Origin of the sequence: Streptomyces roseoverticillatus (assembly GCF_000719265.1) — a bacterium.
In the GTDB taxonomy this organism is placed as follows: Bacteria; Actinomycetota; Actinomycetes; order Streptomycetales; family Streptomycetaceae; genus Streptomyces; species Streptomyces roseoverticillatus.
Window position 1 is genome coordinate 1 of sequence record NZ_JOFL01000009.1, and the last position, 54,805, is coordinate 54,805.

General features: G+C 71.7%; 60 protein-coding genes, 1 tRNA gene and 1 pseudogene (1 of these 62 cut by a window edge). 37 read left to right on the forward strand and 25 right to left on the reverse strand.

The annotated features are described in order from the left end of the window. The 3 genes from IF61_RS0112290 to IF61_RS0112300 all read left to right on the forward strand — a co-directional run. A partial coding sequence (locus tag IF61_RS0112290) for an acyl-CoA carboxylase subunit beta (RefSeq protein WP_030366364.1) occupies positions 1-997 on the forward strand: 997 nt, incomplete at its 5' end. A gap of 14 nt (positions 998-1,011) precedes the next feature. Beyond that, positions 1,012-1,230: an acyl-CoA carboxylase epsilon subunit gene (locus tag IF61_RS0112295; RefSeq protein WP_030366365.1), complete on the forward strand. Its 219-nt coding sequence runs from the start codon at positions 1,012-1,014 to the stop codon at positions 1,228-1,230. Positions 1,231-1,237: 7 nt separating this feature from the next. Beyond that, complete coding sequence (locus IF61_RS0112300; RefSeq protein WP_030366366.1) at positions 1,238-1,729, forward strand: nuclear transport factor 2 family protein; 492 nt, start codon at positions 1,238-1,240, stop codon at positions 1,727-1,729. Between the two features lie 55 nt (positions 1,730-1,784). Here IF61_RS0112300 and IF61_RS0112305 read toward each other — a convergent pair whose 3' ends face one another. Continuing rightward, a complete protein-coding gene (locus tag IF61_RS0112305) occupies positions 1,785-2,669 on the reverse strand; it encodes an SCO6745 family protein (RefSeq protein WP_030366367.1) in 885 nt (294 codons plus the stop codon). A gap of 199 nt (positions 2,670-2,868) precedes the next feature. Here IF61_RS0112305 and IF61_RS0112310 point away from each other — a divergent pair, with 199 nt between their 5' ends. The 10 genes from IF61_RS0112310 (at position 2,869) to IF61_RS0112360 (ending at position 14,143) form a co-directional block, all read left to right on the forward strand. Then, complete coding sequence (locus tag IF61_RS0112310; protein WP_211264876.1) at positions 2,869-4,131, forward strand: MFS transporter; 1,263 nt, start codon at positions 2,869-2,871, stop codon at positions 4,129-4,131. Between the two features lie 58 nt (positions 4,132-4,189). After that, complete coding sequence (locus tag IF61_RS0112315; protein ID WP_030366369.1) at positions 4,190-4,819, forward strand: DsbA family oxidoreductase; 630 nt, start codon at positions 4,190-4,192, stop codon at positions 4,817-4,819. Positions 4,820-4,869: 50 nt separating this feature from the next. Next, the gene (locus tag IF61_RS0112320; RefSeq protein ID WP_030366370.1) at positions 4,870-5,454 is read left to right on the forward strand and encodes an NADPH-dependent FMN reductase; all 585 of its coding nucleotides are present in this window, start codon (positions 4,870-4,872) and stop codon (positions 5,452-5,454) included. 172 nt (positions 5,455-5,626) lie between these two features. Next, positions 5,627-5,755 (forward strand): hypothetical protein, encoded by a 129-nt coding sequence (locus IF61_RS37450; protein ID WP_281178035.1) that lies wholly within the window; start codon positions 5,627-5,629, stop codon positions 5,753-5,755. A 118-nt stretch (positions 5,756-5,873) separates the two neighbouring features. Continuing rightward, on the forward strand, positions 5,874-6,821 hold the full coding sequence (locus IF61_RS0112335) for an alpha/beta hydrolase (RefSeq protein WP_030366371.1): 948 nt from the start codon (positions 5,874-5,876) through the stop codon (positions 6,819-6,821). Between the two features lie 13 nt (positions 6,822-6,834). Beyond that, complete coding sequence (locus tag IF61_RS0112340) at positions 6,835-7,458, forward strand: carbonic anhydrase (protein WP_030366372.1); 624 nt, start codon at positions 6,835-6,837, stop codon at positions 7,456-7,458. Between the two features lie 144 nt (positions 7,459-7,602). After that, positions 7,603-8,610 carry a 5-deoxy-glucuronate isomerase gene (gene iolB, locus IF61_RS0112345; protein WP_078660163.1) on the forward strand — a complete coding sequence of 336 codons (1,008 nt, stop codon included), beginning with the start codon at positions 7,603-7,605 and terminating at the stop codon, positions 8,608-8,610. Then, positions 8,607-10,484: a 3D-(3,5/4)-trihydroxycyclohexane-1,2-dione acylhydrolase (decyclizing) gene (gene iolD, locus IF61_RS0112350; RefSeq protein WP_030366374.1), complete on the forward strand. Its 1,878-nt coding sequence runs from the start codon at positions 8,607-8,609 to the stop codon at positions 10,482-10,484. Before iolB ends, iolD begins: the two co-directional genes overlap by 4 nt. Before the next feature lie 19 nt (positions 10,485-10,503). After that, positions 10,504-11,997 carry a CoA-acylating methylmalonate-semialdehyde dehydrogenase gene (locus IF61_RS0112355; protein ID WP_030366375.1) on the forward strand — a complete coding sequence of 498 codons (1,494 nt, stop codon included), beginning with the start codon at positions 10,504-10,506 and terminating at the stop codon, positions 11,995-11,997. Between the two features lie 49 nt (positions 11,998-12,046). Further along, positions 12,047-14,143: an FUSC family protein gene (locus tag IF61_RS0112360; RefSeq protein WP_030366376.1), complete on the forward strand. Its 2,097-nt coding sequence runs from the start codon at positions 12,047-12,049 to the stop codon at positions 14,141-14,143. Positions 14,144-14,325: 182 nt separating this feature from the next. Here IF61_RS0112360 and IF61_RS0112365 read toward each other — a convergent pair whose 3' ends face one another. Next, complete coding sequence (locus tag IF61_RS0112365; protein WP_030366377.1) at positions 14,326-14,925, reverse strand: TetR/AcrR family transcriptional regulator; 600 nt, start codon at positions 14,923-14,925, stop codon at positions 14,326-14,328. A 95-nt stretch (positions 14,926-15,020) separates the two neighbouring features. Here IF61_RS0112365 and IF61_RS0112370 point away from each other — a divergent pair, with 95 nt between their 5' ends. The 5 genes from IF61_RS0112370 (at position 15,021) to IF61_RS0112395 (ending at position 20,400) form a co-directional block, all read left to right on the forward strand. Next, complete coding sequence (locus IF61_RS0112370; protein WP_030366378.1) at positions 15,021-15,551, forward strand: PH domain-containing protein; 531 nt, start codon at positions 15,021-15,023, stop codon at positions 15,549-15,551. Then, the gene (locus tag IF61_RS0112375) at positions 15,548-17,089 is read left to right on the forward strand and encodes a PH domain-containing protein (protein ID WP_030366379.1); all 1,542 of its coding nucleotides are present in this window, start codon (positions 15,548-15,550) and stop codon (positions 17,087-17,089) included. Before IF61_RS0112370 ends, IF61_RS0112375 begins: the two co-directional genes overlap by 4 nt. 106 nt (positions 17,090-17,195) lie before the next feature. After that, positions 17,196-18,872 carry a sigma-70 family RNA polymerase sigma factor gene (locus IF61_RS0112380; protein ID WP_030366380.1) on the forward strand — a complete coding sequence of 559 codons (1,677 nt, stop codon included), beginning with the start codon at positions 17,196-17,198 and terminating at the stop codon, positions 18,870-18,872. Between the two features lie 78 nt (positions 18,873-18,950). Beyond that, a complete protein-coding gene (locus IF61_RS0112390; protein WP_245684489.1) occupies positions 18,951-19,595 on the forward strand; it encodes an ABC transporter ATP-binding protein in 645 nt (214 codons plus the stop codon). A 4-nt stretch (positions 19,596-19,599) separates the two neighbouring features. After that, positions 19,600-20,400 (forward strand): hypothetical protein, encoded by an 801-nt coding sequence (locus tag IF61_RS0112395; protein ID WP_030366382.1) that lies wholly within the window; start codon positions 19,600-19,602, stop codon positions 20,398-20,400. Here IF61_RS0112395 and IF61_RS0112400 read toward each other — a convergent pair. Genes IF61_RS0112400 through IF61_RS0112410 form a run of 3 tightly spaced genes read right to left on the reverse strand, consistent with a single transcriptional unit; the run spans position 20,378 to position 23,801 of the window. After that, entirely contained in the window at positions 20,378-21,130 is a 753-nt protein-coding gene (locus tag IF61_RS0112400; RefSeq protein WP_030366383.1) for a succinate dehydrogenase/fumarate reductase iron-sulfur subunit, read from the reverse strand. The genes IF61_RS0112395 and IF61_RS0112400 overlap by 23 nt on opposite strands. Continuing rightward, positions 21,130-23,094, reverse strand: a complete 1,965-nt coding sequence (locus IF61_RS0112405; protein ID WP_397945209.1) for a fumarate reductase/succinate dehydrogenase flavoprotein subunit — start codon at positions 23,092-23,094, stop codon at positions 21,130-21,132. Before IF61_RS0112405 ends, IF61_RS0112400 begins: the two co-directional genes overlap by 1 nt. Positions 23,095-23,096: 2 nt before the next feature. After that, positions 23,097-23,801: a succinate dehydrogenase cytochrome b subunit gene (locus IF61_RS0112410; RefSeq protein WP_030366385.1), complete on the reverse strand. Its 705-nt coding sequence runs from the start codon at positions 23,799-23,801 to the stop codon at positions 23,097-23,099. Between the two features lie 88 nt (positions 23,802-23,889). On the opposite strand from IF61_RS0112410, the gene IF61_RS0112415 reads away from it, so the two are divergent. After that, the gene (locus IF61_RS0112415) at positions 23,890-24,792 is read left to right on the forward strand and encodes a LysR substrate-binding domain-containing protein (RefSeq protein WP_030366386.1); all 903 of its coding nucleotides are present in this window, start codon (positions 23,890-23,892) and stop codon (positions 24,790-24,792) included. A gap of 7 nt (positions 24,793-24,799) precedes the next feature. On the opposite strand, the gene crcB (IF61_RS0112420) is transcribed toward IF61_RS0112415, so the two are convergent. From crcB (IF61_RS0112420) to crcB (IF61_RS0112430), 3 genes are read right to left on the reverse strand one after another with little or no spacing between them, the layout of a single operon-like run. Continuing rightward, positions 24,800-25,159, reverse strand: coding sequence for a fluoride efflux transporter CrcB (crcB, locus tag IF61_RS0112420; RefSeq protein ID WP_030366387.1), 360 nt, complete (start codon positions 25,157-25,159; stop codon positions 24,800-24,802). After that, the gene (locus IF61_RS0112425; protein WP_030366388.1) at positions 25,156-25,506 is read right to left on the reverse strand and encodes a DUF190 domain-containing protein; all 351 of its coding nucleotides are present in this window, start codon (positions 25,504-25,506) and stop codon (positions 25,156-25,158) included. The genes crcB (IF61_RS0112420) and IF61_RS0112425 overlap by 4 nt, the downstream gene beginning before the upstream one ends. Further along, positions 25,503-25,982, reverse strand: coding sequence for a fluoride efflux transporter CrcB (gene crcB / locus IF61_RS0112430; RefSeq protein WP_030366389.1), 480 nt, complete (start codon positions 25,980-25,982; stop codon positions 25,503-25,505). Before crcB (IF61_RS0112430) ends, IF61_RS0112425 begins: the two co-directional genes overlap by 4 nt. 662 nt (positions 25,983-26,644) lie before the next feature. Here crcB (IF61_RS0112430) and IF61_RS0112435 point away from each other — a divergent pair. The 3 genes from IF61_RS0112435 (at position 26,645) to IF61_RS0112445 (ending at position 30,994) form a co-directional block, all read left to right on the forward strand. Continuing rightward, the gene (locus IF61_RS0112435) at positions 26,645-27,613 is read left to right on the forward strand and encodes a polyprenyl synthetase family protein (protein WP_245684490.1); all 969 of its coding nucleotides are present in this window, start codon (positions 26,645-26,647) and stop codon (positions 27,611-27,613) included. 387 nt (positions 27,614-28,000) lie between these two features. After that, positions 28,001-28,240 carry a chaplin gene (locus IF61_RS0112440; RefSeq protein ID WP_030366391.1) on the forward strand — a complete coding sequence of 80 codons (240 nt, stop codon included), beginning with the start codon at positions 28,001-28,003 and terminating at the stop codon, positions 28,238-28,240. A gap of 288 nt (positions 28,241-28,528) precedes the next feature. Beyond that, on the forward strand, positions 28,529-30,994 hold the full coding sequence (locus tag IF61_RS0112445; protein ID WP_281178036.1) for a tetratricopeptide repeat protein: 2,466 nt from the start codon (positions 28,529-28,531) through the stop codon (positions 30,992-30,994). A 189-nt stretch (positions 30,995-31,183) separates the two neighbouring features. Here IF61_RS0112445 and IF61_RS0112450 read toward each other — a convergent pair whose 3' ends face one another. After that, on the reverse strand, positions 31,184-32,815 hold the full coding sequence (locus IF61_RS0112450; protein ID WP_342667986.1) for a hypothetical protein: 1,632 nt from the start codon (positions 32,813-32,815) through the stop codon (positions 31,184-31,186). Positions 32,816-33,193: 378 nt separating this feature from the next. Here IF61_RS0112450 and IF61_RS0112455 point away from each other — a divergent pair, with 378 nt between their 5' ends. From IF61_RS0112455 to IF61_RS0112465, 3 genes are read left to right on the forward strand one after another with little or no spacing between them, the layout of a single operon-like run. Further along, positions 33,194-34,699 (forward strand): DNA-3-methyladenine glycosylase 2, encoded by a 1,506-nt coding sequence (locus IF61_RS0112455; RefSeq protein WP_030366394.1) that lies wholly within the window; start codon positions 33,194-33,196, stop codon positions 34,697-34,699. Between the two features lie 26 nt (positions 34,700-34,725). Next, on the forward strand, positions 34,726-35,292 hold the full coding sequence (locus tag IF61_RS0112460) for a methylated-DNA--[protein]-cysteine S-methyltransferase (protein WP_052392656.1): 567 nt from the start codon (positions 34,726-34,728) through the stop codon (positions 35,290-35,292). Between the two features lie 10 nt (positions 35,293-35,302). Beyond that, the gene (locus IF61_RS0112465) at positions 35,303-36,415 is read left to right on the forward strand and encodes a DUF5937 family protein (RefSeq protein ID WP_030366396.1); all 1,113 of its coding nucleotides are present in this window, start codon (positions 35,303-35,305) and stop codon (positions 36,413-36,415) included. Positions 36,416-36,550: 135 nt separating this feature from the next. Here IF61_RS0112465 and IF61_RS0112470 read toward each other — a convergent pair whose 3' ends face one another. The 3 genes from IF61_RS0112470 to IF61_RS0112475 form a co-directional block, all read right to left on the reverse strand. Continuing rightward, positions 36,551-36,799, reverse strand: a complete 249-nt coding sequence (locus tag IF61_RS0112470) for a hypothetical protein (protein WP_030366397.1) — start codon at positions 36,797-36,799, stop codon at positions 36,551-36,553. 156 nt (positions 36,800-36,955) lie between these two features. After that, positions 36,956-37,246 (reverse strand): hypothetical protein, encoded by a 291-nt coding sequence (locus IF61_RS36985; RefSeq protein WP_078660164.1) that lies wholly within the window; start codon positions 37,244-37,246, stop codon positions 36,956-36,958. 2 nt (positions 37,247-37,248) lie between these two features. Further along, positions 37,249-37,746 (reverse strand): DUF5994 family protein, encoded by a 498-nt coding sequence (locus IF61_RS0112475; protein ID WP_052392657.1) that lies wholly within the window; start codon positions 37,744-37,746, stop codon positions 37,249-37,251. A gap of 304 nt (positions 37,747-38,050) precedes the next feature. On the opposite strand from IF61_RS0112475, the gene IF61_RS0112480 reads away from it, so the two are divergent. Next, a complete protein-coding gene (locus IF61_RS0112480; RefSeq protein ID WP_030366399.1) occupies positions 38,051-38,527 on the forward strand; it encodes a DUF5994 family protein in 477 nt (158 codons plus the stop codon). A 24-nt stretch (positions 38,528-38,551) separates the two neighbouring features. On the opposite strand, the gene IF61_RS0112485 is transcribed toward IF61_RS0112480, so the two are convergent. Continuing rightward, on the reverse strand, positions 38,552-38,974 hold the full coding sequence (locus IF61_RS0112485; RefSeq protein WP_030366400.1) for a YjbQ family protein: 423 nt from the start codon (positions 38,972-38,974) through the stop codon (positions 38,552-38,554). A 324-nt stretch (positions 38,975-39,298) separates the two neighbouring features. Here IF61_RS0112485 and IF61_RS0112490 point away from each other — a divergent pair, with 324 nt between their 5' ends. Then, positions 39,299-39,709, forward strand: a complete 411-nt coding sequence (locus tag IF61_RS0112490; RefSeq protein WP_052392658.1) for an STAS domain-containing protein — start codon at positions 39,299-39,301, stop codon at positions 39,707-39,709. Between the two features lie 395 nt (positions 39,710-40,104). Here the strand turns inward: IF61_RS0112490 and IF61_RS0112495 are convergent, their stop codons facing one another. The 4 genes from IF61_RS0112495 to IF61_RS0112505 all read right to left on the reverse strand — a co-directional run bounded on the left by IF61_RS0112495 (position 40,105) and on the right by IF61_RS0112505 (position 41,591). Continuing rightward, positions 40,105-40,428, reverse strand: a complete 324-nt coding sequence (locus tag IF61_RS0112495) for a hypothetical protein (protein ID WP_030366402.1) — start codon at positions 40,426-40,428, stop codon at positions 40,105-40,107. Beyond that, complete coding sequence (locus IF61_RS0112500) at positions 40,425-40,772, reverse strand: DUF6247 family protein (RefSeq protein WP_030366403.1); 348 nt, start codon at positions 40,770-40,772, stop codon at positions 40,425-40,427. The genes IF61_RS0112495 and IF61_RS0112500 overlap by 4 nt, the downstream gene beginning before the upstream one ends. 28 nt (positions 40,773-40,800) lie before the next feature. Further along, a complete protein-coding gene (locus IF61_RS35840) occupies positions 40,801-41,130 on the reverse strand; it encodes a hypothetical protein (protein WP_157848600.1) in 330 nt (109 codons plus the stop codon). Positions 41,131-41,526: 396 nt separating this feature from the next. Further along, a tRNA-Arg gene (locus tag IF61_RS0112505) sits at positions 41,527-41,591 on the reverse strand. Positions 41,592-41,733: 142 nt separating this feature from the next. Between IF61_RS0112505 and IF61_RS34095 the strand changes: the two are divergent. Next, positions 41,734-41,988: pseudogene (locus tag IF61_RS34095) on the forward strand (IS5/IS1182 family transposase); the annotation flags it as partial. 40 nt (positions 41,989-42,028) lie between these two features. On the opposite strand, the gene IF61_RS35845 reads toward IF61_RS34095, so the two are convergent. Then, a complete protein-coding gene (locus IF61_RS35845) occupies positions 42,029-44,263 on the reverse strand; it encodes a hypothetical protein (RefSeq protein WP_157848601.1) in 2,235 nt (744 codons plus the stop codon). Between the two features lie 677 nt (positions 44,264-44,940). On the opposite strand from IF61_RS35845, the gene IF61_RS0112515 reads away from it, so the two are divergent. Continuing rightward, on the forward strand, positions 44,941-45,864 hold the full coding sequence (locus IF61_RS0112515; RefSeq protein WP_030366404.1) for an FkbM family methyltransferase: 924 nt from the start codon (positions 44,941-44,943) through the stop codon (positions 45,862-45,864). 48 nt (positions 45,865-45,912) lie between these two features. Here the strand turns inward: IF61_RS0112515 and IF61_RS0112520 are convergent, their stop codons facing one another. Genes IF61_RS0112520 through IF61_RS0112540 form a run of 5 tightly spaced genes read right to left on the reverse strand, consistent with a single transcriptional unit; the run spans position 45,913 to position 47,839 of the window. Continuing rightward, positions 45,913-46,266, reverse strand: a complete 354-nt coding sequence (locus IF61_RS0112520; RefSeq protein ID WP_052392659.1) for a hypothetical protein — start codon at positions 46,264-46,266, stop codon at positions 45,913-45,915. Further along, on the reverse strand, positions 46,263-47,006 hold the full coding sequence (locus IF61_RS0112525) for a GntR family transcriptional regulator (RefSeq protein WP_052392660.1): 744 nt from the start codon (positions 47,004-47,006) through the stop codon (positions 46,263-46,265). The genes IF61_RS0112520 and IF61_RS0112525 overlap by 4 nt, the downstream gene beginning before the upstream one ends. Further along, on the reverse strand, positions 47,003-47,236 hold the full coding sequence (locus IF61_RS36275; protein ID WP_030366407.1) for a hypothetical protein: 234 nt from the start codon (positions 47,234-47,236) through the stop codon (positions 47,003-47,005). Before IF61_RS36275 ends, IF61_RS0112525 begins: the two co-directional genes overlap by 4 nt. Beyond that, on the reverse strand, positions 47,236-47,526 hold the full coding sequence (locus tag IF61_RS36280; protein WP_169748819.1) for a hypothetical protein: 291 nt from the start codon (positions 47,524-47,526) through the stop codon (positions 47,236-47,238). The genes IF61_RS36275 and IF61_RS36280 overlap by 1 nt, the downstream gene beginning before the upstream one ends. A gap of 13 nt (positions 47,527-47,539) precedes the next feature. Further along, positions 47,540-47,839, reverse strand: a complete 300-nt coding sequence (locus IF61_RS0112540) for a hypothetical protein (protein WP_245684491.1) — start codon at positions 47,837-47,839, stop codon at positions 47,540-47,542. A gap of 59 nt (positions 47,840-47,898) precedes the next feature. Between IF61_RS0112540 and IF61_RS0112545 the strand changes: the two genes are divergently transcribed. Further along, positions 47,899-48,654: a GntR family transcriptional regulator gene (locus tag IF61_RS0112545; protein ID WP_030366410.1), complete on the forward strand. Its 756-nt coding sequence runs from the start codon at positions 47,899-47,901 to the stop codon at positions 48,652-48,654. Here the strand turns inward: IF61_RS0112545 and IF61_RS0112550 are convergent. Beyond that, complete coding sequence (locus tag IF61_RS0112550) at positions 48,647-49,405, reverse strand: glycosyltransferase family 2 protein (protein WP_245684492.1); 759 nt, start codon at positions 49,403-49,405, stop codon at positions 48,647-48,649. The two genes, IF61_RS0112545 and IF61_RS0112550, sit on opposite strands and share 8 nt — an antisense overlap. Positions 49,406-49,410: 5 nt before the next feature. After that, on the reverse strand, positions 49,411-50,199 hold the full coding sequence (locus IF61_RS0112555; protein ID WP_030366412.1) for a GntR family transcriptional regulator: 789 nt from the start codon (positions 50,197-50,199) through the stop codon (positions 49,411-49,413). Between the two features lie 223 nt (positions 50,200-50,422). Between IF61_RS0112555 and IF61_RS0112560 the strand changes: the two genes are divergently transcribed. The 7 genes from IF61_RS0112560 to IF61_RS33355 all read left to right on the forward strand — a co-directional run. Continuing rightward, on the forward strand, positions 50,423-50,800 hold the full coding sequence (locus IF61_RS0112560) for a hypothetical protein (RefSeq protein ID WP_030366413.1): 378 nt from the start codon (positions 50,423-50,425) through the stop codon (positions 50,798-50,800). A gap of 48 nt (positions 50,801-50,848) precedes the next feature. Beyond that, on the forward strand, positions 50,849-52,930 hold the full coding sequence (locus IF61_RS0112565; RefSeq protein ID WP_245684493.1) for a cell division protein FtsK: 2,082 nt from the start codon (positions 50,849-50,851) through the stop codon (positions 52,928-52,930). Between the two features lie 141 nt (positions 52,931-53,071). After that, entirely contained in the window at positions 53,072-53,335 is a 264-nt protein-coding gene (locus IF61_RS0112570) for a hypothetical protein (RefSeq protein WP_030366415.1), read from the forward strand. A gap of 20 nt (positions 53,336-53,355) precedes the next feature. Continuing rightward, on the forward strand, positions 53,356-53,550 hold the full coding sequence (locus IF61_RS0112575; RefSeq protein ID WP_030366416.1) for a hypothetical protein: 195 nt from the start codon (positions 53,356-53,358) through the stop codon (positions 53,548-53,550). An 18-nt stretch (positions 53,551-53,568) separates the two neighbouring features. Further along, complete coding sequence (locus IF61_RS0112580) at positions 53,569-53,808, forward strand: hypothetical protein (protein ID WP_030366417.1); 240 nt, start codon at positions 53,569-53,571, stop codon at positions 53,806-53,808. A gap of 94 nt (positions 53,809-53,902) precedes the next feature. Beyond that, entirely contained in the window at positions 53,903-54,517 is a 615-nt protein-coding gene (locus IF61_RS0112585; protein WP_030366418.1) for a hypothetical protein, read from the forward strand. Beyond that, a protein-coding gene (locus IF61_RS33355) for a hypothetical protein (RefSeq protein ID WP_052392661.1) crosses the window boundary here: on the forward strand, positions 54,514-54,805 show its 5' portion. It continues 89 nt past the right edge of the window; only the first 292 of its 381 coding nucleotides appear in the window; the start codon lies at positions 54,514-54,516; its stop codon lies off the right edge, out of view. Before IF61_RS0112585 ends, IF61_RS33355 begins: the two co-directional genes overlap by 4 nt.

Sequence of the window (54,805 nt, forward strand, 5' to 3'; positions counted from 1 at the left end):
GGTCCGCGAGACCTCGCAGATGTTCATCACCGGCCCCGACGTCGTCCGCGCCGTCACCGGCGAGGAGATCACCCAGAACGGCCTCGGCGGCGCCGACGTCCACTCCGCCACCTCGGGCGTCTCCCACTTCGCCTACGACGATGAAGAGACGTGCCTGGAGGAGGTGCGCTACCTGCTCTCCCTGCTGCCGTCCAACAACCGCGAACTGCCCCCCTCCGCCCCCTCCGCGGACCCCGCCGACCGGAGCACCGACTCCCTCCTCGACCTCGTCCCCGACGACCCCGGCCGCAGCTACGACATCCGGGCCGTCATCGAGGAGATCGTCGACGACGGCGAGTACTTCGAGGTGCACCCGGCCTGGGCCACCAACATCGTCTGCGCCCTGAGCCGCATCGACGGCGGCGTCGTCGGCATCGTCGCCAACCAGCCCGCCTCCTACGCCGGCGTCCTGGACATCGAGTCCAGTGAAAAGGCCGCCCGCTTCGTGCAGTTCTGCGACGCCTTCAACCTCCCGCTCGTCACCCTCGTCGACGTCCCCGGCTTCCTCCCCGGCGTCGACCAGGAGCACAACGGCATCATCCGCCGCGGCGCCAAGCTCCTCTACGCGTACTGCAACGCCACCGTCCCGCGGATCTCCCTGGTCCTGCGCAAGGCCTACGGCGGCGCCTACATCGTCATGGACTCCCGCTCCATCGGCGCCGACCTCGCCCTGGCCTGGCCCAGCAACGAGATCGCCGTCATGGGCGCGGAGGGCGCGGCCAACGTCATCTTCCGCCGCGAGATCAACGCCGCCGACGACCCCGAGGCCGTGCGCCAGCAGAAGATCAAGGAGTACAAGGCGGAGCTCATGCACCCCTACTACGCCGCCGAACGCGGCCTGGTGGACGACGTGATCGACCCCCGCGAGACCCGCCGGATCCTCGCCCGCTCCCTGGCCATGCTCCGCGAGAAGCACGCCGACCTGCCCTCGCGCAAGCACGGCAACCCGCCCCAGTGACGAAAGGAGCCCCGGTGACCACCGAGCTCTTCCTGCGCGTCGAGAAGGGCGAGGCGGGCCCCGAGGAACTGGCCGCCCTGACGGCCGTCCTCCTCGCCCGCACCGCCGCCGGCGCCGACCCCGGCGACCTGGCCCGCCACCACCGCGCCGCCGCCCGGTGGGCCCGCCCCGAACGCACCCCGCGCACGCCCGGGCCGCGCAGCTGGCGCGGCGCACCGCCTTCCGGAAGATGAGAGAGAGATGACACTGCAGCAGGACGAACTCGCCGCACTGAGCGACCGCGTTCGCGAACTCGGCGACCGCGCGGCGGTCAACGAGCTCCTCGACCGCTACATCGTCCTCCTGGACAACCAGGACGAGAACGGCTTCGACGGCTCCTGGCCGTCGGCCGTCTTCACCGACGACGTCAGGATGATCTTCCCCGTCGGCGCGTGCGAGGGCCTGTCCGACGTCGCGCGGCTGCACTTCGTGGCCAAGAACCGCTTCGACCGGTCCCTGCACGTGAGTTCCAACCACATCGTCACCCTGGACGGCGACCGGGCGGACGTGCGCCTGCACGTCCTCGCCACGCACGTGCACCACCCGGGCCCCGAGAACCGGCCGAACTTCGACATCGGCGGCTACTACGAGGGCGAGGCCGTGCGGACCGCGGCGGGCTGGCGGCTGCGCACCTGGGCCTTCCACCTGGTGTGGAGCACCGGGCCGGGCCCCGACGGGTGCCCCCTGGGCTGACCGCCGCGGCCGGGCCCCGGGAGCGGGTGCGGGCCCCGGCCGCGCGGTATTCGCGTCAATCCTTGGCGAAGGTCCCCAGCAGGGCCTCGGGGAACGCGCCGGAGGCCACGGCGACCGCGTTGAGCTCGCCGGCGAGCCTGGTCAGGCGCTCGACACCGGCCGCGCCGAGCCGCTCGTACGGAGCGCCGTCGAGCCGGTCGGTCTCCTCCTCGAGTCCTTCGCGCAGCCGCACGCCTTCGGCAGTGAGGGCACCGCCGGCGTCCAGGAACCCCCGCGCACGCAGGCTCTCCTCGGCCGCCGACCAGTCCTCCTCCGTCCAGCCGCGCTTGGACATCACGATCTCCTTGGGCATGCCCTCACTGCTCGCGCAGTGCGACACCAGCGCCTCGAGACCACCGATCCCGGCGTTCTGCAACGCGATGACGTGGGCGTCGCCCCGGTGTTCCCGCAGGACGGTGGCGGCGTGCCACAGCGCGAGGTGCGCGGGGCCGGGGACCGGCTGCGCCGCCTGGGCGGCCGACATCGGCCGGCCGGGCCACGTACAGCCTTCCACGGCCCGCAGGGCGAGTTCCGCGGCCTCCGCCAGCTCCCGGGAGGCGATGACCTCCGCCCCGAGCACCCGGCGCAGGGTGGCGTCGGCCGCCCGCAGGCGCAGTTCGAGCACGGTGGCGGAGGAGACCGACTCCCACACCGCCGGAATGTGACGGGAGATCACGCGGTGGTGGAAGCCGTAGAAGACGGCCGTGACCGTGGCCGCCGCGACGGAACCGAGGGGCGCGGCCCGTCCGGCGAGGTAGGCGCCCATCGGGTCGGTGACGCCGCGGGCGGCCAGTTCCGTCCCGAAATCCGGCGAGAAGTAGAAAGTCGAATGCAGTGAATTAAGCGGTGTTTGGCAGTGTCGCCCGGCAAGCCTCGGCAGTGACGTCGAAATTGTGGTCATGGTGGCCGAGATTAGGCCAGGGCCGGCAGTCCGGGACAGTGAAAACATTCAGAGAATCGTGAAATGTTCGTCCGGTCCTCGACATATTTTCTCCCGGCGGGATAACGGATGCGGAAGTTCCGAGAATATGGGGCCCGGAGTCCGCCGGAGCCGTACCACCCCAAGAACCGAGTTCGGACACACAACGTTAGGACCAGCCGTGGTGACCCCCAACAACGATGAATTCCAGGGAGAACAGCCGATACCGAGGCCCGCTTCCCGCCCGGTGCTGGCGACGCTGCTGGTGGCCAGCATGCTCACCACCATGGCGGGCGCCATCATCGCGCCCTCGCTGCCCGCCATGGAAAAGCACTTCTCCTCGGTCGACAACGCCGCCTTCCTGGTCCGTATGGTCCTCACCATTCCCGCGTTGATGATCGCCGTCGGCGCTCCGTTCGTCGGGACGCTCGTCGACCGGGTCGGCCGGAAGCCCGTACTGGCCTGCTCCGTCGGCCTCTTCGGCATCGCCGGCGGCTCGGGCCTGCTGCTGGACGACCTGTACGCCATCCTCGCCGGCCGGCTCCTGCTGGGCGTGGCGGTGGCGGGCATCATGACCGCGACCACCACCCTCGTCACCGACTACTACCCGGGCGAGTCCCGGTCCCGGATCCTGGGCCTGCAGGCGGGCTTCATGGGCTTCGGCGGCGTCGCGTTCCTCTCCCTGGGCGGCGTGCTCGCGGACCTGGACTGGCGCGGCCCCTTCGCCATCTACCTCGTCGCCCTGCCGCTGACCGTGCTCGTCCTGCGCTACATCACCGAACCGCCCGCCGTGGCCGCCCCGGCCGGTGCCGACGGCCGGCCCGCCGGCGCCCGTATGCCCTCGCTGGCCTTCGGCATCTACGCCCTGGTGCTGGCCTCGCAGGTGATGTTCTACACGATCCCCTCCCAGCTGCCGTTCTACCTGGAGGACATCGGCGGCATCGGAGCCAGCGGCGCCGGCCTGGCCATCGCGCTGATGAGCCTGGCCAACGCACTGGTCGGCCTCAACTTCGGCCGGATCAACAAGCGGTTCGGCGTCCGGCCGGTCGCGGTGGCCACCTTCACGCTGCTGGCCCTCGGCTTCGCCACCATCGGCGCCTCGTCGCACGTCGCGCTGGTCCTCGCCGGCCTGGTGCTGGTCGGCGCCGGCATCGGCATGCTGATCCCCAACCTCAACACCTGGCTGGCCTCCCGGACGCCCGCCGCCATCCGCGGCCGTGTCCTCAGCGGCGTCACCTCCTGCCTGTTCCTCGGGCAGTTCCTCTCGCCGGTCCTCAGCCAGCCCGTGTCCGGCTCCCTGGGCATCGACGGGATCTACCTCGCGGCGGCGGGCATCGGCATCGCCGTGGCCGTGGTCCTGCTGCTCAGCCGGGCCGGCCGGCAGGACAGCGCCGGCGCCGCGCCGCAAGCCCCCGCTCCGCAGGCCGCCGCCGGCCGCCGCTGACGTGCCGCAGACCCCACACCCGACCGGCTCCGCCCCGACACCCACGAGGAAGACGACCATGCCCGACGCCCCGCACGCACCACGACGCGTCGACATCGTGCTCGACATCATCTGCGCGCACTCCTACATCGGCTACACGCGGTTCTCCCGGGCCGTCCAGCGCTTCCGCGAGAGCGGCGGGCAGGCCGAGGTGCACTTCCACCCCTTCCAGCTCGACCCCGACGCCACGGACCGGGGCGAGCCGCTGCTGCAGGCCCTGGAGCGCAAGTTCGGCGCCGGCGTCTTCCAGGAGACCGCCCGCGTGGCCGCCCACGCCGCGCACGACGGGATCGTCCTCGACTACGAGAACGCCGTCCACACCGGCACCTTCGAGGCCCACCGCCACATCGCGCTGGCCGCCGGGCAGGGGCTGGCGGAGCAGATGACCGAGCGATTCTTCCGCGCCTACTTCACCGACGGGGTCAACATCGCGGACCCGGAGACGCTGGAGCGCCTCGCCCGCGAGACCGGCGTGCGCACCGGCGGCGACGTGCCGGACGGCGCCGGCGAGGTGCGGGCCGGCCTGGACCGCGTGCGGCGCAGCGGTGTCCGCTCCGTGCCGGTCTTCTCCTTCGCCGGCGGCCCGGTGCTCTCCGGCGCCCAGCCGGAGGAGTCCTACCTGTCGGCCCTCGCAGGGGCCGCGGGCTGACCGCCCGCCGCCCGTCCCACTCATCACTGTCCCTCAGACAAGGAGCACACGTGTCCACCTCCCCCCTGAAGCTCGCCGTCATCCTGGCCAGCGTCCGCGAGAACCGCTTCGGCCCGACCGTCGCGAACTGGTTCGTGAAGAAGGCCGAGGCCCACGGCGGCTTCGAGGTCGACCTCGTCGACCTGGCCGACCACGAGCTGCCGTACGTGCTCTCGCACCAGCCCTCCGCCGAGGTCACCGAGACCCTGTCGAAGGTGACGCCGCGGCTGGAGCGGGCCGACGCCTTCGCCGTGGTCACCCCGGAGTACAACCACAGCTTCCCGGCCTCGCTCAAGAGCCTGATCGACTGGCACTACACGCAGTGGCAGGCCAAGCCGGTCGGCCTCGTCTCCTACGGCGGCCTCTCCGGCGGCCTGCGCTCCGCCGAGCAGCTGCGCCCGGTCTTCGGTGAGCTGCACGCGGTCCCCGTCCGCGAGCAGATCAGCTTCCACACGGCCTGGGAGCAGTTCGACGAGAACGGCCAGCCGAAGGACGAGGCGGGCACGTCCATCGCCGCCAAGACCCAGCTGGACCAGCTCGTCTGGTGGGCCGAGGCCCTGCGCGAGGCCCGCGCCCGCAAGCCCTACGGCAAGTAGGCCACCGCCGCTCCGCGGCCCCGGCGAAAGGGGCCGCAGGACGGCAGCCCTCCGCCGTACCGACCGAACGGACTGAACCCCCGCAGACCGTTCGCCCGCCGGACGCGGCGGCCTCCCCCGGGCCGCCGCGTCCGGCGTTTTCGTCCCCTGACGCCACCCACCGGAAGCACTCATGGCCACCACCACGGCGAGGAGCACCCGCACCGGCCTGCTGCGCGCCCGCGCCCGCAGAGCCCTCTTCGACGCCCTCGGCGTTCTCGCCCCGGTCACCCCGCACCGCCCGAAGGAGAACTGCGCATGAACGCCCGCCGTACCGACGCCGCACCCGCACCGGAGGAGGCCCGTCCCCTCCCGTGGCTCGCGGGCGACGACGAGGACCCGGCCCACGAGCCCCACATCGTGCGCGGCCTGGACTGACCGTGAACCTCACCGACACCGCCCCCGGGGTCCGCGTCCGCGACATCGTCCTCGACGCCGACGGCATCCCGCTGTCCGGCCTGATCGCCCTGCCCGAGGCGCCCCCGCGCGCCACCGTCGTCGCCGTCCACGGCGGCGGCATGCGCGCCGGCTACTTCCACGGCCTCAGCCACTGCGGGCAGTCCCTGCTCAACCTCGCCGCGGGCCTGGGCTACGCCGTCCTGGCCGTGGACCGGCCCGGCTACGGCATGTCCGTGCCCAACTTCCCCAAGGGCGCCACGCTCTCCGAGCAGTCCCACGTCCTGCACGCCGCCCTCGGCTCGTACGCCCGCGAGCACGACACCGGCGCCGGCATCTTCCTCATGGCGCACTCCTACGGCGGCAAGCTCGCCCTGCACGCCGCCGCGGACCCGCGCGGCGCCGCCTTCCTCGGGCTGGACATCTCCGGCATCAGCCACCGCTACGCCGTCGACCCCGCCCGCCTCGACGACTTCCACGGCGTCAAGACCTGGCCCCTGCACTGGGGCCGCCTGGGCCTCTACCCGCCGGGCACCTTCAGCGCCGCCAAGCCCCTGGTCACCCCGATGCCCCCGCGCGAGGCCCAGGAGGCGCCCCGCTGGGCGCAGGCCTTCCCCGGCCTGGCCGCCCGCATCCGCGTCCCCGTCCGCTTCACCTTCGCCGAGCACGAGGGCTGGTGGCACCACGACGAGGAGACCATCGCCTCCATGCGGGCCCACCTGGCCTCGCCGCGGGTCGTCTTCGACCGGCAGCCGAACGCCGGGCACAACATCAGCCTGGGCTGGGCCGCCCGCACCTACCACCTGCGCGCCCTGGCCTTCGCCGAAGAGTGCCTCCTCGCCCGCGAACTGGCGCCCGCCGGCCGTCCTCCGGCCCGTACGACCGACCCCGGCGGCCTCCCCGGAGCCGCCCGCATCCCGTCCCCGCGATAGGCAGGTGCACACCGTGCAGCCCTTCATCGAGCACGCCCGCTCCCTGCGCCTGCGCATCGACCGCGACGGCCGCCGCGCCGAGTTCGGCGCCCTGGCCGCGGGCCAGTCGCCCATGGCCCTCTTCGTCACCTGCTCCGACTCCCGCGTCATCCCCTCCCTGATCACCGGCTCCCGCCCCGGCGACCTGTTCGAACTGCGCACCGCGGGCAATGCCGTCCCCGCCTACAGCCACGTGCGGCCCGGCGGCGACGCGGCCACCATCGAGTACGCCGTCGACGTGCTGGGCGTGCCCGACATCATCGTCTGCGGCCACTCCCACTGCGGGGCCGTCGGCGCCCGGACCCGCGGCGACGACCTCTCCGCGCTGCCCGCGGTCGACCACTGGCTCACCACCCAGCTGCCCGGCGACGCGGGCCACGAGCCCGCGGACGCCGCCCGGCGCAAGGCCGCCGATCCCGGGATGCACGCCGCCGGCCAGCGCAACGTCCGCGCCCAGCTCGAACGGCTGCACACCTACCCGTGCGTCCGCCGCCGCCTGGGCGAGGGCACGCTGCGGCTGCACGGCTGGTTCTACGGCGTGGACAGCGGCCTCGTCCTCTCCCTGGACGGCGAACTCGACGCCTTCATGCCGCTGTGAGGCACGGTTTCACGCCGCCGTGAGCCACGGGTTGATGCCGCCGCGAGGCACGGGCGACCCCCTGTCGGCGCGTTGCTTGATCCCTTACCCTCCGGGGAACGGACGCAGCCGATCCGGTCCTGCCCGACCTGCGAGGAGGCCACCATGAGCCGACCAGCGGAGCCCCGCTCCCGGGAGGGGTGCGAGGGGGGACACGAGCGGGGAGGTGTCTTCCCCGCCCGTCACCTCCCGGCCGGCACCGCCGCCGGCGCCCCGTACGACCTCGACATCCGGCCCGAGAACGCCGGCTGGGACCACTGCTCCCTCAAGGTCGTCACTCTTCCCCCCGGCGGCACCCACACCTTCCCCACCGGCCCCAGCGAGTGGGTCGTCCTGCCGCTCAGCGGGGGGTGCACGGTCGCCACCGGCGGCCTGTCCTTCGCCCTGCGCGGGCGCGACGGCGTCTTCGCCTCCACCACCGACTTCGCCTACGTCCCCCGCGACACCACCGCCACCCTCACCTCGGCGGCCGGGGGCCGCTTCGCCCTCGCCGGCGCCCGCTGCGATCGCGGCCTGCCCGCCCGCTACGTCCCCGCCTCCGCCGTCCCCGTCGAACTGCGCGGCACCGGCACCTGCTCCCGCCAGGTCAACAACTTCGCCGCCGCGGGCGTCTTCGACTGCGACAAGCTCATCGCCGTAGAGGTCCTCACCCCCGGCGGCAACTGGTCCTCCTACCCGCCCCACAAGCACGACGAGCACCACCCGGGCGAGGAGTCCGAGCTGGAGGAGATCTACTACTTCGAGATCGCGGACGGGCCCGCCGGCACCCCCGGCCTCGGCTACCAGCGCGTGACCCCCTCGCGCGACAAGGGGACCGACGTCCTCGCCGAGGTCCGCACGGGCGACGCCGTACTCATCCCCGACGGCTGGCACGGCCCCTCCATCGCCGCGCCCGGCCACGACATGTACTACCTCAACGTCATGGCCGGCCCGGGCGCGGAACGCGAGTGGCTCATCCGCGACCACCCCGACCACGCCTGGATCCGCGGCACCTGGCCCGGGCAGCCCGTCGACCCCCGGCTGCCGCTCTACGAGAGCCATGAGGGCCACGAGGGCTACGAGGGCCACCAGAGTCAAGAGGGCCACGAGAGCCACGAGGGAGGCGCCCGATGACCACCACCCGCCGTCTCACCACCGCCCAGGCCCTGATCGCCTTCCTCGCCCGCCAGTACACCGAGCGCGACGGCCGGCGGCAGCGCCTGATCGCCGCCTGCTGGGGCATCTTCGGCCACGGCAACGTCGCCGGCATCGGGCAGGCGCTGCTGGAGTCCGGCGACGCCATGCCGTACCACCAGGGGCGCAACGAACAGGCCATGGTCCACGCGGCCGTCGGCTGGGCCCGCCACCGCGACCGGCTCTCCGCCCACGCCGTCACCACCTCCATCGGCCCCGGCGCCACCAACCTCGTCACCGGCGCCGCCCTCGCCACGGTCAACCGCCTCCCCGTCCTGCTCCTCCCCGGCGACACCTTCGCCACGCGCCCCGCCGACCCCGTCCTGCAGCAGCTCGAACACCCCGGCGCGGGCGACGTGTCCGTCAACGACTGCCTGCGCCCGGTCTCCCGGTACTTCGACCGGATCACCCGGCCGGAGGCGCTCATCCCCGCCGCCCTGCAGGCCGTGCGCGTCCTCGCCGACCCCGTCGAGACCGGCGCCGTCACCCTCGCCCTCCCGCAGGACGTGCAGGCCGAGGCGTACGACTGGCCCGAGGAGTTCTTCGCCGAGCGCGTCTGGCACGTGCGCCGCCCCGCCCCCGACCCGGCCGAGCTGGCCGCGGCCGCGGCCGCCGTACGGGCCGCCCGCCGCCCCCTGCTGATCGCCGGCGGCGGCGTCCACCACAGCGAGGCGGAGGACGCGCTGCGCGCCCTCGCCGACGCGACCGGCATCCCCGTCGCCTCCACCCAGGCCGGCAAGGGCTCCCTGCACCACACCCACCCCGCGGACGTCGGCGGCATCGGCCACACCGGAACGGCCGTGGCGGACGACCTGGCCCGTACGGCCGACCTGGTCATCGGCGTGGGCACCCGCTACAGCGACTTCACCACCGCCTCGAACACCCTCTTCGCCGCCCCGGGAGTCCGCTTCCTCAACCTCAGCATCGCCCCCTCCGACGCCCACAAGCTCGCCGCCCTGCCGCTCGTCGCGGACGCCCGCACCGGCCTGGAGGCGCTGACACGGGCGCTGGCCGGCCACCGCGTCCCGGAGCCGTACGAGAAGGAGTACGCGGCGGGCAAGCAGGCGTGGGAGCGGGCCGTCACCCGGGCGCTCACCGCGCGGGACGAGACGGCGCGCCCCACCCAGGCCCAGATCCTCGGCGCCCTCGACTCCGTCGTCGACGAGACGGACGTCGTCATCAACGCGGCCGGCTCCCTCCCCGGCGACCTCCACAAGCTCTGGCGCGCCCGCTCCCGCCGCCAGTACCACCTCGAATACGGCTACTCCTGCATGGGCTACGAGATCCCGGCCGCGATCGGCGTCGCCATGGCCGAGCCCGGCCGCCCGGTGTGGGCCCTCGTCGGCGACGGCACGTACCTGATGATGCCGACCGAGCTGGTCACCGCCGTGCAGGAGGGCATCCCGATCAAGGTGGTGCTGATCCAGAACCACGGCTACGCCTCGATCGGCAGCCTGTCCGAGGCCGTCGGCGGCGAGCGCCACGGCACCGCCTACCGCTTCCGCGCCGCCGACGGCACGTACACCGGCGACCCGCTCCCCGTGGACCTGGCCGCCAACGCCGCCTCGCTCGGGATGCACGTGCTGCGCGCCCGAACGGCCGGTGAGCTGCGGGAGGCGCTCGCCGAGGCGCGCGCTTGCGACCGCCCCACATGTGTCTACGTGGAGACCGAAACAGCCGACACAGTGCCGGGCGCGCCCCCTGCCCAGGCGTGGTGGGATGTGCCTGTCGCCGGGGCCGCGACCCGCCCGGCGGCCCGCAGGGCCCGGGAGGAGTACGAGCGCCACGCCGCTGCCCGCCGCCGCTATCTTTGACCGTAGGAGAGGCCGACCGATGAAGACCGTCAACCACTGGATCGACGGCAAGGCCGTCGAGGGCGCCTCCGGCACGTACGGGCCGGTCACCGACCCCGCGACGGGCGCGCAAACGACGCGGGTCGCGTTCGCCTCGGCGGAGGAGGTGGACGCCGCCGTCGCGGCCGCCAAGGCCGCCTTCGCGACGTGGGGCACGTCCTCCCTCGCCACCCGCACCGCGATCCTCTTCCGCTACCGCGCGCTGCTGGACGCCCACCGCGCCGAGCTCGCCGAGCTGATCACGGCCGAGCACGGCAAGGTGCACTCCGACGCGCTCGGGGAGGTCGCCCGCGGCCTGGAGATCGTCGAGCTGGCGTGCGGCATCACCACGCAGCTCAAGGGCGAGCTGTCGACCCAGGTGTCCGGCGGCGTGGACGTCGCCGCGATCCGCCAGCCGCTCGGCGTCGTCGCGGGCATCACGCCCTTCAACTTCCCGGCGATGGTGCCGATGTGGATGTTCCCGCTGGCGATCGCCTGCGGCAACACCTTCGTGCTCAAGCCCAGCGAGAAGGACCCCTCGCCCGCGATCCTCCTCGCGCAGCTGGCCGCCGAGGCGGGGTTGCCCGAGGGCGTCCTCAACGTCGTCAACGGCGACAAGGCGGCCGTCGACCGGCTGCTGACCCACCCGGACGTCGCCGCCGTCTCCTTCGTCGGCTCCACGCCCATCGCCCGCCACATCCACCGCGTGGCCGGCGAGCACGGCAAGCGCGTCCAGGCCCTCGGCGGCGCCAAGAACCACATGCTGGTGCTGCCCGACGCCGACCTCGACGCGGCCGCCGACGCCGCCGTCTCCGCCGCGTACGGCTCGGCCGGCGAGCGCTGCATGGCCGTCTCCGCGGTCGTCGCGGTGGGCTCGGCCGGCGACGAGCTGGTGGCGAAGATCCGCGAGCGCGCCGAGAAGATCAAGATCGGGCCGGGTGACGACCCCTCGTCCGAGATGGGCCCGCTCATCACCGCGGCCCACCGCGACAAGGTCGCCTCCTACGTGCACGGCGCCGCCGCCCAGGGCGCCGAGGTCGTCCTCGACGGCACCGGCTTCACCGTCGAGGGCTACGAGAACGGGCACTGGATCGGGCTGTCCCTGCTCGACAAGGTGCCGGTCGACTCGGACGCCTACCGCGACGAGATCTTCGGCCCCGTGCTGTGCGTGCTGCGCGCGGAGTCCTACGAGGAGGGGCTGGCCCTCATCAACTCCTCGCCGTGGGGCAACGGCACGGCCGTCTTCACCCGGGACGGCGGCGCGGCCCGCCGCTTCCAGCTGGAGGTCGAGGCGGGCATGGTCGGCATCAACGTGCCCATCCCGGTGCCGGTCGGCTACCACTCCTTCGGTGGCTGGAAGGACTCCCTCTTCGGCGACCACCACATCTACGGCAACGACGGTGTCCACTTCTACACACGCGGCAAGGTCGTCACCACCCGGTGGCCCGACCCGGCCGACAGCGGCGTGGACCTGGGCTTCCCCAGCCACCGCTGAGCCCGCCCCGCTGCGCGGAACGCACCGGTCCGGAACGTAAGCTCAGGCCATGACCTGGTCCAGCGCGCTGCGGAAAGCCGCCCGCGACGGGCTGACGATCGAGCGCACCAAGCTGACGCCCGTGGTCGCCGCCCGTGGCGCGCTCGGCGTGGCGATCGTCGTCGGGGCCACCCTGTGGCTGGGGACCCCGGCGCTCGCCGTGTCGTCCGCGTTCGGCGCGTTCTCCGCGGGCCTGGTGACGTTCCAGCGCAGCTGGCGGCCCCGGCCGGTGCTGGCGCTCGCCGTGGCGACCGGCCTCGCCGTCAGCACGTTCCTCGGCTACGTGGCCGCCTTCGACCCCGTCGTCTTCGGCACCCTGCTGACCGTGTGGACGCTGCTCGCGGGCATGGCCTGGGCGGTCGGGCCGGTCTCCGGCCTGGTCGCCACCCAGACCATCGCCGTCATGCTCGTCACCGTCACCCTGCCGACGTCCGTCATGGGAGCGCTGCACCACGCCGGGCTGATCGCCGTCGGCGGGCTGGTGCAGGCGGTCCTCATCGTGCTGCTGCCCGTCCGCCCCTGGGGCGTCCAGCGGGACGCGCTCGCCGACGCGCTGGCCGCCGAGGCGGACTACGCGCGCAGGCTCCGGCACGACCCGCAGGCCCTCTTCGACCCGCAGCCGCTCATGGACGCCCGCGAGGCCGCCGAGCTGACGCCCCGCCAGGCCCGCAGCCGGCCCCGCCAGCTGGCCGGGCCGCGCGGCGTCGCCGAACGGCTGCGGCCCGTCCTCGCCGCGCTCGCCGACCCCGTCCTCGGCGCCCCCGCCGAGGGCCCCGAACGGGACCGCGTGCGGGACCTGCTGGGCGCGGCGGCGACTGTGCTGGACGCGGTCGCGCGGGCCATCCGGTGGGGCAAGCCCGTGAAACTCCCCGAAGAGGCCACCGCCGTCCTCACCGTGCCCGCCACCGGGCCGGTCCTCCACGGCGCCGCGCGGCGCTCCGCCCTGCGCCTGATGGCGCTCCTCGGCGACGCGGTCGACGCCACCGACGAACCCGTGCGCCGGACCACGGCGCGCGGCGGTTCCGAACACCGGCACCTGCTGCGGCCCTCCGTGCCGCGGCTCGTGCCCGTCGCGCTGCACGCCCTGCGGCGCGAGGCGCGCTGGTCCTCGCCGGTCGGGCGGCACGCGGTGCGGGTCTCCGCCGTGGTGCTCGCCGGCTACGCCGCCGGCACCGCCCTGCCCTGGGGGCACGCCTACTGGGCGCCCATGACCTCCGTCATGGTCATGCGGCCCGACTTCGGGCAGACCTACTCGCGGGGCGTCGCCCGGTTCGCCGGGACGGTCGTCGGCGTGGCCGTCGCCGGCGCGCTCATGGCCTTCACCCACCCCGGGCTGTGGGTGTGCGCGGGGCTCGCGGTGCTGTCCGTCGGGCTCATGTACCTGCTGATGCGCACGGGCTACAGCGTCACCTCCGCCTGCATCGCCGCCTACGTCGTCTTCCTGCTGGGCATCGCGGGGGAGGGCTGGTCCCAGACCATCGAGGCGCGCGTCGCCCTCACCCTGCTCGGCGGACTCCTCGCCATGGCCGCGTACGCGCTCTTCCCCACCTGGGAGACGCCCCGGCTGCGCGACCGGCTCGCCGACTGGCTCGCCGCCAATGGGGACTACGCGCTCGCCGTGCTCGGCGCGTTCGCCCGGCCGGAGGAGCGCAAGCAGCGACGCGTACGGGAGGCTCTCCTGGACGCGCGGGCCGCCCGGATGGCCTGGGAGGAGATGGCCGGCCGCGCCCTGACCGAGCCCGTGCGCCACCGCGGCCTCTCCCGCAGCTCCGAGCGGGCTGCGGAGGCGGCGCTGGCCACGCTGGGCCGCGCCACGATGCTGATGGAGGCTCACCTGCCGGACCGTGAGGCGGAGCCGTCGAAGGGCGCGGCCGCCTTTGCCGCGGCGCTGGAGGCCGCGTTGCCGGCGGCGGCCGAAGCGATCCGCGACCGCCGCGCCCTCGACTGGACGGCCCCGCACGAGGCGCTCGCCGCGTGGCGCGCGAACGAGGGCGAGGAGGGCGTGGCCGTCCGCGGCTCGGAACTCCTCCTGGACGCCCTGGACGAACTCGCCGCGTCCCTCTCCCCGGGCCCGGGCGGCCGCAACCGCGCTGCGCGCAGGCCGTAACGGTTCCGGGGCGCGGGACGCCGCCTCGCCCTGCCCGCGCCGGGCACCGTTCTTCCGCCGCGGCGGCGGAGGAGGGGCGGGCAGGGCCACCTGGCATTGCCCTGCCGGGCACTTTCTTCCGCCGCGACGGCGATCAGCCCCCGCGGCGGAGGCCGGCGGTGCCGAATTGACCTGGCCCCCCGTCACGCAGTGAACAGGCGATCCAAATGGCCGTCCAGCAAGGACACCGCCTCGTCCGGACCGCACGCTTCCAGCAGGAGGTACGTCGTCAGGCCGTCCGTCAGGGCGATCAGGAGCATCGCCTCCGCGTCCGCGTCGCGGGACGCGTCCACCTCGCCCCGCGCGATCCCCGCCCGCACCTGGTCCGCGAAGAAGGCCCGCAGCGCGGGAATGCCCTCCTTCGCGTGCCCGCGCAGCCGTTCGTCGTGCAGGGCCCGTACGAAGTAGGCGATCTGGACGAGGTTCCCGGTGCGGCTCGCGCTGTCCAGGGGGAGCATCTCCATGACCGTCTCCCGCAGGACGTCCCGCGGGGACGGCGGCCCGGTGAGCCCCAGGAGGCGCGCCCGGATGCGATCCTCCGCCAGTCCGCCCAAGTGCTTGAGGGCGAAGACGAGCATCTCGTCCTTGCTGGAGAAGTAGTGCTGCAGCTGCCCCAGCGAGATCCCCGCCTCCGCCGCGACGTCCCGCAGGCTCGCCCCGTCCAGCCCCCGCGCGCACGCGATGCGCCACAGGGCTTCCGCGATCGCCCGGCGCCGCTCTTCGTGGTCCACGCGCTTGGGCACAGTCCACCACCTCACCTTTCCAAGTCGCTCGTATTGCTATAGCTTATTCTCAATACAGCTGACTTGGAAAAGCGGGAGCGGGGAGCGACGCGGCCATGGCACGACACGGACAGACGACGATCAGGCTGAGGCCGCCCCGCCACGGCGTCGCGCCCCGCGCCCGCCGCTGGTGGACCGTGCAGGCCTGGCTGACGGTCACCGGCCCCCTGCTGCTGACCGCCGTCACGCTCCTCGTCCTCTCCCTGCTCTTCTTCCCCGGCGCCCTCCCGTGGCTCGGCCCGCTGCTCCTCGGCGTCCTCGTCCTGCCCGCCGCCGGCTACGTCCTGGCGATGCCGCGCCTGCGCTGCCGCATCCACGCCTGGGAGGTCGGCGGGAGCGCGGTCTACGCGGCGGGCGGCTGGCTGCTGCACAAGCGGCGCATAGCCCCGCTCTCCCGCGTCCAGACCGTCGACACCGTGCGCGGCCCGCTGCAGCGCGCGTTCGGCCTCGCCACGGTCACCGTCACCACCGCCTCCACGGCCGGCGACGTCCGCATCACGGGCGTGTCGGACGAGGACGCGGAGCGGATAGCGGCCCGCATCACCGAGGCCGCCCGCCTCGCGCCCGGTGAGGGCGATGCCGCATGAGCGGCCTTCCGGCGGGCGGCCTCCGCACGAGCGAGCAGCCGTGGCGCACGCTCGACCCCCGTACGATCGCCGTGCACTGCACCTGGATGGGCGCCCCCCTCGGCTCGCTGGCCCTCACCGCGCTCGCCACCGGCGGCCGGCTCGACGCCCGCGCGTGGATCACCCTCGCCGTCATCGGCGCCGTCTTCGCGGCCGTCACCACCGCCGGCGTCGTCACCTGGCGCCGCACCCGCTACCGCGTCACCGCCGACGCCATCGAGCTCCGCACGGGCCTGTTCACCCGCAGCGTCCGCGCGATCCCCCTGCACCGCGTGCGCAACGTGGACATCACGGCGAACCTCGTCCAGCGCCTCCTCGGCCTCGCCGTGCTGCGCGCCGGCACGGGCGGCGGCGGGCGGGGCGGCGAGCTCTCTCTGGACGCCCTCGCCCGCCCCGAGGCCGTGCGCCTGCGCGCCGAGCTCCTGGCCCGCGCCGGCGCCGGCAGCACCGGCGACCCCGTGCTCGCCACCGCCGACCTGCGCCGCCTGCGCTACGCACCGCTGACCTTCTGGGTCGTCGGCGGCGTCTTCGCCGCGGCGGGCGCCGTCTGGCGCGTCCTCGACGGGATCGGCGTCCAGCCGTGGCGCATCGGGTTCGTGCGCCGCGCCTTCGAGGACTTCGGCCACAGCGCCCTGTGGCTCACGATCCCGCTCGCGCTCCTCGCCGTCACCGCCCTCGGCTGCGTCGGCGCGGTCGCCCTCTACGCCGAGAACTGGTGGAACTACCGCCTGGAGTGGACCGACGCGGCCACCCTGCGCGTCCGCCACGGCCTGTTCACCACCCGGTCCGTGTCCATCGAGCGCGCCCGTCTGCGCGGCGTGGCCCTGCGCGAGCCGCTCCTGCTGCGCGCGGGCGGCGGCGCGAGCGTCCGGGCCGTCGCGGGCGGCCTCGGCGACAGGGAGGCGAACCGCCGCCGCAGCCTCGTCCTGCCGCCCGCCTCGCGCGGCGAGGCGCTGCGCGTGTGCGACGGCGTGCTGGGCGAGCCCTTCGACCCGGCCGGGCTGACGGCCCACCCGCGGGCCGCGCTCCGCCGGCGCGCCGTCCGGGCCTTCGCGTGGTGCGTGCTGCCGCCCGCTGTCGTACTGGCCGTGCTGGGCGCGCTCCTCACGCCCGTCCTGCTGTACTGCGCGGCGGGCTGGCTCGTCCTGGCCGCACCGGTCGCGTACGGGCTCGCGCGCGACGCCTACCGCGGGCTCGGCCACGGCCTCCGAGGCCGCTTCCTCCTCGTGCGCTCCGGCACGTTCGGCCGGGAGACGGTCGCGCTGGACCGCTCGGCCGTGCTGGCGTGGACCTTCACCGACACCCCGTTCTCGCGCCGGGCGGGCCTCGTCACGGCGACCGCCGCCGTCGCCGCGGGAGAGGACGGATACCGCATTCGGGACATGAACGCCGGCACCGCCGCGGCCTTCGCGGAATCGGCGACTCCGGGCATGCTCGCCGAATTCCTGGAACACGGCGAACAACAGCCCCCCATAAAAGGATTTGTCCGGTCCTCTTGAAGTTTTCCGAGCAGTATTTGTTATCGTCGCGCCCCATCCGCATCTCCTATGTGTCGGACCGAACGGATCGACTCCCGAACGGAATGCCGGAGAAGGGTGGCGGAGCGTGAACAGTCAGAGCGTGGCCGTGGTCGAGGCGGCGCGAGCCGGGGACACGGCGGCACAGGACGAGCTCGTCGCCGCCCACCTGCCGCTCGTCTACAACATCGTCGGCCGGGCCCTGGGCGGCCACGCCGACGTTGACGACGTGGTCCAGGAGACCATGCTCCGGGTCATCAACGGCCTGGGCGAGCTGCGGGACGCGGCCGCCTTCCGGTCCTGGCTCGTCGCCATCACCATGAACCAGATACGCAGCCACTGGCGGGAGCGCCCGGAGGCTCCCGTCAGTGGCCTGCAGGAGGTTGCCGAGGTCGCCGACCCGGAGGCGGACTTCGTCGACCTCACCATCGTCCGGCTCGGTCTGCAGGGGCAGCGCAAGGAGGTCGCCGAGGCCACGCGCTGGCTCGACGACGACGAGCAGACCGTGCTCTCCCTGTGGTGGCTGGAGGCCGCCGGCGAGCTCACGCGCGCCGAGGTCGCCACCGCCCTGGAGATGACCCCGCAGCACGCGGCCGTCCGCATCCAGCGCACCAAGGCCCAGCTGGACACCGCCCGAGGCGTCGTACGGGCCCTCGCCGCACACCCGCTCTGCCCGCAGCTCGGGGACGTCGTCGCCTCCTGGGACGGCGCTCCGTCCGCCCTGTGGCGCAAGCGCGTCGCCCGCCACGTGCGCGGCTGCGGCCGCTGCGCCGGAGCGCTGTCGGCCCTGGTCCCGGCCGAGGGGCTGCTCGTCGGCCTCGGGCTGGTGCCCGTCGGGGCGGCGCTGCTGGGCTGGTGGCCCGGCGGCGCGATGCTGCGGACGGAGCAGGTGGGCCACGCGTCCCCGGCCGCCTCCTCCCACACCTCCTCCCACGCTGCCGCCGGCGGCTCGCGCGCGGGCCGCCGCCGCGCGGGCAACGGCAACGGCAACGGCAGCCGCGGTCACCGCGCGAGCCGCCCCCGCACCGCCCGGCGGGCCGCGGCCGGCGCCGCTGTCCTGGCCGTCCTGGCCGGCGGCGGCCTCTACCTCTTCACCGACGCCTCGGACGGCAAGAGCGTCTCGGCCAAGGACGGGCAGACGTCGCAGAACCGCGTGCAGGCCCTCGACGCCAGTACGTCCGCGCTGCCGCCCAGCGCCTCGCCGTCCGCGTCGGCGAGCGCGTCCGCGTCCGCCTCGGCCAAGCCGTCCGCGTCCGCGTCGTCCTCCGCCCCGCCCTCGTCCTCCGCGCCGGAGCCGAGCAGGTCCGCCTCCGCGAAGCCCTCGCCCGAGCCGAAGAGCGCGGCCCCGGCCAAGAGCGCCCCCAAGGCCGCGAACCCCGGCGGCGGCTCCCTCGGCCAGCAGGTCACGGCCCTCGTGAACGCCGAGCGCGCCAAGGCCGGCTGCTCGCCCCTGACCGAGAACAGCACGCTCGACGCCGCCGCCCAGGGCCACTCCGACGACATGGCCGCCCGCGGCTTCTTCAACCACACCAACCCCGACGGCAAGGGCCCCGGCGACCGCATCACCGCCGCCGGCTACAACTGGAGCACGTACGGCGAGAACATCGCCTACGGGCAGCAGACGCCGGCGTCCGTCATGGACTCGTGGATGAACAGCGACGGCCACCGCAAGAACATCCTCAACTGCTCCTTCAAGGAGATCGGCGTCGGCGTCAACAAGGCCCCGGGCGGTCCCCGCTGGACCCAGGTCTTCGGCGCCCGCTGACCCCGTCCGCCGGTCCCGTCCGCCGGTCCGCCCGCTGATCCGTCCGCAACGAGGCGCCCCGTCCGTCGTTGGACAGACGTGCCCGCACCGTACGCACCACCTCCGCGCGCCCTGCGCGTCAGCGGGGTGCACAAGTCGTACGGTGCCCGGCGGGTGCTGCGCGGCGTCTCGCTCGAACTCGGCCGCGGCACCCTCGCCGGCATCGTCGGCGAGAACGGCGCGGGGAAGACGACGCTGCTGCGCATCCTGTGCGGGCAGACCGCGGCCGACTCCGGTGCCGTCGAGCACCGGGGCCGGCTCGGCTACTGCCCCCAGGAGACGGTCCTCAACGACTTCCTCACCGTCGAGCAGCACCTGCGCTACTTCCAGGTCGCCTACGGGCTGGACGGGATGCGGCGCGCAGAGGAGCTGATGGAGGAGCTCCACTTCTCCGGGTACCGGCACTCCCGCGTCGCCGTGCTGAGCGGCGGGACCCGCCAGAAGCTCAATCTCACGCTCGCCCTCATGCACGACCCGCAGGTGCTGCTGCTCGACGAGCCGTACCAGGGCTTCGACTGGGAGACCTACCTGCGGTTCTGGAGCGTCGCCGCCCGCCTGCGCGACCGCGGCTGCTGCATCCTGGTCGTCTCCCACCTCGCCTGGGACACCGAGCGGCTCGACGCCCTCTACCGCCTGCACGACGGCGTCGCGGCGAGCTGGCAGCCCGGCCGGGGAGGCGGGTGAGCGGATGGACAACCCGGGACGCCGTTTCGCCACGGCCGCCGCCTTCGCCCTGCTGGAGCACACCCGCAACCGCTTCGCGCTCGTGCTCGTCGTCTTCTACATCCCGTTCTGGCTGACGATGGAGCACTGGTTCGTGGCCAGCGCGCCCACCGGCTTCCTGCTGCGGGCCACCGGGCGGCACCTGACCGTCGACGGCAACCGGCTGACGATGGTCTCCGGCGCGATCAACGCCGTCACACTGATCGTCGGCTTCATGATGTTCATGACGACGTTCAAGTCGCTGGCCTTCGACCGCCGGCTGGTCCTGGCCGGCTACCCGCGCGTCTGCCTGCTCGTCGCCAAGGTGGGCGCGATGCTGCTCGCCGCGGCCCTGATCTCCGCGTACGCGACGGCCGTCATCTGCTGGTACTGGGACCCGGTCCGGCCCTGGCTGCTGATGGCCGGCGTGTTCACGGCCGGCGTCGGCTACGGCGGGATCGGCATCCTGCTCGGGGCCTTCCTGCGCAACGAGCTGGCCGGCCTGTTCGTCATCATCATGACCAGCCTGCTCGACACCATGCTGCAGAACCCGATCAGCAACCCCGGCGCCACCAAGGGCGGCGTGCAGGCCCTGCCCGAGTACGGGCCCACGCAGGTGAGCGTGGCCGCCGGCTTCTCGCACGACACCCCGTACGGGCACCTGCTGCTGGGCCCCGCCTGGTTCGCCGCGATGTGGCTGCTGGGCACCGCCGCCTTCCGCCTGCGCACCCGCGACCACCGCCCGGCCGCGGGGCGCCGCCCGCTCAGCGCCGCCGCCCGCCCTTGAGCGAGGCCCGCAGGTACTCGCGGTTCATCGTCGCGATGGACTGCAGCGGGATCCCCTTCGGGCAGGCGGTGGCGCACTCGCCGGTGTTCGTGCAGCCTCCGAAGCCCTGGTCGTCCATGGCGTCTACCATGCCCAGGACCCGCGACTCCCGCTCGGGCGCGCCCTGCGGCAGGACGTTGAGGTGGACGACCTTCGCGGAGGTGAAGAGCATCGCCGAGCCGTTCGGGCAGGCGGCCACGCACGCGCCGCAGCCGATGCACTCGGCGTGCTCGAAGGCGAGGTCCGCCACCGGCTTGGGGACGGGCGTCGCGTGGGCGTCCGGGGCGGAGCCCGTCGGGACGGAGACGTAGCCGCCGGAGCCGATGATGCGGTCGAACGCGGACCGGTCCACGACCAGGTCCTTCACGACCGGGAAGGCCGCCGCGCGCCACGGCTCGACGTCGATGGTGTCGCCGTCGCTGAAGTGCCGCATGTGCAGCTGGCAGGTCGTGGTCCGCTCGGGGCCGTGCGCCTGCCCGTTGATGACCATGCCGCACGCCCCGCAGATGCCCTCGCGGCAGTCGTGGTCGAAGGCGACCGGCTCGTCCCCGGCGAGGATCAGCTCCTCGTTGAGGTGGTCGAGCATCTCCAGGAAGGACATGTCCTCGCTGATGCCCGTGACCCGGTACGTGGTCATGGCGCCCGCCTCGCCGGCGGTGCGCTGGCGCCATATGCGCAGGGTGAGGTCCATCAGGCGTAGCTCCGCTGGGTGGGGTGGACGTGTTCGAAGGTCAGGTCTTCCCGGTGGAGGACGGGCGGGCTGCCCGTCCCCGTGAACTGCCAGGCCGCCGCGTACGAGAACTCCTCGTCCTTGCGGGCCGCCTCGCCGTCCGGGGTGGCGCTCTCCTCCCGGAAGTGGCCGCCGCAGGACTCCGTGCGGTGGAGGGCGTCCAGGCACATGAGCTCGGCGAGCTCCAGGTAGTCGACGATGCGGTTGGCCTTCTCCAGGGACTGGTTGAGCTCCTCGCCCGTGCCCGGCACCCTGATGCGCCGCCAGAACTCCTCGCGCAGGGCGGGGATGCGGCCGAGGGCCTTGCGCAGGCCCGCGTCCGTGCGGGCCATGCCGCACTCGTCCCACAGCAGCTCGCCGAGCTCGCGGTGGAAGGAGTCCGGGGTGCGGTCGCCGCCGACGGCCAGCAGGCGCCGCAGCCGGTCCGTCACCTCCGCGACGGCCTCCGTCACGGCGGGGTGGTCCGCGGGCACGGCGTCGTGGGGGTGCCGGGCCAGGAAGTCGTTGATCGTGGACGGCAGGACGAAGTAGCCGTCGGCGAGGCCCTGCATCAGGGCGGACGCGCCGAGCCGGTTCGCGCCGTGGTCGGAGAAGTTGGCCTCGCCGATCGCGAAGAGGCCGGGGACCGTGGTCTGCAGGTCGTAGTCCACCCACAGGCCGCCCATCGTGTAGTGGATGGCCGGGTAGATCCGCATGGGGACCTCGTACGGGTCCTCCGCCGTGATCCGCTCGTACATCTCGAAGAGGTTGCCGTACTTGGCCTCGACGGCCTTGCGGCCCATGCGCCGAATCGCGTCGGCGAAGTCCAGGTAGACGCCCTGCCCGCCGGGGCCGACGCCGCGTCCCTCGTCGCAGACGTTCTTCGCGGCGCGCGAGGCGATGTCGCGCGGGACGAGGTTGCCGAAGGCGGGGTAGATCCGCTCCAGGTAGTAGTCGCGCTCGGCCTCGGGGATCTCGCCCGGCGGCCGGGTGTCGCCCTTCGCCTTCGGCACCCAGATGCGGCCGTCGTTGCGCAGCGACTCGCTCATCAGCGTCAGCTTCGACTGGTGGTCGCCGGAGCGCGGGATGCAGGTGGGGTGGATCTGGGTGAAGCAGGGGTTCGCGAAGTACGCGCCGCGGCGGTGGGCCCGCCAGATCGCGGTGGCGTTGGAGTTCTTGGCGTTGGTGGAGAGGTAGAAGACGTTGCCGTAGCCGCCGCTCGCGAGGACCACGGCGTCCGCGACGTACGTGCTGACGGCGCCCGTGATCAGGTCCCGCGCGACGATGCCGCGCGCCCGCCCGTTGACGACGATCAGGTCGAGCATCTCCGTACGGGCGTGCATCTCGACGTTGCCCGCGTCGATCTGGCGGCTGAGCGCCTGGTACGCGCCGAGCAGCAGCTGCTGGCCGGTCTGCCCGCGGGCGTAGAACGTCCGCGACACCTGGACGCCGCCGAAGGAGCGCGTGTCGAGCAGCCCGCCGTACTCGCGGGCGAAGGGCACGCCCTGCGCGACGCACTGGTCGATGATCTCGACGGAGACCTGGGCGAGGCGGTGGACGTTGGACTCGCGGGCCCGGAAGTCGCCGCCCTTGACGGTGTCGTAGAAGAGGCGGTGCACGGAGTCGCCGTCGTTGCGGTAGTTCTTGGCGGCGTTGATGCCGCCCTGGGCGGCGATGGAGTGGGCGCGGCGCGGCGAGTCCTGGTAGCAGAACTGCACGACGTGGTAGCCCTGTTCGGCGAGGGTGGCCCCGGCGGCGCCGCCCGCGAGCCCGGTGCCCACGACGATGACGGTGTGCTTGCGCCGGTTCGCGGGGTTGACGAGCTTGGCCTCGAAGCGGCGGCGGTCCCAGCGCTCGGCTATGGGCCCGCCGGGGGCGGCGGTGTCGGTGACCGGCTCGCCGGTCGTGTAGTGCGGGTAATCGGAGATGTCGGACGGATCAGGCATGGTCAGCTCACGACTCCTGTCAGGACGCCCACGGGCACGGCGATGAAGCCGCAGGTCAGCACCAGCGCCAGCGCGTCGGCCAGGAACTTCAGCGCCCGGTCGCGGCGCGGCGAGTTGGCGCCCAGCGTCTGCGCCGCGCTCCAGAACCCGTGCCGGATGTGCAGGCCGAGGGCGAGCATCGCGACGATGTAGAACGCGCTGACGGCCGGGCGGTCGAAGGAGGCGACGAGGTTCTCGTACGGGCGCCCCTCCTGGGCGTTGGGGTTCACGTCCAGCGTCGTGAAGTCGAGGATGTGCCAGACGATGAACAGCGCCAGGATCACCCCGCCCCAGCGCATCGTGCGGGTCGCGTAGCTCGCGCGCGGGCGCTTCCGCTCGTACTTCTCCGGGCGGGCGGCCAGGTCGCGGCGGCTGAGCTGGTACGCGGCCACGCCGTGCAGCACGACCGCCGTTCCCAGGCCCACGCGGGCGATCCACAGGAACCACTCGTAGTGCAGGAACGGCTCGCCGATGGTGCGGATCCAGTGCCCGTAGTGGTTGAACTCCCCGGCGCCGAAGAACACCTTCAGGTTGCCCACCACATGGGCGACCAGATACGCCAGCATGATCAAGCCGGTGACCGCCATGACCGCCTTCTTGCCGACGGTCGACCGCCACACGGAGCCGATGAGGGACGGAGGACGGTCCGTCCGGGTCGCCAGTGCCATGGCACCAGACGCTAGGCAGCCCCGGTCGATCCGTCCAAGACATGATGAAGCTGGTTTCCATAGGCTCCGCCTATCTATGCTGCTGACCGTGCAATTCCAGCAGCTCCGCTACTTCGCGACCCTGGCCGAAGTCCGTCACTTCACCCGCGCGGCGGAGGCGCTGCACGTGGCCCAGCCGTCCCTCTCCCAGCAGATCCGGGCCCTCGAACGGGAGCTGGGCGCCGAGCTCTTCCAGCGCGCCCGCGGCAACATCACCCTCACCGACGCCGGCGAGGCCCTGCTGCCACTGGCCCGGCAGATCCTCGCCGACACCGAGACCGCGCGCCGCGAGGTCCAGGAGGTCGCCCAGCTGCGGCGCGGCCGGGTCCGCCTCGGCGCCCCGCCCAGCCTGTGCGCGAGCCTCGTCCCCGACGTGCTGCGCGCCTACCACGCCCGCTACCCCGGCATCGAGCTCGTCGTCGACGAGGGCGGCTCCCAGGACCTCGTGCGCACCCTCGCCGGCGGCGGCCTCGACCTCGCCCTGATCATCACGCCGCTGGCCGTCGGCGCCCCGGCCCTCGCCACGACCGAGCTCCTGCGCGAGGACCTCGTCGTCGTCACCGCCCCCGGCGAGCCCCCGCCCACCCGCCGCCGCGCCCTGCGCGTGGCGGACCTGGAGGGCCTGCCCATGGTGATGTTCCGCCGCGGCTACGACCTCCGCGAGATCACCACCACGGCCTGCCGCGCCGCCGGCTTCGAACCGTCCTTCACCGTCGAGGGCGGGGAGATGGACGCCGTCCTCGGCTTCGTCCGCGCGGGCCTGGGCCTGGCCGTGGTGCCCGGCATGGTGGCCGCCCGCTCGGGCCTGCGCGTCACGCCCTTCGAGGGCACCCGCATGCGCCGCACGGTCGCACTGGCCCACCGCAAGGACGTGGCCCCGCCGCGCGCGGCACGGGAGCTGCGGGCGGTGCTCCTGGAGCACCTGGGGGCGGAGGAAGGAGAGGGGGAGTGAGCGGGGCTCACCCCCACAGGACCCGCCCCAGCGCCACCCCCGCGAACGCCGCGCCCAGCCCGCACACCACGCTCAGCGCCGCGTTCGCCACGGCGTAGCCGCGCGCGCCCTCGCGGGCCAGCGTCAGCGTCTCGTACGAGAACGTGGAGTATGTCGTGAGCGCGCCGCACAGGCCCGTGCCCAGGAGCAGCCGCAGCGGGGACGGGGCCGCGGCGGTGAGGATCCCCAGGATCAGGCTGCCCATGACGTTCACGGCGAACGTGCCCCACGGGAAGACCGAGTCGTGGCGCGCCTGCACCGCACGGTCGGTGAGGTAGCGCAGGGGCGCGCCGGCCATCGCGCCGGCGACGACGAGGAGCCAGTTCACGCACCGTCCTCCGGGGCGGGCCGCCCGAGCCGCGGGATCTCGACCGGTTCCAGCGTGACGAGCCGCTCCCCGGTGACCTCCCCCAGGACCGGCAGGAACGCCCGTACGCGCTCCTCGGCGTCCACGATCACCACCGTCACCGGCAGGTCCTCGCTCAGCGAGAGCAGCCGCGCCGTGTGGACGACGGAGGAGGCGCCGTACCCCTCGACGCCGCGGAAGACCGTCGCGCCCGCGAGCCCGGCGGTGTGCGCGCGGTGCACGATCTCGGTGGACAGCGGCCGGTGCTGCCACCGGTCGGACTCGCCGAGGAAGACCGTCAGGCGCAGCGCCCTGCCGGCGGGCCTCACCGCACGCTCCTGCGGAGCAGGGCCGCCCGCGTCGCCGTCGCGGCCGTCCACACGGCCGCCAGCGCGGCGAGCAGCGTGCCCGCCAGGTACGCGAGCGCCGTCGCGACGTGCCCGTCCGCGGTCAGCCGCTGGACGTCCACCGCGTACGTCGAGAAGGTGGTGAATCCGCCGAGCACGCCCGTGCCGAGGAACGGCCGCAGCAGCCGGTGCGGCGCGGCGAGCTCGCCGATCACCGCCAGCAGTACTCCGATCAGGGCGCAGCCCACGACGTTGACCAGGAAGGTGGTCCAGGGGAACGCGCCGGCCGGGGCGGGCCACAGCAGCCCGGCGCCGTAGCGGGCCGCGGCCCCGGCGCCCCCGCCGAGCGAGACCGCGCAGACGACCGCGCCCTGCCCGCGCGCCACGGGCCGCCGCCCGGGGGGACGCGTCCGCGGGGGCGGGCCGTCGGTGACCGTCCCGGGCCGGGTCGTGCTCATGCGGTCGGCCGGCCTCCTCTTCGTCCTCGTCGTCGTGTCGTCCACGTCGTCCTGCGCCCAGGCTATCCACCGCCCGCCGGAACCGCCGCGCCGGCCGCTCCCACGGCCGTCAGGTACGCGTCGGCCCGGGTCGTGATGCGGGGCCGCCCGCGCCTCCCGCAGGTGCAGCCCGGCAGCGCGCTCCAGGGCGAGGGCGGGGCCGTAGCAACGGCGTGCGCGGCGCGCTGTACAGACGGCGCCATCATCGTCCGCGCGGGCCCGCTCCCGCACGGTGTTGGCCTGAAGTTGACGGGCCGCGGGGGCGGCTCCACCGCAGGTCACACGGGTGAATCGGCGGATGATACGACCGGCGTCGGGGGGAAGCCGGGGGAATCGGCCCAGGCCGGCCGGGCGGTGACAGCCGATTATGAGCCACATGCGCACCACGCTCGTACGCGCGCACGGGCCGCAAGCCGCCTTCTGGGGCCGTTCCGGCGGCTCGGAGAGGGCGGCGAGAGCGCCATGAAGCAGGAGGGATGACGCATTCCGGTATGGCAGGAAACCGTCGCTTCCCGAGCGCTCCCGTGGGCAGTCTTCTGGCCGGTCACGCTCCGCCGCCCCGGGCGGAGCGCCCGCCCGGCAGGGTCGGTCGCAGGACCGAAACCGATCCAGGGAGGCACACGATGACGACGCAACCCCGGCTGCCCCGCGCGGTGACGCCCCAGGAGCCGGTCCCCCAGCTCCAGCGCGCCGGGATGCTCGACCAGGTCGAGAAACGGCTGCGCGGCCTCCTCAACGACGAGCACCGCCGCTGGCGCACCGCCGACGCGCGGGGCGCCGGCGTCGTCGAATCCCTCGCCGAACTCGTCGCCGTGGGGGCCGACCGGGTCCGTCCGGTCATCCTCCTCACCGGCTATCTGGCGGGGGGCGGCGACGCGGACGCCACGGCCGCCGTCGAGGCGGCCGCCGCCCTCGAACTCCTCGACACCTGCACCCTCATCCGCAGCGACGTGCGCGACAACGCCGCCCTGCGCCGCGGCATCCCCACGCTGCACGTCAGCCGCGCCGCCGAGCACGAGCGCAACGGCTGGGCCGGCGACGCCCGCCGCTTCGGCGAGTCCACCGCCACCCTGGCCGGCGACCTCGCCCTCTCGCTCGCCGACCGGCTCGCCGCGCGGCTGCCCGCCTCCGCGTGGCAGATCTGGGACGAGATGCGTGTGGAGCGCGTGATCGGCACGTACGCCCACGAGGCGATGGCCGCCGAGTACCTCGACGACCCGTGGCCCGGGCGGTGCATATCGGGATGCGACCGGGGCTGTACCGCGGGCTGGTACGCCCTGCGGCATCCGCTCCGGCTGGGCGCCGCGCTCGCCGACCGGCCCGACCTCGACACCGCCTACGACGCCTACGCGCGCTCGCTGCACGCCGCCTGGCGGCTGCGCGGCTTCCTCGACGGCGGCCCGGAGTACGACTGGGACGCCGAACTGCTGCGGGAGATCCTCCTGGAGCGCGAGGAGCGCGGCATCGCCGAGCGCCTCATCCGCGAACTGGTGGACCGGGCGTCCCGGACCGCGGCCGCCGCGCGGCTGACGGCGGGGTGGTGCGAGGAGCTGACGGCCTTCGCGGTGCGGATGGCGGCGGAGCGGGGGTAGGGCGGCGGGCCGGCGGGCCTGTGGGCCGATGGGCGCGGTTTGCTGAAGGCCGCCGCGTTGGGCCGTACGGGTAATTCTGCGGAACCGCATTTGTAGGGCTATTCCTATCCGCGACGCGCGCTCCCTCCGCGGCCGCCCGCACAGCGCATTAGACCGACGACCTGCCGAAATGACTGCAGGGGTACGGAGAATCCTGCGGATTTCTCCGTGGCCACGGCACGGACCGGCACACGGACAGGGCCGCCCGGAGGGGAGAAACCCGGTCACCCATCCGCACCACGGACGAAACCTTTGTGAGTACGGGGCGTTGAAAAGCACACCCCGGTCGTCACGGCCGGGTGCCTCCCAGTACGACCGAGCAAGATCAAGCAGCAAAGGTGTCTCCGCATGTCACGAATCGTCAAAACGGCTGCCCTGACCGCCACCGTGGGCGCGGCGCTCGCGGGTATCACCGGTACCGCGCTCGCCGACGCCGGCGCCAAGGGGGCGGCCGTCGGTTCCCCGGGTGTCATCTCGGGCAACGTCATCCAGGTCCCGATCCAGATCCCGATCAACCTGTGCGGCAACACGATCGACATCATCGGACTGCTGAACCCCGCGTCCGGCAACGTCTGCGTCATCGACTGACGCAGGAGGAAAACCGGCGGATTCGGGGTGCCCCCGCCCCGGGCCGCTTCCGTGTGGCGCCCTCGATTTCCGTCGCGGGCGCCACGCTGCGTTTGCGGGGCGTTCAGGCGTTTCCCTGATCCTGCTCGGAGTTGCGCTTCCCGGGCTCCGGCCGGGAGTTGTTCTTCCCGGGCTCCGGCCGGGAGTTGTTCTTCCCGTGCTCCCGCTCGGAGTTGCCCTCCCCAGCAGGTGATCTTCCCGCTAGCGTGGTCGGGACTGCGGGGCGGGGAGAGCTGGGGGAGGCGTGCGGTGGATCCGTTCACGATGACGGCGGTGCTGGCGGCCGTTGACACGGCGGCGTCGGGAGCGCTGTCGGGCGCGGCGGGGGAGCTGGGGCGGCGGACGGCGGAGGGGCTGGCCGGTCTGGCCCGCCGGGCCTGGCGCAGGGACGGGGGCGGCGAGCCGCCCGCGGCCCCCACCGACGACGGCGGACGCAGGGCGCTCGCCGCCCTGCTGATCGAACAGGCCCGCACCGAGCCCGGATTCGCCCGCGACCTGGCCTCGTGGCTCCGCGAGAGCGAGTGGCTGGCGGCGGCCACCGCCGTACCCGCGACGGACAACGGCGCGGCCCGCCCGCGGATGCTGCCGCCGCTGACGTCGGCCTTCACCGACCGCGAGGACGTCCTGGCTGGGATCACGGCGCTGCTGGACGAGGGGGACGGCGGCGCTGACTCACGTATGGCCGCGCCCATGGCCCTGCTCGTCGGCCCCGCCGGCGTCGGCAAGACCGCGGCGGCCGTGCACTGCGCCCGCGCCCTGGCCGCCCGCTACCCGGACGGCGAGCTGTACGCCGACCTGCGCGGTTCCGCGGCGGCCACCGCCGTCACCCCGTCCGAGGTGCTCGTACGCTTCCTGCACCACCTGGGCGTGCCGGCGGACCGGGTGCCCGCCGACGAGCAGGGCCAGACCGACCTCTACCGCGAGCGCACCGCGGGCCGGCGCATGGTCGTCCTGCTCGACAACGCCCACAGCGCCGCCCAGCTCGGCCCGCTGCTGACGGCGTCGCCCACCTCGCTCGTCCTGGTCACCAGCCGCCACCGGCTGCCCGAGCTCGTCCGCGACCACGGGGCGCGGATCGTGCGGGTCGGCCCGCTGTCCGACGCCGATTCCTTCCTGCTGCTGAGCCGCGTCGCCGGCCCGGAGCGCGTCGCCGCGCAGCGCACGCACGCGGAGGCCGTGGCGGCGCGGTGCGGGGGCATACCGCTCGCGCTGTGCGAGACGGGGGCCCGGGTGCAGGTGCGGGAGCAGCTGAGCTGGGAGAGCCTGGAGCGCGAATTCGCGGCGGCGGTCGCGGGCTTGAGAGGGAGCGGGCAGGGACAGGCTCCAGGAATGCCTGATGATGCTGATGGTCTTGATGACGCTGATACCCCTGATACGTATGGGGGTGGCGATTCGCCGGTGGAACCGGCCCTCCTCGCCACCGACCTCTCCTACCGGGACCTGCCCCCCGACGCGGCCCGCCTCTACCGGCTGCTGGCCCTGCGCCCCTGGCCGGACATCCCCGTCGGCGCCGCCGCGGCCGCGGCGGACACCGGCGAGGCCGAGGCGCGCCGCCTGCTCGAAACCCTCGCCGCGGCCCACCTCCTGGAGGAGACCGGCGAGGAGCGCTACCGCTTCCACGACCTCGTCCGCCTCCACGCCGAGCGCCGCGCCCACGAGGAGGACGGCCGCGGGGCGACGGCTCCAGCCGTCCGCCGCACCATCACCTGGTACCTGCGGCTGGCCGCCCGCGCCGACGCCCTCGTCGTCCCCGGCCGCTGGCACCTCGGCCCCGCGTACGCCCGCACGCAGGGCGGCGACGGCCCCGCCGGCCGCACCGCGGAGGCGGCTCGCGCGGCCCTGTCCGTGCTGCGGCGCGAGCGCGCGAACCTCGCCGAGGCCGTACGGGCCGCGGAGGAGTACGGCTTCGACGAGGAGGCCTGGCAACTGTGCGAGGCCATGTGGGGTCTGCACCTGCGCCTCGGCTTCCACGACCAGTGGGTGGCCACGCACCTGCGGGGCGTCGAGGCGGCCCGCCGCTGCGCCGCCGGCATCGGCGACCCGCGGGCGGAGGGCCGGATGCGGACCCAGCTCGCCTTCGGCTACATGGGCCTCGGCCGGTACGCGGAGGCCGAGGCCCAGCTGACCGCCGCCGCGGCGGCCGACGAGCGCGCCGGCCACCACCGCGGCCGCGCCACGGCGACCGAGTCGCTGGGCCTGCTCTGCCTGCGGCAGTGGCGGTACGAGGCCGCCGAGGAGCACTTCCGGCAGGCCCGGCGAGCCCTGGACGGCATCGCTCCGGGCGGCGACGGCGCGGCCGACGTGCCGCGCGCCGACGCGCTCCTCGCCCATCACCTCGGGCGGGCCCTGCGCGGCCAGGGCCGCCACGCCGAGGCCCTGGCCCAACTGGCGGACGCCCTCGCCCGCTTCCGGGCGCTGCCCGCCCGCGACCTCTACAACGAGGCCCGCGTCCGGATGAGCCTCGGCGAGACCCACCTGGCCGCCGGCGACCCGGCCGCGGCCCGTACGCCCCTCGACGAGGCACTGGCCGTCATGGCGGCCGAGGGCGCCGTCCTGCAACAGGCGGACGCGGCCGAACTCCGCGCCCGCTGCACCACGGACCGGGACGACGCGGTGCACCACCTGAGCCTGGCCCACTCGCTGTACGAGGAGGTGGGCGAAGCGGCGGGCGTGTCCCGCACGGGCGCGCTTTTGCGGGAGCGGAGGGCGGGCTGAGGTTGTGCCCGGCGCTGGGCGTTGCGGCTTGCGGCTTGCGGCTTGCGGCTTGAGGCGCAAGAAGCGGCCGGCCGCGCCGGATTCCCTCCGCCGCAAGGGCGAAGTGCCACCACGGTGAGGGTCCGGCGGCATACGCAGCACCGGCATCGGCACGGGCCGGGCACTACAGCTACGCACTACAGCCACGCACTAGACGGCCAGGCCGTCATCGTCCCGCTCGACGTCCACACCATGCCGCACCCTCCCCGTCACCACCGTGATGCCGCCCGTCACCGCCTCCTCCACGGACTTGCCGCCCGCGAGCCATGCGTGGAGGGCGGAGGCGTGGGCCGCCGGGTCGCACAGGTCGCCCCGGCCGTCCGCGCCGGGGCGGGCGGTGAGCTGCAGCAGGTCACCGCCGCGCGTGCGGACGGTGCAGCGCCCGGGCCCCGTCACGTACACGGCGAGCGCGCAGCCCGGGTGGCGGCCGAGGACCTCCGCGGTCCAGGCGGCCGGCGGTCCGACGCGTGGGTCGTCGGCCGCCCCGTACCGCACGATCACGTCCGCGATGCGCAGCCGCCCCGGGTCGGGGGTGTCCTCGTGGACGGAGGTGTGGGCGTCCCAGCCGATGTCGTCGATGTCGTCGATGCCGGTGTCGGAGTACGGGCCGTCGTCCGTCGCGCGGCGCACCACGGCGATCTCCGGTGCGCCCGAGGCGTCGGTCAGCCGGCTGAGGACGCGGACGGGCGCCGTGCGCTCGGCCGGCGCGTACGACGGGAGCCGCAGCGGGTCGAGGAGCGCGGGCCGGCCGGCGGGCTCCGGAATGCCGATCAGGCCGTAGAACGCGCGGCGCAGGAGCGCGGCGGAGCGCCCCGGCGCGGAGCTGACGTGCTCGGCCTGGGCGCGGAAGCGGCCGGGGTCGTGGTGGCCGACGGCGTGGTCGACCTGCGCGCGCAGCCCGTCGTACGGGCGCAGCCGCGGCGCGGCCCGGCCGAGGGCGGCGACGGGCGAGCCGGGGTCGAGGGCGCCGCCGGGGAAGGCGCCGAGGAGGACGGGCCTGCCGATGGCGGCCGCGTAGTACGTGACGGAGCCGTGGTCGCCGATCACGCAGTCCGCGGCGATCAGCGCCTGCCGCCAGTCCTCCAGCGGGTCCACGAGCGCGAGCCCGGCGCGGCGGGCCCGGTCGAGCCAGGCCCGTATCTGACCGGGGCCGTGGCCGTGCCAGATGTTGGGGTGCAGGACCGCGGCCGCGCGGTACTCGTCGGCGGGGAGCTCAGCGGCCAGCCGCGGGAGGAGGGACGGCAGCAGGTCGCCCTCGGAGTCGTCGTCGCCGAAGAGGGAGCCGGGCGACCAGGTGGAGTTGACGACGACGAGCCGCTGGCCGGGCGCGACGCCGAGGGCCCGGCGGAAGCGGTCCCGGTGGGGCAGGGCGGCGAGGATGCGGTCGTAGCAGGGGTCACCGGCGAGGACGGCGGTGCCGGCCGCCTCCGGGCAGGCGGCGCGCAGGCGGTCGAGCTGCTCGGGGTGTGAGAGGACGGTCGCGGCGGCGAGGGGCCGGCCGTCGTGGAGCAGCCAGTCGGGGGAGAGCCCGAAGACGGGGGCAGGGGCAGGGGCAGCGGGTGTCCGGTGTCCGGTGTCCGGCGTCCGGCGTCCGGCGTCCGGCGTCCGGCGTCCGGCGTCCGGCGTCCGGCGTCCGGCGTCCGGCGTCCGGCGTCCGGCGTCCGGCGTCCGGCGGCCAGGTCGACGGGCGTCTCCTTGGCCTGCTCCCAGGGCAGCACTGGCAGCCCCACGGAGGCCAGCAGCTCCGGCACTCCGGCGAGGAACGGCGACGATCCGGTGCACGTCACGAGCAGCTGCACCCGCAGGTCGTCCCGGAAGAGCGGCAGTACGTCCAGCAGCCGGGTGGCGGAGGTGACGTTGTGCACGACGAACAGGACGCGGCGGCACGCGGCCCGGGTCACCCACCGGTGGGAGTCGTCCCCGACGGGAACCCGCAAGCGTGCCTCTGCACCTGTCCCACGCATCTCTGCATCCCCCCAACGATCACCGGCAACACCAGCAATACCGGAAACACTGGTCCCACTGAAGCACAGCACACCTCCGACGTGGATGTCGGATTTCCGCCGGATCGGGGGTGTGACCTCCGCCAATACTGGCGGCATGCGCAACGACGTCATGTACAGCGATGGCACGCACGGCGATGGCATGCACAGCCGTGGCATGCACACCGACGCGGACCGGTGCGTCCGGGCCGTACAGTCCAAGGACGCCCGCTTCGACGGATGGTTCTTCACCGCGGTGACGACCACCCGCATCTACTGCCGCCCGAGCTGCCCCGTCGTACCGCCCAAGCCGCGGAACATGACCTTCTACCCGAGCGCGGCCGCCGCGCAGCAGGCCGGGTTCCGCGCCTGCAAGCGCTGCCGGCCCGACGCGAGCCCGGGCTCGCCCCGCTGGAACGAGCGGGCCGACCTGGCGGCCCGGGCCATGCGCCTGATCGCCGACGGCGTGGTGGACCGCGAGGGCGTGCCCGGGCTCGGGGCGCGGCTCGGGTACAGCACCCGGCAGATCGAGCGGCAGCTCCTCGCCGAGCTGGGCGCGGGTCCCCTCGCCCTGGCCCGCGCGCAGCGCGCCCAGACGGCGCGGCTGCTGATCGAGACGACGTCCCTGCCGATGGGGGAGGTCGCGTTCGCCTCCGGGTTCGCGAGCATCCGCACCTTCAACGACACCGTGCGGGAGGTCTTCGCGTTCTCCCCGAGCGAGCTGCGGACCCGCGCGGCGGGCCGGGGACGCGCGGGGGCCGCCGCGGGCGCCACGGCCACCGCAGCCACCACCCCCGGCACCGTGTCCCTGCGCCTGCCCTACCGCGCCCCGCTCTTCCCGGACAACCTGTTCGGGCACCTGGCGGCGACCGCCGTGCCCGGCACGGAGGAGTGGCGGGAGGGTGCGTACCGCTGCACGATGCGGTTGCCGCACGGCCACGGCATCGCGACGCTCCGCCCCGCGGACGGCCACATCGGCTGCCGGCTGACCCTGACGGACCTGCGCGACCTGGCCGCCGCGGTCAGCCGCTGCCGCCGCCTCCTCGACCTGGACGCGGACCCCGAAGCCGTCGACGGGCTCCTGCGCGAGGACCCGCTGCTGGCCCCGCTCGTCGACCGCGCCCCCGGCCGCAGGGTGCCGCACACCGTGGACCCGGCCGAATTCGCCCTCCGCGCGGTGCTCGGCCAGCAGGTGTCCACGGCCGCGGCCCGCACCCTCGCCGGGCGCCTGGTGACCGCCCACGGCACCCCGGTCGAGGACCCGGACGGCGGCCTCACCCACCTCTTCCCGGCGCCTGAGGCCCTCGCGGAGCTCGACCCCGCCACCCTCGCCATGCCGGGCACGCGCCGCCGTACGTTCACCGCCCTCGTCGCCGCGCTCGCCTCGTCCGGGCTCGACCTCGGCCCGGGCAGCGACTGGCAGCGCACCCGGGAGCAGCTCGCCGCGCTGCCTGGCATCGGCCCCTGGACCGTGGAGACGATCGCCATGCGCGCCCTCGGCGACCCGGACGCCTTCGTCGCCACCGACCTCGGCGTCCGCCTCGCCGCGGCGGGCCTCGGCCTGTCCGCCACGCCCGCGGCGCTCACCCGCAGGTCCCGGGCCTGGCAGCCGTGGCGGTCGTACGCCGTCCAGCACCTGTGGGCGACGGGCGACCACCCGGTCAACCGCATGCCGGCGGCCTGACCGCGACGCACCTTACGGAGGAACCCATGACCCACCGCTCCCACACCGTCATCGACAGCCCGTACGGCCCCCTGACGCTGGTGGCCGCCGACGGCCGGCTCTGCGGCCTGTACATGGAAGGGCAGCGCCACCGCCCGCCCCAGGAGACCTTCGGCGCGTACGACCCGCAACCGCACGCACAGGGCTCGGTGTTCGCCCGGACCCGCGAGCAACTGGAGGAGTACTTCGCCGGCGTCCGCACCGCCTTCGACCTCCCCCTCGCGCTCGCCGGGACCGGCTTCCAGCGCACCGTCTGGCACGCCCTCCAGGAGATCCCGTACGGGGAGACCGTCTCGTACGGCCTGCTGGCCGACCGCATCGGCCGCCCGACCGCGTCCCGGGCCGTGGGGCTGGCCAACGGCCGCAACCCCGTCGGCATCATCGTCCCCTGCCACCGCGTCGTCGGCGCGACCGGCGCCCTCACCGGTTACGGCGGCGGACTGCCCCGCAAGCAGCGCCTGCTCGCCTTCGAACGCGCAGGCAGCGCGCACGAGGAGGCATCGTGCAGCGTGTACGAGGAGGCATCATGCTGCGCGCACGAGGAGGCATCATGACGTCGTGAGCGTGAGCATAGATATCGCCGGCCTGGCCACCGAACGGATCGTCTTCGAGACGTCGCCGATGGGCGAGTTGTGCCTCGCGCTGCACGTGCTGTCCGAGCCCGGCCACCACCCGGGCACGGCCGGCTGGGCCACGGCCACGGCCGCCGCGCTCCGCCCGGACCTCGCCGACCGCCTCCAGGAAGCCGACTTCCTGTGGCGCACCACCTTCTCCGACCTGTTCATGCCCTGGGCCGGGCTGCGCGGCGGCGCGGGCAAGCCCGGCGCGACCCTCGCCGACGAACTGGACCTCCTCGACCTGCTGGACGACGACCAGTTCGTCACCACGGCCCTGGAGTTCGCCTGCCTCGCCTCGTACAGCATCGGCGGCCCGTCACCGCTCACCCACCTGCCCACGCGCGCCCGCACCCTGGAACTGGCCGCGGCCCGCGGACCCCGGCAGGTGGAGTTCGCCGAGCGCCTGCTGAAGGACCCCGTGTCCGTACGGGCCTGGGTGCGGCGGCTGTTCGAGGACTGCGACGAGGCGTTCTTCGCGGACATCTGGCAGCGCGTCGAGCCCCGGCTGGCCGCCGACGTCCGGCACAAGACGGAGCTGCTGCGCCGCAAGGGCCTCCGCGAGGCGCTCGCCGCGGTCTCCCCGGCCCTCCACCTGGAGGACGGCGGCCGCCGCATCCGCGTCGACAAACTGGCCGAGGGCAGGGCCACGGCGACGGGCCCCGCGGTGCGGCCGGGCCTCACCCTCGTCCCGTCCCACTTCGGCTGGCCGCACCTGATGGTCCTGCACCGCCCGCAGTGGCGCCCCGTCGTCCACTACCCGGTCGGCTCGCCCGAACTGCCCGCCCCCACCTCGGTCGACCTCCTCAAACTCCGCCTGGAAGCCCTGGCCCACCCCGTCCGCATGCGGGTCTGCCGCAGCACGGCCCGCACCCCGCACACCACGGGCGAACTGGCCGGCGTCCTCGGCATCAGCCCCCCGGAGGTCTCCCGCCACCTGTCGGTCCTCAAGAAGGCGGGCCTGATCACGTCCCGCCGCCGCGGCCGCTACGTCCTCTACCAACTGGACGTCCGCGCGGTGGCCCGCCTGAGCAGCGACTTCCTGGAGGGAATCCTCCGCTGACGCCCGCAGGAACGACGAACCCGCAGCTGACCGGGAATCCGCAGCTGACCAGCAAAAAAGCCCTCCCGAGAGGGAGGGCGCCCTCGTTCCGGCAGCCGAGGCATGACGTTTTCTGTCCGGTCCCTGCCGGGGCCGCTATTCCGCAGTGCCGCGGCAGAGGCCCTCGACGCGGAACCACAGGCCCGGGGCGTAGACCGCATGGACGACGGCTTCCTCTCCCTTTGCGACCCGGAGGATTCTCAAGGACCCGCCGGGAAGTACGTCGTATTGGTAAGTGATCTCTGAAGTCCCCTCGACGGTGTCGTCGTAGGAGATATCCGCCCCACGCTCGTTCGCGTATTCCTTCGGCGGCCGATTCTCCACCAGCTTGATGAAGACGCTCATGGGTCAACCGTACGGTCGTTTCGTTCGCTTCGCCCTCCGGGACGAGGGGAGGGCGCGGCGTCCACCGGCCGGGGCCTTGCTCCTGTTCACGGCAGCCCGGCAGCGGGGCAGAGCCTCCCGCACGCGGGGTGAAGCCGATCAAGCCGAGGTGGCGATTCAGTCGTGGCCGTGCTGTGGGCGGTCGGCAGACGGACCCCGGCTGGTCGCCAGCCAGGGTCGCGCGGGTTCGGCGGGATGAGTGGTGTCCACGGTGAGATGGAGCCTGGTTCCGCCTTCGCGGCCGGCCGGGTAGCTGCGTTGTTCGGTGGAATCGAAGCAGTGCCGCAGGACTTCCGCTACGCGGCGGGCGGTCTCGGGGGACGCGGCGACGACGCGAACGTCGGCGCACCCCGCCCGGGGCACCGGATCCGCTGGTGCGGGGGTGGGCTTGGCGTGTGCGGGGGTCATGTTCACCGCCTCCGGACGGAAGGGTCCTGGCCCCGTGACTCCGTCGCGTCGTCGGCCGCCCGCTCGTCCTCCATCAGCCTGCTCGCGGTGAGGAGGCTTCCGGGGGTGGCAGCGGCGGACATCAGCCTGGCGGCCGCGGCCGGGCCGGTCTCCGGCGGGATGATCAGCAGGTCCAGGCGGTCCGCGGTGTAGGAGAACACGAGGAGCTTGTGCGGGTCCTGCTCATTCGAGAACCACCCCACGTGCACCGTGTGTCCGGCGACGGGAACCTTGCGCGGGATCACGGGCCAGAAGGCCGGATTCACCGTGACGTGGGTAACCCGCCCCCAGGAGTGGTCCAGTCTCGCCGCCAGTGCGGGGAGCTCGCGGGAGAGGTCACGCGAGCGAGGCCACCAGGAGCCGTCCAGAAGCCCCGGCGCCGTTCCCGGCGTCAGGGACAGACGAGCGGGCGGTGAAGGGGCATGCTCGTCGCTGGTCGTACGGTCGATGGTGACAGCCATGATGCGAACCTGCCCCCCGGGCTCGTCGGCGGCCCGGCATAGCGACTCGCCGGGAACGACACCCGCATGGAGGCCGGTGTGCGAAGTGTTCCCGGTTTCTTCACCTTACTCCGGCAGGCGGGTCCACACGCCTTGCGCGACCAGGCAATCTTGCGGGAACGCGGGCGTGCGACGGCCCTGCGGGCGGCCCCGCCGCCGGCCTGCGGAGTACGGTGGGGTTACCGCGGGCGCTTCGCCCGGTGCTGCCGGCATGTTCCGGACGACGAGCGAATGCGCGGAACTCCCGGAAGCAGGCGAGCACACCATGACCGATTCCGACACCCCACGCCTTTCCGGGCTTCTGCCGGATGCGATCCACCACGCCGTGAGACCTGGGACGGCGCTCCTGCGGCTGGAGACGACGCAGGAGCGCGGGGGAGTCCTGGACGGCGCGTGGTGGCCGCGCTCCCGCGACATCCATGCCGAGCTTCCCGGTCTGATCAGTGCCTTGACCGAGCACCTCGGGCCCATCATGCGCGTGGGCCTGGACGGGAGTGCCTGGGAGGAGCTCCCGGCACGGCTGACCGTCGACGACCGGGTCGTGCACATCGACTCCTTCCCCGTCGGTGACGACACGGTCCTCATCACCCGGGGCGACAACGATCACTTCGCCCTGTTGGTGGTCCCGCCCGGCGCGGCGCCCGACGCGGCACGGGCCGCGATGGCCAGAGCCGTACGGGCCGACAACGTCACCCAGGCCGAACAGATCCTCATCGACACCGGCAGCACTCCGCGGACCTGAACGCCCGGGCAGCGCCGCGTACGGTCAGCCGAGGAAGGACAGCCGGACCTTTCGGTCGGGGGTGTCCCGGCCGGTGGTCACCAGAACGACGGACTGCGAGGTCCCCAGCTGCAGCTCACCGCCGACCACGGGCAGCGTGGCGTGGGGCGGCACCAGGGCCGGGAGCATGTGATCGCGGCCGGGACCCGCACCGCCGTGGCGGTCCTGCCAGCGGTCGTCCGCGCGAAGAACCTCACGGAGGGCCGCCAGCAGGTCGTCGTCACTGCCGGCCCCGGTCTCGATGACGGCCAGGCCGGACGTCGCGTGCGGGGTGAAGACGTTCAGCAGCCCGTCTCTCCCGTGAGCGACCTCCCGGAGGAACGTGGAACACGTGTTCGTCAGGTCGTGCATGGTTTCGGCGGAGCCGGTTGTAACGTCGACAGTGCGGGTCGTGAAGGTGCCGGTCATGGTTCACCAGTACCCGCTGTACAGGAGCGGCGCTGACGGCTGGACGGGTTGTTCCGCCGGACTCCGGTCACCGAAGCGGCCTCGCTGCCCGACCCGCCTCAAGGCCGTTCCGTTCAGCCCTGTTCGCGACGTACAGGCAGGACTAGGCTGCCGTATGAGGCCCCAGCCCCCGGCAGCACCGAGATGCGATTCGCTCCGAGGAGGCGCGTGGTGCCCATAAAGCGCGGAACCGTCCCCGTCCCCGCTGCAGTTCCCCGAGGGGCGGGCGGGCGCGTATCCGCATCGCGCTGTCACTCGCCGCCCTCCGGTAGCCCACGAGACCGCGTGCTCGTGGTCCGTGGAAGGCTGGACCTCTCCGGGGTGGCGAGGCTGCGCGAGCGCCTCCTGCACGTATCCCACAGCCCCGGAAGCCGGCTGATCCTCGACCTGTCCGGCGTCACCTCCTGCGACGCCCTGGGCCTCGGACTGCTCGTCGCCGCCGCCCGCGAGGCCCGGCACTCCGGCGGCGACCTCTGCCTCGTCGCGCCGCGTCCCGCAGTCGCCCAGGCACTGAAAGCCAGTGGGCTGAGCAGAATCCTCCCGGCGTTTCCCGCCTTTGACGGGCGGCCCGGTGCCGGGACGGGCAACGGACCTGCCCCGCGCCCGGGCGATCACGGGCAGAAGAACGGCCGCATCAACGGCCGCACTGAACCTCCGGGAAGTCTCCGGGAAGACCGCCCGCCGGAAGCCGTCTGACCCCGGACGCCCTGAGCCGCGCCCCGCCTCCCGGACGGCGTCACTTCACTACACCCACCAAACGGCCCCTGAACAGCAAAAACGCCCCTCCCGACGGGAGGGGCGTGCAGTGTGGATCGAGCGCCCCCGGCAGGACTCGAACCTGCGGCCAAGCGCTTAGAAGGCGTGCGAGCTTGAGCGATGTGCTGACCTGCGGTTTCGCAGGTCGTTGCCGAGTAAAACGGGGCAAGGCGCTTGGTCTATCTTCGGATTGCGATTGGCGGGGAGCCGCCGCTGTGGCGTGGATGCGGTGGGAAGGTAGCCGCAGGCCCCGAGCTCCGGGTGCAGAACTCGCGGCCGTGACTGGCTGTGACCCCGATGGACGGCCACCGGTGGAAGACCCCAGCACGGGAGAATCACTGCCAGAAGCATTCGTCGATCACGATCTGCGGATCGGTGGTGCGGGGTGTGAAGTGGTATCGCAGCCAGCCGCGGCCGTGACCGAAGTAGAGGACATGTTCGCCGCTGGGCCGGGTCGACTGGACGGGTTCGACACTCATTCCCGAGGGCAGGTCCCGGTCGGTGTCAATACCCCGGAAGTACGGGTCTGTGGCGGTTACGAGCTCGGCGCGGGCGGCATCCACCAGGGTGCGGGCCTGGTCGGGAAGAGCGTTCCTGTTCTCCTCAGCTTCCTTGGTCCAGTCGGCCTGCCAGGGCGGCCCCATGAAGTCGTCCTTCACTCGCCGGGCTCCGCCTTCGCGGCTGCCCGGCGGATGCGTCCGGCTTCCTCGATCATCGCCTTGGCGCGCACGTAGTCGCTCTCCTCGGTGGCCTCGTCCTCCAGGCGGTGGACTCTGGCTTCAAGGCCGGGGTTACGGGCGAGGGCGTACTCACCCCACCAGCGGGCCATGAAGGCGGGGACGGGGGCAAGGTCGTAGGCGTCGGCGATGTCACGGCGCCAGTGCCGGTCGAAATCCACTAGGAGTTGCGGCGCGTACTGGGCGATGGCGGCGCGCAGTGACTTCGGAGTCCGCTCGGGCATGGGCGGGACCGTCGGCCCGTCTTCGAGGGGCGCAGTGGACATGAGCGGTGGGATTCCCTTCGGCTCGCGGTCATGCGGCGGTGTGGAGTGAGGACGGCGCGGTGGTTGCCGGCTCGGACGGTGGTGGCGTCCTTCCGGTCCGGCTCCTGCGGACCGCGGTGCGGATCTTGGCGATACGGTCGCGTTTGACGCCGAGAAGGCGTGCGACATGTTCTACACGGCCATAGGGGATCAGGCTGCCGGGCGTCCTGGTGGTGGCCGCGCACACGAGTTCGGCGAGCTTTCTCCGCTTGCTGCGTATGTCCTCCTCCAGCCGCCGGACCACCTGCTGCCGGCGGGCGATGGCCGTCAGCGCCGATGTCTTCAGATCACGTTCGTATCGCAGATCCTCAGCACTCACGTGGCCGAGGATGGCACATGGGCCTCATACTCAACAATCGATCCCTTGAGGATGCGCTCTTGTGAACGCTGTCCGTACGCAGCAGGGCACAGTTGGCTTTCCGGCGTCTGCCCGAGATGACCTCGATCCCCTTCTGGCTGTTGTCCACAGGTCGAACGCCCGGTTGGTGGACGGTCGAGGCTCGACACCAGACCTCACGACGCGACCGCCGTCCCCGCCACGGTGGCACCGGCAAAAGGAACGTCCGAACGCCTGCACGGTGCCGACCTGCAACCACCCTGTGCGGTGCAGATCCCGAGATCCACGGTTGTGCGCAGTCAGCGCTTGGTCCCTGAGCGATGTGCTTCCGGACATAGCAGAGCCTCACCGGCGTTTTCGCAGGTGAGGCAGTGTGCGCGCCCCCGGCAGGACTCGAACCTGCGGCCAAGCGCTTAGAAGGCGCCTGCTCTGGGAGCCGCGGCAAGGCCGCTGACTTGCAGAACGTCAGAGAGCCGACCCTGTTCAGGGAAAGTTCTCCTGTTTTTCGGGAGATCTGGGGCGCTCAGCCGCGGACGATGAAGGCCCTGTGAGGTCAGTCCATGAAGCCACGACCCCTTCGTCCCGAAGGCCTTCGACCATCCTGGCCTGTGGAAATGGCTGTGGGGCAAGCACATCGGCATCCGCATCGCCTGCAAAGTCATCGAGTCAAGCGAGCGACTGGGACGCCTAAGGTGGGTGATCGAGCGAACGATCTCCTGGCTGAGCGGCCATCGCCGCCTCACCATCTGCTATGAACGCGACCCCTGCAACTACCGCACCTTTCTCGAACTCACAGCAGCGATCTGCTGCTACAAACGACTCACCCACCTCACCGCATAGGACATGGTCTAAGTTGGAACAACTGCGCGCGAACACAGGCCTAGATTGCGTCCAGCCAAACGTCCGGCGTAATGAAAGCTGCGAGGTGAGCAACGCCGCAGTTCTCGGCCTTCGCCCTGAGCTCACTTATCAGGAGTTGGCGGTCTTCCGCCGCCCGGGACCTAAGCTGCTCAGGAGTAGTGATATCTGCTTCCAAAAAGACTCGGACTACATCCGGTCTCGCGAGATCATGGTGCAGGGCAGCCAGTGATGCGATGGCTTTGAGGTGAGAGACAACTAGAGTCGAGACATTGAGGTAGTCGGCCATTTTCTGCCGTTGCGTGACGCCGGAGGCCCGCAGCTGGAAATTTCTGAAAGTGGTGATGCCGGCTTCAGTAAGGGGCTTCGCGAAACGTTTGAACGGCTCCAGATCCAGCATTGCTAGCGGCTTGAGGCGGACAGTGTGTTCAGCCTGGGCTGCCCGTATCGGATCCTGCAAGTAACTCCAAAACGATGGGTCTGATTGGGCGGATTGCCGATCCGAGGGGGTTGTAAGTGCGAAAGTGAGGTAGTCAAGTGTGTCGTCCAGGCCCTGGCGTGGGACACCGCGCTCTTCTGCCAATGCGGCCAGGCAAGCATAGTGGTGTGCAAGCTTGGGGGGAGGGTGGCGATCCGGTTCTGGTGGTGCCCAGGTCCACGTCCCGCCGTTGATACGCAGCCGGGATTCATCAGCGAGGAAGGATATTGCACTCTTCAGGTTCTCGGCCACTGGTTTCATGTAGCAAGCGAAATTATAAGCCGCTGGATCCTTCTTAAGGAATTCCTTGTTCGATATGACAGTCTCACATTCTTCCAGCAGATCAGATGCCGCTTCGTGTGCCGTGTCCAAGATGCCTGGGTGCTCGTGGCCTAGTTGATCGATGTGATCGTCACTGATAGCTCGGGCCGCCAAGTAGGCATTGGTTCGTATGGCTGCACAACTATAGAGGATGCGAATGCAGAGACCTTCCCATCCTGACCTGTCCTCTTGCTCGCGAACAAGTTCCAGCTGGCGATCCATAAGGTGGGCCATCCTCATGCGATTCGCTACACTATTTGGCATGCAATTTTGGACTTCGGTCAGATAGTCGAGGCGTGCAAGACCGTATCTGGGATCCATGTTTACAGCGGACTGCAGGAGCCTTACGCGGACCTCCTTGTCGCTCACCAGAGCTCGTTCGCTGGCGATCATGTGGAGAGCGACCGGTTTCCAGTGTTGCGCTCCGCACAATCCTTTCAAGAGATCCCGGTGTCTTTGACTGAGTTCGATAAGAATAAACGCTGCGGCGCCAGTTAGCAGTTGAGCGCGGGCCCGTCCCAACTCTTCCTCCAGCCGAGGGGGCTTCGCCTCCGGCGGGAGCTCGGGCAGCCCAAGGTTCACGCGGCTGATCAACTCGCTTTTTACGTGAAGGCCATTGCGCGTGAGGGAGACCACTACGCGGTTCACGTCGATCAGAGTGATTCGGGCACGCCATGTCAGGTCTGGCCTGACGGCATACATCACATGAGCGATCGCAGTCGCGAGTGCCCCGGAGGGGATAGCGCTAAGATCCTTGCTTAGCAACTTACTGAGTTCGCTGACCTGCAGGATCCCGAGCTCAGGCGCTCGAGAGCCCAGTGACTGCAGACGCGCAAGTACATAGTCGGACGCCGCAGGGTCCGACTTCCCGTCAGGCCCCTGCGCCTCTATTTGGAGTCGCCGGCTCTGCCCCAGGGCAGTCGCCGTCGCGGTGACTCCAAGCAGAGCAAGTGCAGCATATGCCACAGATATTCTCTCGTTTCCACTGATGAAGTAGAAGACAAGTACCGCCCACGCGGCAAGAAGCAATGAGAATACAGGCCAGGCGAGCCCCCCCGGCTTGCGGTCGAAATGAACTGGACAACTAACCTTCAGGCGCAAAGAAAACACCGTCAAAGCTACCCCAAGAGCTGCTATCCCACCGAATGTCCAGGGCAGCCACACACCGTCACCAAACGGATGAAAGGCCGGAAACACAGGAAGGAAAACCGCTGTTGCCGCCATAGACAAGGTACCCACAACTGCCCAGAGCCATCTCACCTTCTGCTCCCAGGCAGTGGTGTCCCGCCGGACCATGAAGCGCGTTATGAGCCCACTGATAACAACCAACGCAAGCAGGGCTATGATTATCGGGATCAAGACATGAAAAATTGGCTCAACCCAGTCCCGGTAGAACTTATCCCAACCGCTGTCCTGCAAAGCGGTAACTGCCCAGATGTGCTCGGTAAGGAAGGTCATATCAAGACCTCAGAACTTTGTGGAAATCCCCCTACGTATCCACACTAGATTGTGCGGCTGAGCGATGCACGCTGAAACGTTCAGCGAGAAGGAGGAACTCGCCTGTCTGTGCACGGAGAACCGGCGCCCGTGGGTGGATGTGAGGCGGCGGTAGTCCATCACCCAGGAGATCATGCGATCGATCATCCGCCTTCGGCGTTCCAGTCGCTCGCTTGACGCGATGCCTTTGCGAGCGATGCGGATGCCGATGTGCTTGCCCCGCAGTCATTTCCGCAGGTGAGGAGGATCGAAGGCATTGTAGGCGTGGAGTCGCTAGGTCTTGAGGTGTCGGCCCCGATGGGGTTCGTGTCTCATTCGGAGGGCCGGTCACCCTCGGTTTCAGGGCCTGGCTGGCGTGAGCGTCGGCGGCGGAGAGCCTGACGAGGACGGGTGGTCCGTTCGCATCCGATAGAAGGTGCGTTCTGGAACCCGGCTTGCCTCATTCACGGGGCTCGGACTTGTGAGGCCGACGATGTCGCGTACAAGATCTAGCGCGGTAACGCCATCCGCATACTGTGCCTTGGTCTGGACCGGGAGAGGAGGGCCGTCCGGCCCTGAGGCGCGGCCCCGACGAGTGCGACACTGGGGCTCGTAGGGATCCTCAGAGGGCACGTCAGACCCGGTTGGGTGGGTGTCGGATGAGTAGTTGTATCGCGGAGTTATTAGCCTCGGCCGGTCGCCAGTACGTGCGGTATGGTCCTGGCTCGCTGGGGAAGTCGTGGCTAGCCGCGGAGTGTCTTAACCCCTACCTGCGTGAGCGGCCCCGGCGGTGCATGGCGCGGACCCGGTTCGGGGCGGATATCGCTGTTGACACGCAGGACCTCATCCAGCGGTATATCTACATGTTTGGGGCGTGGGAGCCCCCCATGACGTATTGGCTCAGCCAGCGGCTTGGACCCGGCGACACCTTCGTTGATGTCGGGGCGAACATCGGGTACTTCAGCTTACTTGCTGCTCGTCGGGTGGGGCCGGCGGGCCGGGTTGTTGCCATTGAGGCTTCTCCTGTGTTCCACCGACGTGTGTTGGCGAATGCGCGGCGCAACGCCTGTCGCAACGTACGGGCGGTCAACGTGGCCGTCTCCGACGTGCGGCGGTCTGTGAGGTTCACGCTCGCTAGCTCTCGGAACATGGGGGCGAACAGCATCGTCCCGTACGACGGGCCGGTGGAGTCCTGCTTTGAGGCGCAGGCCCTTCCGCTCACTGAGGTGCTCACTGCTTCTGAGGTTGCCGGCGCGCGCGTGATCAAAGTTGATGTGGAGGGGGCGGAAGGCAGCGTGGTTCGGGGCATGGTTCCCTTACTTGATCGGCTTCGGTCCGATGCAGAGATCACCGTTGAGGTGGCCCCTGAGCGCATGGCTCTCCTGGGGGACTCCGCTGATGAACTGCTGGCCACCATGCGTCATTTCGGGTTTCACGCCTATCGCCAGCCCAACGACTACGCCGCCGAGAGCTACCCTGCCGCTCTTCGAAGTGCCGGCGCCCCGCTTGCTCGTGTGCGGGGACCTCTTGTGGAGGAGGGCGATCTCGTCTTCTCGCACGTGGACGCTGATGTGCTGCCCTGAACGCAAACGGTCCGGCCCCGAGGGGCCGGACCGTGGTAGCTGCCGCTGTTACGGCTGGCACGCCTCATCGAGGTCCGGGGCGGGCAAGCGACCGCCCCGGCTCTCTGCCACTCGTAGGACGTCGCTCAGCGATTTGGCCGTCTGCTGAAGCGCGATCCGGAGGTGATCGCAGCGTGCCTCCGGGTTGGCTAGGAGTTTCTCCGCGTCCGCCAGCACATCCGCCCCGATATCCATCTGCGCTGCTTCCACAGCGTCGGCGTATCGAGACAGCCTTCCTTGGCCCTCGACCGGGCTCAGGAAGCATGGCTTGTCATCTGGGGAGGTCCACGGCAGGAGCCGCCAGTCGAGACGACCACCGTCGTCCTCTGTCCTGGGGTCTCTTCCGATCGCGTCGGACGTCATCCAGCTTCCTCCCGGTTTTCGACGTGCGTGCGTGTGGTGAAGAGGACTTCCGCGCGGTCGCCTGGAAGGAGCAGGAGCGCCCACTCCACCACTTGCCCCGCTTCGTCCCTCGACGTCCGTTCCACAACCAGCACAGGCGCGGGACTGCGGAATAGCTCCCTCTCCTTGGCGCTCGGCAGTCGGGACGTGACACGCTCGACACTGGACGCCACGTGCACTCCGGCTGCGGTCAGCAGCTCCCGAACGTTGTCGCCCCACGGAGACAAAGGCGCTTCGGGGCGGCCGAGCTTCGCCACCTTGTGGGGGACGTACAGGCGCGCCACGCTCCGTACCGAGATACCGGCGGAGCTGACGTACTCGTACTCGGTCATTGGGGAGCCGGCTCGTACCTGCAGGAGTGACGCCACACCCGCGGACGCCTTCACCCGGCGGACGTCGACGCTGACGCGCAGCGCGGAGCAGGGCGCCGGTGGGCGATCCGACGTGTGCCGTGCGCTGTCGTAGACCGTGCGGTCGCCGGGCCTCCGTACGAAATTGCCTCGGCCGTGGAACTTCTCCACCAGCCCTTCGGCCTGGAGCAGATCCAGAGCGCTCCTCAGCGTGGGGCGGCTGGCCCTGTACAGCGAGGCGAGTTCCGCCTCCGCTGGGAGTTGCTCGCCTGCCCGCCAGTTTCCGGCGGCGATGAGCCGGCGGAGGTCCTCTGCGATGGTCTGGTAGCGGCCTGCCATGGTGGGCTTCACCGCTTCCTGATGGTCCGTACAGCGGACAGTTCTTCGTCCGGCTCCACGAACAGCTCTTCCCCTGTGCGGAAGCGCAAGCCCCTTGTGCCGTTGGAGAAGTCGAGTACGTAGACCACCGTGAATCCCCGGCCTCCGAAGTCGATGACGTCTCCGATCCGGACCGTCTTCCCGGTGACCTGAACGCGCACGTGGTGGTACGTCCCCATGGATGTGGCGATTTCCTCGATCATCAGTGCGCCTCCGCCACGGTCCAGGACAGGCCGATCGCGAGGGGACGCCAGCGAGGATCCAGCCGCCGCCGGGCGCGCTCATCTTCGGCCGTCACGTACAGGCGGACGAGTGCCGTCTCCTCGGCGTCGCGTAGTGCTGCGCACCACTGCGGCTGATGCATGGGCGGGGCCGGCGGAGTGGTCTCCTCGGCGGGCCGGAGCTCCGCCGGAGCGCGGTGGTGTTCCGGCTCCGCGGCGGGAACGAATTGTCGCCTGGCCCACTCAAGGGCCCGGCGGATAAGGTCCATCACGTTGATCAGCTCCTCACAGCTGACGGCCGTGCCCCCGGGCAGCACCCGTTGCCGCGGGGGTTTCCTTGTCGACGGCGGCCCAGGCGATGCGGCCGTTTCCGCTGGTGACCAGCCCGAACGAGTCGGCCGTCCCCAGCACCTTCAAGAGCTCTTGCCATGCCGCGGTCGAGACCGGATTCGGGACTTCCGTCTCGACGTGGATGCGGCCTTTCCGGTGCCTCACGCGCGGAGTGAAACCAGCAGCCGAGAGGCGTGCCGCGATGTGGTCGGCGCGGTTGCTGCGTGCGGCCACAAGGTGTTCCTCCGTCGCCACGGGATCACAGTGCGTGAAGCTAGTTAACTAGAATAGGGCTAGTGGACTAGATTTTCCACATGCGTGAGCAGCCGCCTTATCTCCGCGTCGCTGACCTGCTGAGACAGCGCATCGCGGATCAGGAGTGGGCGCCGGGCGACCGGCTGCCGTCGCGTGCGCAGCTTGCGCAGGAGTGCGGCGGCGTGGGTGAGAACGTCATCCGCCGAGCGCAGGAACTCCTGATCTCACAAGGCGTCTTGGAAGGGCGTGCAGGGTCCGGGACGTACGTCGCCGAGCCGCGCGCACGCCTGCGCATGGTCCGGACGCGGCACCGCGAGCAGCGTGATGGGTCGCCCTTCGCCGCGGACATGTCCGCCCTCGGCAAGCACGGCACGTGGGAGAGCAGCACGGAGGCCAAGCTTCCGGCGCCCGCAGGCATCGCAGCTCGACTCGGCATCGCCGAAGGGGATCTCTGCGTCCGGACCGTCTACGAGTTCTTGTCCGACGGCAAGCCCGTTCAGCTCTCCACCAGTTGGGAGCCGTACAGCATCACGGCCAACACGCTGGTGGTGCTGCCGGAAGGCGGTCCTCACGCCGGCAAGGGCGTAGTCGCCCGCATGGCGGAGATCGGCATCACGGTCACCCGCGTGGTGGAGCAGCCGGAGCCCGGGCAGGCGACCGCCGAGGAGGCGACACTCCTCGGCGTGCAGCGGGGAGCGCTCGTGACGCGCATCCAGCGGACGTACTACAGCGACGATGGACGAGCAGTCGAGACGGCGGACATCGTCGTGCCCGCCTCCCTCGGCGTGATCGTCTACGAGATGCCCGTCAGCTAGCCGGCTGGTAGTTCCAGCGGTGGTAGGCCAGCGCTTGCGCCCGCGCCTCTACGACGGCCATGCGCGCGTCCCGCTCCACGGCGTCCGTGTGCGCGGCCTGGCCCGTCGCCTGTCCGGGCCACTTGCGGTAGAGGAGGCCGACGTCGCGGATGAAGTAGCCGCGGCTGACGGCGTCCAGGGCGAGCAGGAGCCCGGTGTCCTCGGAGGCCGGCAGCGCCATCCAGCCGCCCAGGGCTAGGAGCAGTTCCCGGCGGACGCACAGGGTCGCCGGGTGGACCTGGGCGCGGTAGTTGTGCGCCCGCCAGTGTTCGAGGACGGCGCCCATCTCTATCGGCCCGTCGTCCGGGTCCTGGGCGAAGCCGACGGTGGAGCCGTCGGGGAGCAGGTCCAGGACGCGGGACGTGGTCCAGCCGATGCTGGGGTCGCGTTCGAGGACGGCGATGTCGCGGGCCAGGGCGCCCGGGGGGAGCTGGTCATCGGCGTCGAGAATCTTGACGTACTCGCCGTCCGCGTGTGCCAGAGCCATCGTCCGGGCCACCCCGGGGCCCCCGCGTCGACCCTGGCGGAAGGTCACGCGCTCGTCGTCCGGGACGTGCGGGGCAACGTCGTCCGTCTGGCCGTCTTCCTGTATCAACCAGTGCCACTCCCAGTCCTCGGGGAGCTCCTGAGCGCACAGCGACTTGTAGGCGTCGTGGAGGTGGTGGGCGGACGGTCCGTGCACAGCGGTGACGATGATGATGCGCCGGCGCACGGCACTCACCACCTTTCCAGGGGAGTGGTGAAGAGCATCTCCGTGCGGTCGCCGGGCAGCGTGATGTCGGAGAGCTCCACAACGCGGTCGTTGGTGTCGTACGAGGTCTTGCGCAGCAGGATCACGGCGGTGCCCGGCGGGAGTTCCAGCTCTTCGGCTTCTTCCGGGGTGGGCGGCCGGGCGGTGACGTGTTCTTCGATGCGGTCCAGCTCGATGCCGATCGTGAAGAGCTGGTTCTGGGTGCCGCCCGGCCACGGCTCCTTGGACTCGTCCAGGAGGTCCGGGTTCGCGGCGACCATGTCGCGGACGAGATAGGAAGTGACCAGGGCGAACGGCGCGCGCTCCGCTGCGTACCGCGTCCGGTAGGTGCGCTCCAGGAGCACTTCGCCTTCCGTGACGCCGAGAGCCTGCGCGAGATCCTTGCTCGCCTTGATCTCGCGGTAGGACGCCCGGAAGACCAGATCGTTCAGCGACAGGCCGGTGTCATGCTCCGTGGCGCCGGTCTTCGCCCGCTGCTCTTCGGGTTGCTGGACGCGGTCCTTCTCCCACTGGTGCCTGACGTTCGTTCGGAGGACCGTCGCCCGCGGCTGACGGACGAAGTTGCCGCGGCCGTGCTGCTTCTCGATCAGCCCCTCGTCGCGCAGGAGCCGCAGCGCTTCGCGGATCGTGGGGAGGCTGCGCCCGTACTCCTCCGCGAGGGCCGTCTCCGAGGGGAGACGGTCTCCGGCGCTCAGCTGACCTGCACGGATGGCTTCTCGCAGGCCGTCCGCAATCCGCTCGTACGCCTTGGCCATCCGTACTCACCCGTTCCGTCGTGCCGGTGGCGCTCAGCATACGACTCCTCAAGAGGACTTGACGAGTTGGTGAGACCCGCGTCATAGTCCCAGTCTGAACTCCGAACTCCTTAAGAGGACTTGAGGACTTGACCTCTTGATGAGTCGTCAGCGGCTGTCGCGCGTCCGGAGGACGTGCGCGTTTCCCGCGCCTGCACTGTTCTCGACCTCAGAGGTGGATCGCATGCAGCTCACCGTCGGCGACATCGCCCGTAGCCAGGAGGACCTCTCCTTCGGCACCGTGGCCGGGGTCGCGGATCACGGAGAAGGAAAGCTCGTCGTCTTACGGCGCCCGAACGGGGGTGGCCTCAGCTTCGTTGAGCCGTGCTCCCTGGTCGTCGTGGGGCGCTACGTCCCGCCCGCTTCGACCACCCGCAGCGTCGTGGCCCTGGTCTTCCTGGGCCTCGCGCTCCTCGTGGCCTACATCAGCTGCCGGTCGGCCGAGGCCATCGGCGCGGATTGGCTGCTGACGCTGCTCGCCGGCCTGGGCGGCTTCAAGGCCGTGGCGATCACGTACCAGTGCTGGGCGCGCGTCACCGGACCGCGGCGCTTCCGCGTCTGAACGGCTCCGCTCCGTGTGTCCGTCCCGTCCCGGCTTTGGAGGGGTCACGTGAACGACCAACTGACGGCGAACCCCGCGTTAGGCCAGGGTCGCCCTGTCGGACCGGCTGTCTCCGTCGACAGCCCGTGCGCGGCGTCGGGCCCCGGCTTGGCGGATCGGGCTCAGGGCGCGAAGCGCCGCCCGGTCATCCCGGCATGGGCGAAGTCGCGTCAGGAATTCCTCGCGGCCGGCAAGGGCGTCGCCGCGTACGCCTGGCACGTGTCCGCGTATCACGCGGTGCGCACGCCGTGGTACGCCTTTCGTCTCGCGTTGCAGGCGCCGCAGGGTGCCGCACGGTTCGTCAGCGGCAGGCTGCGATGGGTCGCCGATGCCGAAGGCGAGCCGTTCCGGCAGTACGCGGCGGCCACCGACGACATCGTCAAGTACCTGCAGCTCTCGCGTCAGAGGGACCGTCGTGTCCGCTGGCGGGCGGCCGTCGCGTTCGTGGCCTCGATCGCGGGGATCACCACGGCGCTCGTGCTCTACGTCATGGCGCCGCAATGGCTGCTCGCGCTGTGCGGCTTTGCTCTGACGATGGCTGCGGGGTGGCTGGGGCAACCGGCCGATGCGCCGGTGATCCACAGGGCAGTGGAGATCCCGAGGGCGACAAGGCTCACGAGCGACATCGTCCTTCGTGCTCTCGGCTCACTCGGCATTCAGGGGATTAACCAGGCGCGGTCGAAGGGCGGGGACGGGTTCGTTTTCACTGCTCCCATCACCCGTGACGGTCCTGGCTGGCTCGCCGAGGGGGATCTCCCTCACGGCGTGACCGTCACGGACGTCGTGGACCGCCGGGAGCGGCTGGCCTCCGGTCTCCGGCGGCCGCTCGGAACGGTGTGGCCGGAGGCGGTTCCGAACGAGCACACCGGCCGCCTGAGGCTGTGGGTCGGCGATCAAGACATGGCACAGGCCCCGCAGCCTGCATGGCCCCTCGCCAAGGCCGGCACGGTGGATCTGTTCAAGCCCATCTCGTGGGGAACCGATCAGCGGGGACGCTGGGTGGACATCACCCTCATGTACTTGGCGGGCGTCATCGGCGCCATCCCGAGGATGGGCAAGACCTACCTTCTGCGTCTCCTGCTGCTTATCGCCGCGCTCGACCCGCGCGCCGAGGTACACAGCTACGACCTGAAAGGGACCGGCGATCTCGACCCTGTGGGCAATGCCGTCGGCTTTCGGCACCGGGCGGGCAATCGCGACGAGGACATCCTTTACGGGTTGACCTCCATGCGTGAGCTGAAGGCTGAGCTTCAGCGCCGTACGGATGTCATCCGCTCGCTGCCGCGGGATGTCTGCCCCGAGTCGAAGGTGACGACGGAGCTCGCTTCGAAGAGGTCCCTCGGTCTGCACCCGGTCGTGGTCGGAGTGGACGAGTGCCAGAAGTGGTTCGAGCACCGGAAGTACGGCAAGGAGCTTGAGGAGATCTGCACGGACCTCGTCAAACTCGGCCCTGCAACGGGAATCGTGCTGCTGCTGGCCACTCAGCGGCCGGACGAGGGCAGCTTGCCCAAGGGGATTTCCGCGAACGCCTCGGCCCGCTGGTGCCTGAAAGTCATGAGCCACGTCGAGAACGACATGGTCCTCGGCACGGGAGCGTACAAGCGGGGCGTACGAGGAACCATGTTCGCCTGGGCCGACAAGGGCATCTGCTACTTCCTCGGCGAAGGTGCGGACGCACGGATCGTCCGGGCTGCCGAGATCAATGCCGTGGAGGCTGAAGTCATCGCCCTGCGGGCCCGGAAGACTCGCGAGCGCCTCGGCAGCCTGGCCGGTCACGCGCTGGGGGAGCAGCCCGAAGAGGCGGCCGGCCCGTCGTACGACCTGCTCTCGGATCTCCTCACGACGCTTCCCGCCGGCAAGGAAAAGCTCTGGAACGAGGCGATCGTCGTCGCACTCGCCGAGCTCCGGCCCGACACGTACGGCGCATGGACTGCGGAACAGCTCACCGCAGCCCTGAAGCCGTACCGCATCCGCACCGTGCAGGTGTGGGGCACCACGGAGGACGGCAAGGGCGCCAACCGGCGCGGGATCAAGCGCGCCGACGTCCTGAGAGCACTCGCGGAACGTGACGGCACCGGCGCCGCGGCATAGCCGCAACCACCCTCGGGCCTAGCAGGACAACCCGCTAGGTCTAGCACCCCCGCTAGCAGCACAAAACCTGTCTGACCTGCGCACTAGCGCCTAGCGGTGCTCCCCGGGCACCGCCCGAATTCCCATCCGGAGAGGGTTCTGATGAGTTCCCTGCTCGACGCTATGCCCGGCCTCATATTCCTCACGCTCTGCTACGCCGTGATCTGCGCGGTCAGCCCGTTCGGCGCGTGCCGCAAATGCGGGGGATGGGGAGCGAAGATCCGCCAGACCCGCAGCGGTCGGCTCAAGCGCGGCCGCGAATGCCGCCGGTGCGAGGGGCAGGGCCTGCGCCTGCGCGTCGGCCGGCGCCTTTACAACTCCGTCGTGGAGCTCCACCGCGACGGCACCGGCAAAGCCCGACGCTGACTTCTCCGAGGAGCCCCGCGATGTCTTTCTCCCTCTCCGCGCTCGTGCTGTTCGGCCTGCTCCTGGCCATGCTCCTCCGCTCGAAGACCGTCGGCATCGGCGGCGCCACGGTCGCCATCCTCTTCGGCTACTACCTCAGCCGCACCGGAGCCGCCGGACCCATCGATCAGGTCATGGGCGCTATCGCCCATGCCATCCCCGCCATCGACAAGTGATCAGGAGGAATCCCTCCCATGGAAAAGCAGAACCGCTCCGCCCCGCAGAAGATCTCGCTCATGGCTTCTGGAGAGCTCCGCGATGCGCTCACGGCCATCGAAGAGGGCAAAGGGCCGGCCGCTATCGCCGCGCTCATGGCCATTGACCCGGTGTCCTGGCACGCAATCGAGCACCGCCTCAAGGCCGTCATCGGCACCGACCTCCGCTCGCTCTTACTCCACACCGTGGAGAGCGCGGCGGCCCCGGCCCTCGACTGACGGCTCCCTGTGCGGCCTCAACTCCTTCCGAGGTGGGGTCGTGCAGAGGGCCGGACAGCCCGGCTCGGCAATTCCGACGACGCAAAGGACGCCCATGTCCAACACCACCACCATCGCGTGGTTCGACGACTTAACGGCGAGTGTGTTCGCCCTCGGGTCCGCGGCCCGGGAGATGCGGCTCGCGCACCAGGCGGCCCAGGTCGCCTCGTGGCAGATCGAGCCGTCCCGCCTGCGGCTGGTGACCGGCGACGTGAACATCCGCGGGGAGTACAAGGTCAGCCCCTGCGACATTGCCCTGGGCCAGGTCCGCGGCCTGTCCCGCGCCTACCAGCGCATGACGGCCGACCTGTACGAGAACCTCGCCCTCACGTACGCCTACGGCACCGCTGCAGCACTCCTCGCAGTCATCAAGGGGTACCGGCCGCGGTACGTCGAGCTCCAGCGCGATCAGACGGACCACTACCTCGTGCCGAGCGGCCCGCTGCCCGACTTCCGCGGAGACCTCGGCAACTGGGACGGCCAGAGGCGCCTGGCCCTGCTCCGCTCGATCGTCGCGGCCCGCAGGCTCGACCACTCCGGGGAGCTGAGCCACGGGTCGTTGTCCGGTCTGGCAGACGTCGCCTACGCGTACGGCGAGCAGGCCGAGACGGCCCTCCACCACCTGCTCCTCACCTCCCGCACGATCCAGGAGCCGGAGGCGGAGCAGTGACAGACGCAGCGCACAGCACTGACCCCGCCGCTGCGTACGCAGGCGCTCCCCGCATTCTCTCGGAGATCGTCTGGGTGCTCAGGCAGGCGAGGGCGGCCCGTTCCTCCGGCGCGGACGGCACGGAGCAGAGCCGGGAGTTCTGGCTCCGCAAGGCCGCTGTCTTCGATCGCATCGCGATGGAAGAGGTGGCGACGTACGCCCCGCAGGTCGCGGCCAAAGCGGTTGAGACCGCGGAAGCGGCTGCGAGGCGGCTGGTCGAGTACGACGCCACGCACAGCGGTCTAAGCC

Excerpts from the sequence above, each read along its gene's own strand:
- IF61_RS0112300 (WP_030366366.1), top strand. The coding sequence starts at position 1,238 with ATGACACTGCAGCAGGACGAACTCGCCGCACTGAGCGACCGCGTTCGC.
- IF61_RS0112305 (WP_030366367.1), bottom strand. The coding sequence starts at position 2,669 with ATGACCACAATTTCGACGTCACTGCCGAGGCTTGCCGGGCGACACTGC.
- IF61_RS0112315 (WP_030366369.1), top strand. The coding sequence starts at position 4,190 with ATGCCCGACGCCCCGCACGCACCACGACGCGTCGACATCGTGCTCGAC.
- IF61_RS37450 (WP_281178035.1), top strand. The coding sequence starts at position 5,627 with ATGGCCACCACCACGGCGAGGAGCACCCGCACCGGCCTGCTGCGCGCC.
- iolB (WP_078660163.1), top strand. The coding sequence starts at position 7,603 with ATGAGCCGACCAGCGGAGCCCCGCTCCCGGGAGGGGTGCGAGGGGGGA.
- iolD (WP_030366374.1), top strand. The coding sequence starts at position 8,607 with ATGACCACCACCCGCCGTCTCACCACCGCCCAGGCCCTGATCGCCTTC.
- IF61_RS0112355 (WP_030366375.1), top strand. The coding sequence starts at position 10,504 with ATGAAGACCGTCAACCACTGGATCGACGGCAAGGCCGTCGAGGGCGCC.
- IF61_RS0112360 (WP_030366376.1), top strand. The coding sequence starts at position 12,047 with ATGACCTGGTCCAGCGCGCTGCGGAAAGCCGCCCGCGACGGGCTGACG.
- IF61_RS0112370 (WP_030366378.1), top strand. The coding sequence starts at position 15,021 with ATGGCACGACACGGACAGACGACGATCAGGCTGAGGCCGCCCCGCCAC.
- IF61_RS0112375 (WP_030366379.1), top strand. The coding sequence starts at position 15,548 with ATGAGCGGCCTTCCGGCGGGCGGCCTCCGCACGAGCGAGCAGCCGTGG.
- IF61_RS0112395 (WP_030366382.1), top strand. The coding sequence starts at position 19,600 with ATGGACAACCCGGGACGCCGTTTCGCCACGGCCGCCGCCTTCGCCCTG.
- IF61_RS0112400 (WP_030366383.1), bottom strand. The coding sequence starts at position 21,130 with ATGGACCTCACCCTGCGCATATGGCGCCAGCGCACCGCCGGCGAGGCG.
- IF61_RS0112405 (WP_397945209.1), bottom strand. The coding sequence starts at position 23,094 with ATGCCTGATCCGTCCGACATCTCCGATTACCCGCACTACACGACCGGC.
- IF61_RS0112410 (WP_030366385.1), bottom strand. The coding sequence starts at position 23,801 with ATGGCACTGGCGACCCGGACGGACCGTCCTCCGTCCCTCATCGGCTCC.
- crcB (WP_030366389.1), bottom strand. The coding sequence starts at position 25,982 with ATGAGCACGACCCGGCCCGGGACGGTCACCGACGGCCCGCCCCCGCGG.
- IF61_RS0112435 (WP_245684490.1), top strand. The coding sequence starts at position 26,645 with ATGACGACGCAACCCCGGCTGCCCCGCGCGGTGACGCCCCAGGAGCCG.
- IF61_RS0112440 (WP_030366391.1), top strand. The coding sequence starts at position 28,001 with ATGTCACGAATCGTCAAAACGGCTGCCCTGACCGCCACCGTGGGCGCG.
- IF61_RS0112455 (WP_030366394.1), top strand. The coding sequence starts at position 33,194 with ATGCACACCGACGCGGACCGGTGCGTCCGGGCCGTACAGTCCAAGGAC.
- IF61_RS0112460 (WP_052392656.1), top strand. The coding sequence starts at position 34,726 with ATGACCCACCGCTCCCACACCGTCATCGACAGCCCGTACGGCCCCCTG.
- IF61_RS0112470 (WP_030366397.1), bottom strand. The coding sequence starts at position 36,799 with ATGAGCGTCTTCATCAAGCTGGTGGAGAATCGGCCGCCGAAGGAATAC.
- IF61_RS36985 (WP_078660164.1), bottom strand. The coding sequence starts at position 37,246 with ATGACCCCCGCACACGCCAAGCCCACCCCCGCACCAGCGGATCCGGTG.
- IF61_RS0112475 (WP_052392657.1), bottom strand. The coding sequence starts at position 37,746 with ATGGCTGTCACCATCGACCGTACGACCAGCGACGAGCATGCCCCTTCA.
- IF61_RS0112480 (WP_030366399.1), top strand. The coding sequence starts at position 38,051 with ATGACCGATTCCGACACCCCACGCCTTTCCGGGCTTCTGCCGGATGCG.
- IF61_RS0112485 (WP_030366400.1), bottom strand. The coding sequence starts at position 38,974 with ATGACCGGCACCTTCACGACCCGCACTGTCGACGTTACAACCGGCTCC.
- IF61_RS0112500 (WP_030366403.1), bottom strand. The coding sequence starts at position 40,772 with ATGTCCACTGCGCCCCTCGAAGACGGGCCGACGGTCCCGCCCATGCCC.
- IF61_RS35845 (WP_157848601.1), bottom strand. The coding sequence starts at position 44,263 with ATGACCTTCCTTACCGAGCACATCTGGGCAGTTACCGCTTTGCAGGAC.
- IF61_RS0112515 (WP_030366404.1), top strand. The coding sequence starts at position 44,941 with ATGAGTAGTTGTATCGCGGAGTTATTAGCCTCGGCCGGTCGCCAGTAC.
- IF61_RS0112520 (WP_052392659.1), bottom strand. The coding sequence starts at position 46,266 with ATGACGTCCGACGCGATCGGAAGAGACCCCAGGACAGAGGACGACGGT.
- IF61_RS36275 (WP_030366407.1), bottom strand. The coding sequence starts at position 47,236 with ATGATCGAGGAAATCGCCACATCCATGGGGACGTACCACCACGTGCGC.
- IF61_RS0112545 (WP_030366410.1), top strand. The coding sequence starts at position 47,899 with ATGCGTGAGCAGCCGCCTTATCTCCGCGTCGCTGACCTGCTGAGACAG.
- IF61_RS0112555 (WP_030366412.1), bottom strand. The coding sequence starts at position 50,199 with ATGGCCAAGGCGTACGAGCGGATTGCGGACGGCCTGCGAGAAGCCATC.
- IF61_RS0112560 (WP_030366413.1), top strand. The coding sequence starts at position 50,423 with ATGCAGCTCACCGTCGGCGACATCGCCCGTAGCCAGGAGGACCTCTCC.
- IF61_RS0112570 (WP_030366415.1), top strand. The coding sequence starts at position 53,072 with ATGAGTTCCCTGCTCGACGCTATGCCCGGCCTCATATTCCTCACGCTC.
- IF61_RS0112575 (WP_030366416.1), top strand. The coding sequence starts at position 53,356 with ATGTCTTTCTCCCTCTCCGCGCTCGTGCTGTTCGGCCTGCTCCTGGCC.
- IF61_RS0112580 (WP_030366417.1), top strand. The coding sequence starts at position 53,569 with ATGGAAAAGCAGAACCGCTCCGCCCCGCAGAAGATCTCGCTCATGGCT.
- IF61_RS0112585 (WP_030366418.1), top strand. The coding sequence starts at position 53,903 with ATGTCCAACACCACCACCATCGCGTGGTTCGACGACTTAACGGCGAGT.